Genomic DNA, 57179 nt, shown 5'->3' on the forward strand with positions numbered 1-57179 from the left:
GCGCGGCTGGGTCGGGCCGATCGGGTCGTACAGGGCCACCAGGCTACGCCCGCGACGGGCATACATCAGGAAAGCCTCGTCGTTGGGGTGAAACAGCAGCGCCTTGTCACCGGTCAGCGCCAGGCCGCCGTCTGGTTGCGAGGAGGCCATCAGGATCTTGGTGGCGCGCTCCAGCTCGTCAGGGGTCGGCAGGTGGATCACCGGGCGCGCGGTGCGCAGCAGCCAGGTCAACGATACGATCACCAGCAGGACTGCGGCGCCGAGCAGCGAACGCAGGCCGCGCGGGGCGTTGGCATCCAGAGTGAACTGCCACCACAGTTGGTGGCTGTAAGGCACATCCTGATAGGCAAACAGCAGCAGCCAGATCGAGGCCCCCAGCACGCAGACGCTGGCCACCAGGTACAGCGGCGAGAACGGCAGTTCGGTCAGGCGGCTGGCGCGGTAGAACGAGCGCCGGAAGATCGCCAGCAGCACCGCCGTCATGATCATCAAGCTGGCTTCTTCCCAGTCGAAGCCTTTGAGCAGCGAGAGCAGGGCGCCCGTCAGCAGCAGCACCATGGTCAGCATCCAGGCGGCTGACAAGCGACGACGCAAGCCTTGGGCGAGCAGCAGGCACAGCACGCCGATCAGGCTGGCACCAAAGTGCGAGGCATCAATCAGGCGATGAGGAATCAGGAAGCCGATGTTTTCCAGGCGTGAGTCGATTTCCGGCGTGGCGCCGGAAAACAGCAGGACCACGCCGGACAAAAAAACCAGTACGGCCAATACCGGTGCCGCCAGGCCCGAGGCCACCCGCAGGCTTTGTTGCGTCTGGAACAGGCGCTGCGCTTCATTGACCAGCAGGAACACGCAGGCGATCAGCAGCGGCAGCACCACATAGATCATGCGATACAGCAGCAGTGCGGCAGCCAATGGCGCTGCGCCCAGCTTGTCGGCAAAGGCCGCGAGCAGGATCGCTTCGAACACCCCCACGCCACCCGGTACATGGCTGAGCACACCGGCAGCCAGGGCCAGCAGGTACACCAGCAGGAAGGGCCCGAAGGGCGGCGCTTCCGGCAGCAGCATATAAAGGACGGTGGCAGCAGCGGCCACATCCAGTGCGGTAATGATCAGTTGCAGGAAGGTCAGGCGCCGGCCAGGCAGGCGCAGGGTGCGACGGCCGGCTTTCACCAGCAGGTTGTCGGGGTAGGGCTGTTCCGGCAGGCGGCGGCGATAAATGCCGATGCACAGCACGGCCGACAGCAGCAGCACGGCGCCGGCAATGCCGCCGAGCAGGGTTTGCGGCAGGTGCAGATAGGTCGACGCGGCCGGCAGGTTACTCAAGGTGGCCAATGCCGCCAACGGTGGCAAGGCGCAGCCCAGCGCCAGGCTGGCGAACACGGTCATGTGGGCGACTTCCGACGCGCCGATGCCATGACGTGCATATAAACGGTAGCGCACCGAACCGCCCGAGAGCATCGACAGGCCGATGGCGTTGCCGATGGCAAACGCAGTGAAGCCGCCCAGGGCCAGGGTCTTGGCGGGCAGTTTCACCCCGGCGTAGCGCGCGCCGGAAAACTCATAGCCCAACAGAATGATGAAACCCACGACGGCCGCTGCAAATGCGCCGAGCAATGCGGGCCTGGGCACTTCCAGGATCGAATCGTGGAGGGCATAGAGGTCCAGCTCCAGCAGCAAGTGTCGGCAGGCGATCAAGGCAATTGCGAACAGCAACAGGGTGACAGCCAACCCGATGGGTTGCCGGTATTTGCTCAACAGATCCAGCCAGCGCAAACGGGTGGGAGCGATCGGTTGTTCTGCTGTGACGGTGTCTTGTGGTTCAGACGAGTTGGCGCGCATCAATCACCTCGTGGATTGTGCGCGACAGGATGGAGGTATCCAGCCAAGTTACCAATCCCTATGGACAAAATAATTACAAATATTAACGCGTATCACCGGGTGGGGCGACTGCGGCCATTGGTCGTAGAGGGTAGTACCTGCGTCTTAGCATAGCTTGCAATGAGATGGACTCTACAAACCGTGTACGGTTTCATGAAAGATGCCATGCCATTGTTTCAGAAGAACTTTTTCACCGGATACAAAAAAGGCCACTCTTTCGAGTAGCCTTTTTTGATGTTTGGTTGCGGGAGCCGGATTTGAACCGACGACCTTCGGGTTATGAGCCCGACGAGCTACCAGACTGCTCCATCCCGCGTCTGTGGGCGGCATTCTACAGCCCAACGGCGAGGTGTCAACCGTTAATAGGCCGACGGGTCAAATAAGTGTGAATCAGCCGCTCAAGCGACCTAAGTTCGCGATAGAAAACGAATTTTGTGGCGAGCAGGCTTGCTCTGCGTCGGACTGCCAAGCCATCCGTGGTGAAGCGCAGGCGATCGCAGGCATGAAAAACTGACGCGCACAAAAAAGGCCACTCTTTCGAGTAGCCTTTCTTGATGTTTGGTTGCGGGAGCCGGATTTGAACCGACGACCTTCGGGTTATGAGCCCGACGAGCTACCAGACTGCTCCATCCCGCGTCTGTGTGTCGGCATTCTACAGAGGAACGCCAGTGTGTCAACCTGTGAATCGAAGAAAAGCGCTTGTGGTTCAATCGGTTAGCTCTCCATTCAGGCCGGCAGGGCCGCTCCGGGCCAGGCTGGCCGAGGGTTTCAGCTCTATCGGCAGGCGAAATTCGATTGAGAAAATAAATTCATCTGGGAAATTTCCTACCGCTTAAGCGGAAGATTCAAACTACTGGTGCTATATACAGGGGTGAGTGCGATACTGGCCATCCGTTGAATCAACCCTCTGTTTATATGACGCAACGCAAAATCATCCACGTCGACTGTGATTGCTTCTACGCCGCCATCGAGATGCGCGATGACCCGAGCCTGGCGCAAAAGCCCCTGGCCGTCGGCGGCTCGGCAGACCGGCGCGGGGTGATCGCTACCTGCAACTACGAGGCGCGGGCCTACGGTGTGCGTTCGGCCATGTCGTCCCGCCATGCCTTGAAGCTGTGCCCGGACCTGACCATCGTCAAGCCGCGCATGGAGGCCTATAAAGAAGCCTCGAAGGAAATCCAGACGATCTTTCGTGACTACACCGACCTGATCGAGCCGTTGTCGCTGGACGAGGCCTACCTGGATGTTTCCGAATGCCCCCACTTTGGCGGCAGCGCCACGCGTATCGCCCAGGATATTCGTCGGCGGGTGTCCAACCAATTGCACATCACCGTGTCTGCCGGCGTGGCACCGAACAAGTTCCTGGCGAAGATTGCCAGCGATTGGAAAAAGCCCAACGGCCTGTTTGTGATTACCCCGGACCAGGTCGAAGATTTTGTCTCGCAATTGCCGGTGAGCAAGCTGCATGGCGTGGGCAAGGTCACCGCCGACAAGCTGGCGCGCTTGGGTATCGAAGACTGCCTGCAGTTACGTGACTGGAACAAGCTGGCGTTGGTGCGCGAATTCGGCAGTTTTGGCGAGCGACTGTGGAGCCTGGCCCGTGGGATTGATGATCGCGCGGTGCAGAATGACAGCCGACGGCAATCGATCAGTGTCGAAAACACCTACGATGTGGATCTACCGGACCTTTCAAGCTGCCTGGCGAAACTGCCCGAACTGATGGAAACCCTGACCGGGCGTATGGCGCGCATCGACAGCAGCTACCGGGCGGGCAAGCCATTTGTGAAGGTGAAGTTTCATGACTTTACCCAGACGACCCTGGAGCAGGCCGGGGCAGGGCGGGACCTGGAAAGTTATCAACAGCTGTTGACCCAGGCGTTCAATCGCGGTGCAAAGCCGGTGCGGTTGCTGGGGATTGGCGTGCGGTTGCTGGACCTGAGCGGCGGCAACGAACAGCTCGAACTGTTTACCCGTTAATCCTGCAGGAGACCGGCAAGCCGTTCTCCTACAGGGCGGTGTTCAGCGTGCGCCCGGATCTGCGACGAGTCGCCCCGCATCCTTGGTCAGCGCCTGCAGAAACTCCTGCTGCAACTCCGGATCATTGCGTGTCAGTTCGATCAGGCTTTGTTCCAGTTCGCTGGCTTCTTCTTCCAGGCCCAGCTCCGACAGGCGTTTGACGCGGTGCACCCACTGGCTCACTTCGTCATCTTCCAGGTCGTCGTAGATCAGGCCGTGGGCTTCGAGCAACTTGCCGCGCAGGGTGTTGCTGATCGCCAGGGTCGAGTCGGAATGCACGTCGTCCTGGCCATCTTCCACGCTGATCTTCAAGGTCGTGACACGGTTCAGGTCCTGCTCGGCAAACGGGCTGTCCAACAGGTTCAGGCGCAGCACGCCGTTACGGTCGGTGGTCAGCTCATGGATCTGCTTGCCGGCGGTCACCTGTACCGGGCGTTCGCTCCAGGGCAGGCTCGAATACTCCACGCGCTTGTCGCGCTGGACTTCATCGATGCCTGCAAGGTTCTGTTGCGCACGGCCATGGGATTGCACGTTCATGAACGGGTTGAGGCCGTCCACGCCGTAGGTCAGCCAGTCGTGGGTCATGCTGGTCGGCAGGTTGCCGAGGGCGAAGATATTCACCACGTTGGCGCCCGCGCCGGCGACCAGGGCAACCGCGCCCAGGGGCATCTCGTAGAGTTTGCGCCAGGGCTGGTAGGGGGTGTAGCGGTCGTAACGACGGGTGACTTCGAACTCGGTGACCTCGAAGGTCTTCTGCTCGTGAATGCGGACCCGGCGTTGCGGCAGCTCCAGCACTTTGGGTTCGCCGACATCGATCTGCAGGCTATGGTCGAGCAATTTACGCTCGACCCGCTCCTCGTGCTCACTGCGTTGCGACATCTGGTTGGCGCAGCCGCTGACCAGCAGGGCGCCGCACAAGGCGGCGCCCCCCAGGGCTCTGGTGTTTCGCTTGAACATGACTTCTCTTGATCTGGTTTTCAGCGACGAATACGCGCCTGGAGGAAAGACAGCACGTCAGCCACCGGCAACGGTTGGGCTTCGGCTTCGGTCCGGCTTTTGTATTCCAGATTGCCATCGGCCAGGCCGCGGTCACTGACCACGATCCGGTGTGGGATGCCAATCAGTTCCATGTCGGCAAACTTGATGCCTGGGCTGGTTTTCTTGTCGCGGTCATCCAGCAGTACTTCAAAACCGGCGGCGGTCAGTTCGGCATACAGTTTGTCAGTAGCCTCGCGTACTTGCTCGGTTTCGTAGCGCAGCGGTACCAGGGCGATCTGGAAAGGCGCCAGGGCGTCGCTCCAGATGATGCCTTTCTCGTCGTTGTTCTGCTCGATTGCAGCGGCAACCACGCGCGATACGCCAATGCCGTAGCAGCCCATGTCCAGGGTGATCGGCTTGCCGTTCTCGCCCAGCACTTCGCACTTCATCGCCTTGCTGTACTTGTTGCCCAGCTGGAAGATGTGCCCGACTTCGATGCCGCGCTTGATTTCCAGGGTGCCCTTGCCGTCCGGACTTGGGTCACCGGCGACCACGTTACGCAGGTCGGCCACGGTCGGAACCGGCAGGTCACGCTCCCAGTTCACGCCGAAGTAGTGCTTGTCGTCGATGTTCGCGCCGATACCGAAGTCGCTCATCAGCTCGACCGAGCGGTCGATGATGATTGGCAACGGCAGGTTCAGCGGGCCCAGGGAGCCGGCGCCGGCGCCAATCGCGTCGCGCAGTTCGTCATCGGTGGCCATGACCAGCGGGCTGGCTACGCCAGGTTGCTGGGCTGCCTTGATTTCGTTGAGTTCGTGGTCGCCACGGATCACCAGGGCGATCAGCTTGCCTTCTTCCTCGGCACGCACGATCAGGGTCTTGATGGTCTTTTCAATCGGCAGATTGAATTTTTCCACCAGGGCCGCGATGGTCTTGGTGTCCGGCGTGTCGACCAGGCGCAGCTCTTGCGTCGGTGCAGGGCGCGAAGTTTCGCGTGGCACGGCTTCGGCTTTCTCGATGTTCGCCGCGTAGTCGGAGCCATTGCTGAAGACGATATCGTCTTCGCCCGACTCGGCCAGCACGTGGAATTCGTGGGAGCCGGCGCCGCCGATAGAGCCGTTGTCCGCTTCAACCGGGCGGAACTTCAGGCCCAGGCGCGTGAACACGTTGCAGTAGGCCTGGTGCATGCGGTCGTAGGTGACCTGCAGGGACGCCTGGTCTGCGTGGAACGAATAGGCGTCCTTCATGATGAATTCGCGGCCGCGCATCAAACCGAAGCGTGGGCGGATTTCGTCACGGAATTTGGTCTGGATCTGATACAGGTTCAGCGGCAGCTGCTTGTAGCTGCTCAGCTCGTTGCGCATCAGGTCGGTGATCACTTCTTCGTGGGTCGGGCCGGCGCAGAAGTCGCGGCCATGACGGTCCTTGAAGCGCAGCAACTCAGGACCGTACTCTTCCCAGCGCCCGGATTCCTGCCACAACTCAGCCGGTTGGGTGCTCGGCATCAACACTTCCAGAGAGCCGGCGGCGTTCATTTCTTCACGAACGATGGCTTCGACCTTGCGCATCACCTTCAAGCCCATGGGCAGCCAGGTGTACAGGCCAGAGGCCAGTTTGCGGATCATGCCGGCGCGCAGCATCAGCTGATGGCTGATCACGACCGCGTCGGAAGGCGTTTCTTTCTGTGTGGCGAGCAAATATTGACTGGTACGCATGGTAGGCCGTTGTCGGTTGCTTGGACTTGAAATGACTTGGGATTGTACGGGCGCTTGCTGCTGGAGTACAGGCATCAGGTCGTGGTGAGGCTTCTGTCGAAAGCCTTTGTGCAGGCGCTGGCTTGCCTGCGCTGGCATCACCTCGTTGTCACTGTAGGCCAAGGTGTGCGCATCGCAGGCAGGTCAGCCCCTGCAGTGACCGGTCGTGTCAGTCCTCGGCCGGAGGATTCAACCGAATCCGCCGATTCTCCTGAAACCAGTGCAGCGCAATCAGGAACAGCGTCGGCACACCGAGCAGGCAGGTGATCAAGAAGAAATTGTGATACCCGAACTTCTCCACCATCACCCCCGAGTACCCACCGATCAGGCGCGGCAGCAACAGCATGATCGAGCTGAGCAGCGCGTACTGTGTGGCGGAGAACTTCAGGTTGGTCAGGCTCGACAGGTACGCCACGAAGGCCGACGTCGCCAGCCCTGAGCTGAAGTTGTCCAGGGAGATGGTGAAAATCAACATCTGCAGGTCCGGGCCCATGTCCGCGAGTGCGACGAACAACAGGTTGGTGCCGGCCGACGCCACGCCGCCGATGAACAGGATCGGCAGGATGCCGAAGCGCACAATCAGCAGGCCGCCCATGCCGGCGCCGAGCAGGGTCATGATCAGGCCGAAGATCTTGCTGACCCCGGCGATCTGGTCCTTGGTGAAGCCCTGGTCGATGTAGAACACGTTGGCCATCACGCCCATCACCGTGTCTGACATCCGGTAGGTGGCAATCAGCCCCAGCAGTAGCAAGGCCTGCCAGCGGTAACGCAGGATAAAGTCGTTGACCGGCGTCAGCACCGGCGCCAGGCCACGTCGACCCATGGCTGAGAGGCACAGGGCGGTGAGGGTGATATAGAGGATGGCGCGCAGGAAGGCGCGGTCTTCCATCAGCAGTTCCCACAGGCTCATGCCGTGGAACAGCACGCTGGCAAAGTCGGTGTTGTACAGCTGGGTAAACATCGCGGGCACCGACACCAGCAACACGATCAGTACGAACACCGACACCAGTTGATGCACGAAGCTGTAGCGCCCGGCCTGCAATTGGGTGCGCAATGGCACATTGGGTTCGCGCATGAACAGGGTGGTCAGCAGTGCCGGGATCATCAGCACGCCGAACAGCACATAGGTGCCGGTCCATGCCGAGTGCTTATAGTTGAAACCGGTGGAACCGAAGCCTTCGGCAAAAAACAGCGCGCCGGCCGTGGCCAGCAGGGCGGCGATCCGGTAGCCGGACATATAGCTGGCAGCGAGGGCGGCCTGGCGGCTGTCGTCGGCGATTTCCAGGCGGTAGGCGTCGACTGCGATGTCTTGCGTCGCCGAGGCAAAGGCCACGATCACCGCAATGGCGATCAGCCAGGACAGGTGTTTCTGAGGGTCGCAGAACCCCATGCCGATCAATCCGAGGATCACCAGCGACTGGGCCAGCACCAGCCAGGAACGACGACGTCCGAGTTTACCGAGCAGCGGCAGGCGCCATTGGTCGAGCAGCGGCGACCACACCCATTTGAAGGCGTATGCCAGGCCGATCAGGCTCGCATAGCCGATGGTCTCGCGGGCCACACCGGCCTCACGCAACCACACCGAAAGCGTCGAGAACACCAACATGTAAGGCAAGCCGGCGGCAAAGCCGAGCAACAACAGGACTAACGTCGAGGGGCTGGCATAGGCGGCGAGCGCGGCGCGCCAGGTTTTACGGGGCATGGGCTGGAGTCTGCCTCAGATTCACGGAAACAAAGCGCGCACTCTAACCGCTGTGCTCTACCGGGCGCCAGCCATGGCGCTGAATATCCACGCGATTGTTGCGGACTGTGATGCCTTCATCGCGCAAACGCGCGCGTTGTTCGTCGCCCGAGGCACTGCCCACGGGCAGACTTATCCGACCACCGGCACCCAACACACGATGCCAGGGCAGTTTGGTGTCCTCGGGAAGCTGGCTCAGGGTGCGCCCCACCCAGCGCGCCGCGCGCCCCAGGCCGGCCAAGTGCGCCAACTCGCCGTAACTCACCACGCAACCTGGCGGGACCTGCGCCAATGTCAGGTACAGCGCGGTGCGGCGCATTTCGGCGGGGCTTTGCGGCGTTTCGGCGGTTGGATTCACTGGAGTCTATCCGTAGGGAATGGCGGTCTATCTGTAAGAAACGTCTGAGAACATGGCGATGAGCATGGAACTCAACCTGAATCCTTGAGTCAGTCCTAGCTATCTAACACGATAAGTGCCCCTTTTCGCCAACCTTGAGCCCCTTACTTGCTTATGTTGTCCAGAACCCTGCTGTGCCTCGCTGTTTTCAGCGCCTCCTCGCCCTTGCTGGCCGATACCGTCTGGTTGAAGAACGGTGACCGCCTGACCGGCAAGATCAAGGTCTTTGACGGTGGCAAATTGCTGATCCAGACCGATTACGCAGGCGCCATTCCGGTCGACTGGAAACAGGTGAAAACCCTGGAAAGCGATCAGGAGCTGCTGGTCAAGCAGGATGCCTACACCGGCGAGAAGGCCAAGTCGCTGAAAGCGGCGGACGATGGCAAGGTGGTCCTGGCCAATGGCGAAGCGCCCAAGACCGTCGAGTTGGCGAGCATCCAGCAGATCATCAAGCCCAAGCCTGTGATCGAAGACCTGGTGTGGAAGGGCAATGTCGACCTGGCGCTGGACTACAAGCGTGCCGACAAGGACACCAACGACTACGACGTCGACTTCAAGACCACCGCACGGCATGGCCAGTGGCGCCATACCGGGCAGGGCGAATACAACCGCGAGTTCCAGGACGACGTGACCACCACCGACAACTGGGCGCTGGAATACGACCTCGACCGGTTCATCACCGAGCACTGGTTCTGGCAAGGCCGCCTGACCTACAAGCGCGACAAGGTTGAAGACCTGTCCCGTCAACGCACTGTCGGTACCGGCCCGGGCTATCAGTTCTGGGACGACGAATTGGGCGCGTTCTCCCTCGGTTCGCTGGTCAACCGCACCGACTATGAATACGCCGATGGCGGCAAGGACAACTTCTATTCCCTGGCCATGAAGTGGAACTACAACCGCTACCTGGTAGGCAAGACGGTCGAGTTCTTCACCAGCGGCGAGGTGGGCAAGCCGCTGTCCGGGCCGGCCGCCTATTCCCTGGATTCGGAAATAGGCCTGCGCTACAAAGTCACCGAGTGGGCCTCGCTCAACCTCAAGGCCGAGCGCGACATTATCAGCGGCGACTCGGAAAGCAGCCTGAGCAAGACCCGCTACACCGCAGGCTTCGGCGTGGCCTGGTAATCCGGCCGTAAAACCCGCTTGGCAACCTTTGCTGATATTGATTACCTTGTGTTGAGATCCATTCCCATATGCTATGGGCGGCCGCATACCCGAGGAGTCATACGTTGAGCACGCACGTTGCCAAGAACGCCCGAGAGCTGTTGCTCAAGGAATACCGTGGGGCTCTCTCCACATTGTCCAAGGCCATGCCCGGCTTTCCCTTCGGTTCGGTCGTGCCCTATTGCCTGGACGAGCAGGGCCGCCCGCTGATCCTGATCAGCCGCATCGCCCAGCACACCCATAACCTGCAAAAAGACCCCAAGTGCTCGCTGCTGGTCGGCGAGCGCGAAGCGGACGATGTGCAGGCAGTGGGGCGCCTGACTTACCTGGCCGAAGCCGAGAAACTCGAAGATGGCGCTGCCATCGAGGCGGCCGCCGAGCGTTATTACCGCTACTTCCCCGATTCGGCCAACTATCACAAGGCCCACGATTTCGACTTCTGGGTGCTCAAGCCGGTGCGCCACCGTTATATAGGTGGATTTGGCGCGATTCATTGGGTCGACCAGCTGACCCTGGCCAATCCGTTCGCGGGCAAGGCCGAGCGCAGCATGATCGAACACATGAACAGCGATCACACCAAGGCCATCGCCCACTACGTCGCCCTGACCGGCTTGCCCACCTTCGAGCCTGCGCAATTGGCCGGTATCGACAGCGAAGGCATGCACCTGCGTATTGGCCAATCGCTGCACTGGTTGCCTTTCGCAACGTCTTGCAACACGCCGACACAAGTACGCGAAGCCCTGGTTTCATTGGCCCATGCCGAGGTCTGGCCGAAAAAAGCCAGCGCTGACGCTTGAATTCACGAAATGGCGACGTCATCTAAGGTGGACTGGCAAGGCATTCTTGCGTTGAGGAACCATTTGATGCGCCCTTTTTTGTTGCTCTTTCTGCTGTTCCCGGTGTTGGAGCTGTTCGTATTCGTACAAGTCAGCAGTGCAATCGGCTTTTTCCCGGCCCTGCTGCTGATCATTCTCGGCTCGATGCTCGGCGTTCTGGTGCTGCGTGTCGCCGGCCTGGCCACGGCACTGCGTGCGCGTGAAAGCCTGAACCGCGGCGAGTTGCCGGCCCAGACCATGCTCGAAGGCCTGATGATGGCTTTGGCGGGCGGCCTGTTGATCCTGCCGGGCTTTATCAGCGACGTGGTCGGCCTGGTCATGTTGCTGCCGGTCACCCGCAAGCTGCTGGCCGGCAAGATGCGCCAGCGTGCCGAAGAAGCTGCGATTCGCCAGCGCGCATTCGCCGATGACCTGCAACCTCGTGGTGGCCCGGCTCCGCGCCAACCCCTGGGACGCGAAGGTGATGTGATCGAAGGCGAGTTCGAGCACCGCGACAGTAAATAACCGCTTCATTGCCACGGCACCTTCGGGTGCCGTGTTGCATTTATAGGCGGGCAGATGCAAAAAAATTTCCTGCCCGGCCCCTTGTAATAAGCTTATGCGCCCTTATGTAACGGTCACCGCAAGGTTTCTGGTGGCGACACCAGACAGACTTCCGCGTCTCGCTTGGCGAGGCGCGACCGGCACAGCCGGAATACAACCCGCCGGTACCGATACCGGCCGATGAAAAACACAATTAGGAGAGATCGACAATGAGCAAGCTTCGTCCTCTGCACGACCGCGTCGTTATCCGTCGCAGCGAAGAAGAAAAGAAAACCGCTGGCGGTATCGTTCTGCCAGGTTCGGCTGCTGAAAAAGCCAACCACGGTGTGATCGTCGCTGCAGGCCCAGGCAAGACTCTGGAAAACGGTGATGTACGTGCGCTGGCCGTTAAAGTCGGTGACAAGGTTGTATTTGGTCCTTACTCCGGCAGCAACACTGTGAAAGTCGACGGCGAAGACCTGCTGGTAATGGCTGAGAACGAGATTCTCGCTGTTCTGGAAGACTGATTTTCCCGCTCATTTTCCCGTTACTACAAAGTATTTAAGGAATATCGATCATGGCTGCTAAAGAAGTTAAATTCGGCGATTCCGCCCGTAAGAAAATGCTCACCGGTGTCAACATCCTGGCTGACGCAGTAAAAGCGACCCTGGGCCCGAAAGGCCGTAACGTGATCATCGAGAAGAGCTTCGGCGCTCCGACCATCACCAAGGACGGCGTATCCGTCGCCAAAGAAATCGAACTCGAAGACCGTTTCGAAAACATGGGCGCGCAGCTGGTCAAAGACGTTGCCTCCCGTGCCAACGATGACGCAGGCGACGGCACCACCACCGCTACCGTCCTGGCTCAGTCGATCGTCAACGAAGGCCTGAAAGCCGTCGCTGCCGGCATGAACCCGATGGACCTCAAGCGCGGTATCGACAAGGCCACCATCGCCGTTGTTGCCGAGCTGAAAAACCTGTCCAAGCCATGCGCTGACACCAAGGCTATCGCTCAGGTAGGCACCATCTCCGCCAACTCCGACAGCTCCATCGGCGACATCATTGCCGAAGCCATGGAAAAAGTCGGTAAAGAAGGCGTGATCACCGTTGAAGAAGGCACTGGCCTGGAAAACGAACTGTCGGTTGTAGAAGGCATGCAGTTCGACCGTGGCTACCTGTCCCCGTACTTCGTCAACAAGCCAGAAACCATGGTTGCCGAGCTGGAAAGCCCGCTGATCCTGCTGGTCGACAAAAAGATCTCCAACATCCGCGAAATGCTGCCAGTACTGGAAGCCGTTGCCAAAGCCGGCCGCCCACTGCTGATCGTTTCCGAAGACGTTGAAGGCGAAGCCCTGGCAACGCTGGTTGTGAACAACATGCGTGGCATCGTTAAAGTCGCAGCCGTCAAGGCTCCAGGCTTCGGCGACCGTCGCAAGGCCATGCTGCAGGACATCGCCGTATTGACCGGCGGTACCGTTATCTCCGAAGAGATCGGCCTGAGCCTGGAAAGCGCCACCCTGGAAAACCTGGGTAGCGCCAAGCGCGTGACCATCTCCAAGGAAAACACCATCATCGTTGACGGTGCTGGCGTTGACGGCGACATCCAGTCGCGTATCAACCAGATCCGCGCCCAGGTTGCCGAAACTTCCTCGGACTACGACCGCGAAAAACTGCAAGAGCGTCTGGCGAAGCTGTCCGGCGGCGTTGCAGTGATCAAGGTTGGCGCTGGTTCCGAAGTTGAAATGAAAGAGAAGAAAGCCCGCGTTGAAGACGCCCTGCACGCAACCCGCGCAGCCGTCGAAGAAGGCGTGGTACCTGGCGGTGGCGTTGCGCTGATCCGTGCTCTGGAAGCGCTGGTTGACCTCAAAGGCGACAATGCTGACCAGAACGTCGGTATCGCTGTTCTGCGTCGCGCCGTTGAATCCCCACTGCGTCAGATCGCTTCCAACAGCGGCGACGAGCCAAGTGTTGTGGTCAACGAAGTGAAGAACGGCAAAGGTAACTACGGTTACAACGCTGCAACCAGCGAATACGGCGACATGGTTGAAATGGGCATCCTGGACCCAACCAAAGTGACCCGTTCCGCGTTGCAGGCAGCCGCTTCGATCGCTGGTCTGCTGCTGACCACCGAAGTTGCGATTGCTGACAAGCCGAAGGCTGAAGGCTCGGCTGGCGGCGGTATGCCAGACATGGGCGGCATGGGTGGCATGGGCGGCATGATGTAAGCCAGCCTTACCCCCGTACTGAAAAAGCCCCGCCTGCAGTGATGCAGGCGGGGCTTTTTTATGGGGGCTGGGGTGTCTGGATCCATGCTTGCTGGTGACAGAGGGCTTGGCCGCAACAAGAGATGTGCCAGTCACACTGCTATCGCGGGCAAGCCCGCTTCCACGGGGTCAGCGTTCGCTCAACTGTGGCGCCGCTGGCTTCGGCGGCTTCCAGCTCAGCAATTGTTGCTTGAACCCATAACTGGCGGCCTGATAGTAGGTGATCGCCCGTTGGATCAATGGATCATCACTGCCGACCCGGACTTCCTGGCTCGCCGCCAAGGCTTGATAGTGACGACGCAAACCCAGGCGTGGGCTGAGAATCGCCAGGTCCTGGCCATCAAATAGCCCCAGGTGCTGGTAGTTGCCGACCACCACGCGCGGTGGCAGTGGATTGTCCTGCAACAGGTTGCGGCCAAAGAAGGTAGATTCGTAGCTCAGGTTGATCAGCCCCAGCAGCGTCGGCGCCAAGTCGATCTGGCTGGCCAGTTGTGCGGTTTCGCGGGCGTCGATCAGCTTCGGTGCATAGATAAACAGCGGAATCTGGTAGTTGCTGATCGGCAGGTCTTCCTTGCCGGCGCTGCCGGCCGTGTGGTCGGCGACGAACACAAAGATCGTGTTATCGAACCAGGGCTTCTGCCGGGCCGCCTCGAGGAATTCGCCGATGGCATGGTCGGTGTACTTCACCGCGCCGTCGCGACCATTGCCGGATTTGATATCGATGCGCCCATCCGGGTAGGTGTAGGGGCGATGGTTGGAGGTGGTCATCAGTTGCAGCAAAAACGGTTGCTGCTTGGCGTAATCGGCATCGGCCAGTTTCAGGGTTTGGCGATAAAGGTCTTCGTCGGCCATGCCCCAGGCATTTTTAAACGAAATTTCCGCTTCGGGCACGCTGCTCTGGTCGACCACCCGATAACCGTTGCCGCTGAAAAACGCGTTCATGTTGTCGAAGTAACCCCGCCCGCCGTAGACAAACACACTGTCGTAGCCAATCACACTGAGTTGTTGCCCGAGGCTGGCAAAGCCGCTTTCCCGGCCGATGCGCTTGACGATCGAGCGTCCCGGCGTGGGGGGAATCGCCAGGGTGATCGCCTCCAGGCCACGGTCGGTACGGGTGCCGGTGGCATAGAAGTTACTGAAGTACAGGCTCTGTTTACGCAACGCATCGAGGTTGGGCGTGAGGTTGCGCCCATCGCCATTGCTGCCCATGTATTTAGCGCTGAAGCTTTCGATGGTCACCAGCACGATGTTGGGTTTGCGCGGTGTTCCAGGGTTGGTGATCGCGCGCCGGATATCCAGCGGGTCCTGGTCGATGAAGCGCGCGTTGGGCTCACTCAGTTCCGCGCGCAACTGTTTGGCGACCACCTCGGTGGGCAGGCTTTGGTAGAACTGTGAATAGTCCAGCTCGTTGTTGCGGAAAGCGGCGAAAAACTGGTACGGGCCATTGCTCGCCAGTTCGTTCTTGTACGCGTTGCCGCCCTGGGTGCGTGGGCTGTCCTGGCTGATCAGTTGCAGGCTGAGGCCGGCGACAACCAGCAGCGCCAACGCATTCACCACACGGCTACGCAGCGCAGGCAGCGGCGCGTTCATTGCGGCATTGAACGGCTTGCGCAACACCACGCTGAAGACAATCGCAAGCATCGCCAGCAGGCTCAGCAGTTTGCCGATCGGATAGGATTCCAACAGGTTGTTCAACACCTCATCGGAATACACCAGGTAATCGACGGCAATGAAGTTGAAGCGCACGCCGAACTCATCCCAGAACAGCCACTCGGCCGCCGACGTGAACAGCATGGCAAACAGGCTGACGGTGAGCACCGCCTGCAGGAACCAGCGGTGGCCGCGGCGGCGCCACAGGGCCGGTGGGCACAGCAGCAGATACAGCCCCAACGGCAGTGCCGCATAGGCCAGGAACCCCAGGTCGTAGAGCAGGCCCACGCCAAACACCGGCAGCAGATTGCCGCCGACTTCATCCAGGTGAGCGATGAGCAGCACGCTGCGCGTGAGCAGGAATACCACTAACCAGGCACCGGTTATCAACAGCAAATAGCGCATTGGCGCTGTTTTGACAAAACCCATATCCATGTTCCTTATATCAATGGGGGGCGATCTTCGCCCTGACACTGTGGTCAGTTTGTGAAGCTATAGTGAAAAACTCGTTCAGCCGATCAATCAGTTGAAAACCTTTATCGACGGGCCTTTCAGCTCTATCCCTGAGCCACACTTGGCCTTAAGCTGCGCGAGCCAACACGGCCGTTACCGCGTACGGAGACACTGCCCATGCGAATTTTATTGGTTGAAGACAACCGCGATATTCTGGCCAACCTGGCGGATTACCTGGGGCTAAAAGGCTATACCGTCGACTGTGCGCAGGACGGTCTGTCGGGCCTGCACCTGGCCGCCACCGAACATTACGACTTGATCGTGCTCGACATCATGCTGCCCGGCATTGATGGCTACACATTGTGCAAACGCCTGCGCGAAGACGCGCGTCGCGACACGCCGGTGATCATGCTCACCGCCCGTGACCAGTTGGATGACCGGCTGCAGGGCTTCAAGTCCGGCGCCGATGACTACCTGCTCAAACCGTTTGCCCTGTCGGAATTGGCCGCGCGCATCGAAGCCGTGCTGCGCCGTGCCCAGGGTGGCGGTCGCCGTGCCCTGCAAGTGGGTGACCTGAGCTACGACCTCGACACCCTCGAAGTGACCCGCGAAGGGCGCCTGCTCAAGCTCAACCCGGTGGGCCTGAAACTGCTCGCGGTGCTGATGCAGAAGAGCCCGCATGTACTGCGCCGGGAAATCCTCGAAGAGGCGCTGTGGGGCGATGACTGCCCGGACAGCGACAGCCTGCGCAGCCACGTGCACCAGTTGCGCCAAGTGATCGATAAGCCGTTCGCCAAGCCGTTGCTGCAGACGGTGCATGGTGTGGGCTATCGCCTGGCCGAGGGCCGAGATGGAGTTTAAGCAAAGCCTTGCCCAGCGGATCATCATCGCCTTTGCCTTGATGAGCGCGTTGGTGGCGGGAGCCTTCGCCATGGGCATCGTCGCGACGGTGCACCTGGTAGAAGAGAAGTTGATTTCGGCAGGCCTCGGCGGTGACTTGCAACGCCTGTTGCTGATGGACACTGTCGAAGATTGGCGGCACCGACCCGAACCGGACCAGCTGTTTTACTTCAGCGGCGGGCCGGGCGATTTCGAATTGCCCAAGGACCTGCGGCATCTGGAACCGGGCTTTCATGAGGTGTTCCGCGAGGCGCTGTCGTACCACGCCATGGTCGAAGTGGTCGATGGCCGCCGCTATGTGTTGCTGCAGGATCAGAGCGATTTCGAAGAGCGTGAGCGCGTATTGTTTGCGGTGGTGCTGGTGGGCTTCGTGCTCAGCCTGGCGCTGGCGGTATTCCTCGGCTGGGTGCTGGCGCGCAAGGTGATGGCGCCGGTGGTGCGCCTGGCCCGCCAGGTGCGACATCGCGATCAGTTGCTCGGTCTGGCGCCGCCGCTGGCGCCGGACTACGCGGCCGATGAAGTCGGTGAGTTGGCCGTGGCCTTCGATGCCACCCTCGGGCGTCTGCGCCAGGCGTTGTCCCGCGAGCAGTTGTTTACCAGCGATGTCAGTCACGAATTGCGCACGCCCTTGATGGTGCTGGCCAGCTCTTGCGAATTGTTGCTGGAAAACCCGGCCATCGATCAGCGCGGGCGCAATCAGGTTGAGCGCATCGCCCGGGCTTGTGAGGAGATGCGCGAACTGGTGCAGACCTTCCTGATGCTGGCCCGTGCCGAGCATGACGATGGCACCATGTCGCCGCAGGTCAGCCTGGAGCAGGTCGCCGACGACTTGCTCGGTATCTGGCGCGAACCCATCGAGCGCAAGGGCCTGGAATTGATCTACCAGCGCGGCAACCCGCTGGACACGCGCTACAACGCCACCTTCCTGCATGCGGTGATGGGCAACCTGCTGCGCAATGCCTTGCACTACACCGAGCAGGGGTTCATCCGCCTGACCCTGGAGCCGAGTGGCTTCGTGGTCGAGGACACCGGCGTGGGCATCCCTGAAGACAAGCGCGAAGCCATGTTCGAGCCTTTTGTGCGCGGCAACGAGAAGCGCGGCGATGGCCTGGGCCTGGGTTTGTCGCTGGTGCAGCGCATCTGCGAGAACCAGGGCTGGAGCGTCAGCCTGAGCACCATGGAGCCGAATGGCTGCCGCTTTCATGTCGAATTGAGTCAGGTCAAACCCTGATCCCATCCCCTGCCGCTATCCTGCCGAAGTACCCCGTACTTCGGCGAAGGTGGCCCCATGCTATTGCATGTGTCTGTAAAGTCTTGAAATGTATGAGATTGGACAGGACAAGTTTTTCACAACGGGTTGACCTGTTGATCACAGCTCGCTGCATAAGGTTGTAGGCATCAGCAACTGGAGATCCGTTGATGTCTACCCCGATCAAGCTCGAATTTTCCGAAAAGTACGACGATCAGCACGCCCACGAATATTTGCTCAAGCATCAGGACAATTTGGCTCGCCGGTTGTCCCACAAACGCGACGAGCAATTGGCCCGGGGCGCGCTGGCGATGGCCGGTGAGCCTGGCCTGGTGCTGGACCTGCCGTGCGGTGCCGGACGTTTCTGGCCGCTGCTGGCTGAAAAACCCAACCGCGTGATCATCGGTGCCGACAATTCGGCCTCGATGTTGAAGGTGGCGACGGTCGCCCAGCCGGCGGATGTGGTGAAACGGGTACGGCCCTTGCAGACCTCTGCTTTTGATATTGATTTGCCGGACAACTCGGTCGACAGCATTTTCTGTATGCGCCTGCTGCACCACATTGGTGACCCGGCGCATCGGCTGGCGATACTGCGGGAGTTTCAACGCGTTACCCGCGACAGCGTGATTATTTCGTTGTGGGTCGATGGCAATTTCAAAGCGTGGAAACGCAAGCGTCTCGAAGGACAGCGTCGCGAAAAAGGTGAGCAGGAAGGTTACCAAAACAGATTTGTGTTACCGGCTGCTACTGTTGAAGCAGAGTTTGAGCAGGCCGGTTTTCGTGTTCAGGAATCCCTGGACTTCATACCGCTCTACGCCATGTGGCGAGTGTATGTATTGCGCAAGAGGTAACAGGATGGCAGTTGAGTGCGTAGCAGGCAGTCATGTAGCGCCCGAAGAACGCTTCGATTATTTCTGGCGCCAGCAGGGCGAGTGGGTCGAGGAACCCAATCGTCGGCGTGGTGGTGAAAGTGGTGTGCAGCGAGTAACGAGTGCCAATGGCCGTTTGCTCTACAGCAAGCGCCAGACCGGACACATCTACCGCAGCTGGCTGCACCCCTTCGGACGCCCCACCGTGCTTCGCGAGCGGGATGCACTCAAGGGCCTGCGCTTGCTGGATGTACGCGTGCCGGAAATGGTCTTTTGCGAAGCACGTCGCGACCCCGAGCACCGTTGGAAGGCATTGCTGGTCACGGCCGCCCTGGAGGGCTTCGACGAGATTGAAAACTGGTACGCCGCCGGTGGTCGCGAACAGTATGGCGAGTTGGTCCACGAGCGCCTGCTGAAGGAATTGGCTGGCACCCTGGCGCGTATGCACAAAGGGCGCTGGCAGCATGGTTGCCTGTACATCAAGCACATTTTCGTACGCGTGACGGGTGAAGGCGACTCGGCCAATGTGGAAGTGGCACTGCTGGATTTCGAGAAATGCCGCCAACGCCTGACCGCTTATCGCGCGGCTTCCCATGACATGCTGCAACTGCGCCGCCATTCGTCGTGGAACAGTACAGACTGGGAAAAACTCAGCTACTTTTATGAGGCGGCGTTTGGCAGCGCTATCAAGGGTTTAACCAGATGAAGCTAGAAATAGCACGAGGTCTGTTCCTGGTTGGGGCGATGGGCGTTGCAGCCCTGGCCCTGGCAGCGTGGGAACAGCCTCGCACACAAGTACTCAGCGCGGTGCAAGGTGGCGGGCAATGCCTGTTGCCGCGCGTCGCCAAGGCGAGTGTGGCGGTCAAGCCTGATCATGAGTTGCTGTTGTTCATGTTTGGGATGTCTCAAGGGATGAGGCCGCAGAGTTGAAACGATTCAAACCCCCGAAACAGGGCCTTGCGATGCGAGGCCCTTTTTTTTTGCTTCAAATCAGGTGCAGATGGTTATCCCAAAGCCCCGCCGGCAATTCCAGCGGTTTGGCAACCAGCTGTTTCTGCCGGCAATCGTAGAAACGGCAACGGCCCTGGCCTGAGGTGACGACAAACCCATCCGCCACCGCGCCGACCCCGGCGCAGTCGGGCAACGGCCCATCCAGGCGCAGCTCGCCGCTGTCCATGTCCCAGATGAAGAAGCGGTTGCCCCGTGGTGCGGTCAACGCCACCAGGCGCAATTCGCTGTGCACCGCGACACTGGCGGTGTAATGCCCCATCGCCTGCAACTGCTCATCGGCCACCGGGAACGCCACGAACGGCTGCCCCGGCCGCTTGATCGCCAGCAGCTCGGAACGCTCCTGGGACGCGCCCATGAACTGCTGGCCGGTGAGGATCGTGCCATCGCTGGCGATCCCCATATGGCGCACGCTGTTCATCTGTTGGCCGAGGGTTTCCTTGCTGATCAGGCTGCCATCGCGGTGCATCAGCACCAGGCTTGGCTCCATCGCATTGAGGTTCATCTCCACACGGCTTTCGGCTTCGGTACGAATGCCGCCGTTGGCCACCACCAGGGTCTCGCCGTCGGGCATCCACGACACCTGATGCGGGCCGATACCGTGCGTCGAGATTTCGCCGCTGTGCACCAGCCGCTCACCTTCGAACGTGTACACCCCGAGCAGGCCACGGCCCGGGTCGGAGGTGTCGTTCTCGGTGGCATACAGCCAGTCGCCGCTCTTGTGAATCACCGCGTGGCCATAGAAGTGGCGATTGGCATGCGAGGTGATGGTCTGCAGCAGCGTGCCATCACGCAGGTCGATCAGGTAGCTCTCGGTGCCCGGGCGACGGGCGACAAACAGGGCAATCGGCAGTGTCGGGTGGTTGATGATGTCGTGGCAGCGCTGGCCGACCCGGGTGGCAAATACCGGCTTGCCATCCAGCCGATAGCCCACGGCATAGTGGTTGCCGTCCGCATCATCGCGCGCCGACAGCAGCAGCGGGCCCTTGTCTTTCTGCTTGAACAGCGTCCAGCCACCCAGCGTGAGAGCACTGAGCAGCACGCTGCCAACCGCCAAAGCCTGTCGCCTGAGCATCATCAGTCACCGTCGTTGGCGTTAAAGCCCAGTTGGATGCCCAGCGCCTTGGCCAGTTCGCCTTCGTGCAGGCGGTGGACGACGTTGAGGCTGTCGTAGATATCGTTGAGCTGCTGGCGCCCGGCGTCATCGTTCAACAGTTCGTTGAGGCTGCGCTGGTTGCTGGCGAACAGTTTCAGCGAGGCCGCATAGGCGGCGTCGATCTTGTCGGCCAACGGCTTCTGTTCGGACGGCAGCAGACCACGCAAGCCCTTGTTGTCGACGCCAACCCACACGGTCTGGGCGGCGGCGAGGCTGGCTTCGAGGCTTTGCAGGGACGACTGGCTGCGCCATGCATCGGCCTGGAACGGCTGCGGGATGCCCTTGGTCTGGCGGCCCATCGGCGTGCCGAGCTTTTTCTTCAGGGTGTCCAGGGCGGTCACCTGGACGCGCAGCAGATCGGCAATCGCTTCGTGGGAATCGGCGTAGCGCTGGTTCGGAAACTTGGTCATCTGCGCGAGCATGCCGTCGGTGCTGTTCCAGCTGGCCAGGATCTCTTCGGCGAGGGCTTTCTGGCGTTCGCCAATGGCCACCAGCAGCGGGCAGTAGCGGGCTTTCTGGGCTTCGTCGGCGACGTCGGTCTTGGCGTCATAGAGGATGTATTCGTAAGCCGACAGGCCTTGCACCACGACACTGGACTTGGCCAGGGCGGCGGCGTCGATCTGCGGTTGGGCGATGACCAGTTGCTCGACCTGGCGACCCACCAGGTTCTTCTTGTCCGGCCAGAACTGGATCTGCCACGCGCGGTTGCCTTCGGCCAGTGGGCCGATCAGCAGCGGTTGCAATTCGGCCCAGGCTTTTTGCGCATGGAGGAAGTCGGCGCGGGCGGTCTCCAGGCTTTCCTTGCCCTGGCAGTAGGCCAGGGCGCTGACGGCCAGTTGGCGGTCGGCTTCAACCCAGCGGCTGTAGGTCGGTAGGATCACTTGCTTGGCGATCGCCGCCGAGGTCACGGCTTGTGGGTCCTGGGGCGAGCAGGCGCCGAGGGCTAGGGCGGCCAGGCTGGTGAACAACAACTTGGGACGAAACATGTCGAGCTCCCTTCTGTAATTGGGGCGAAGCTTATAAAGAATTCAGGAACGCCAGCAACGCAGCGCGCTGCTCGGCATTGAAGGACAACACATGCTGCTGCGCCGCTTGCGCTTCACCGCCGTGCCACAGCACGGCCTCGAGCAGGTTGCGGGCGCGGCCGTCATGCAAGAACTGGGTGTGGCCACTGACGGTCTGCGTCAGGCCGATGCCCCACAACGGCGCGGTGCGCCAGTCGCGGCCACCGGCCTTGAATTCGGTGCGGTTGTCGGCCAGGCCTTCGCCCATGTCGTGCAACAGCAGGTCGCTGTAGGGACGGATCACCTGGTTGGCCAACTCAGGTTCGGCCGCCGTGGCTGGCGTGGTGAATGATGGCTTGTGACACCCCTGGCAGCCGGCCTGGTAGAACAGGTTTTTCCCGGCCAGCACCTGCGGCGCGTTGACGTCGCGGCGTGCCGGCACGGCGAGGTTGCGCGTGTAGAACAGCACCAGGCGCAGGATGTTGTCGCTGACTTCCTGCTCGCCATCGGCGCCATTGCCGTTCGGCGCCTGTTTGCAGGCGACTTGCGCGTCGGTGCAGTCATCAAAGGGTCTCAAAGACGTGGTGAGGCCCATATCACCAGAAAACGCGTGAACATTTTGTTGATTGAGGTTGGGTTGCCCGGCTTTCCAGCCAAAGCGCCCGAGTACGGTTTTTTGTTCGGCGTCGTCCCAGACCCAATTGGCGCGGCCGACGATGGCTTCTTTGTCGGCGGTCTTCGGGTCGGTGTTGCGCAGGATATCGGCGTCGGTGATCGCTTCGAGCAGGCCCAGGCCAATCATCGGCGGGGCGATGCGCGCGGAGAAAAGTGTGTCCGGATGCATCGGGCCATAGCCGAGCTGGGTGATCTGCAGGTCCGGCTTGCGCAACTCGACCACGCTGCCATCCTTGAAGGTCACCTTGACCGGCGTGTAGTCGACGCGCACCTTGCCTTCCGGTGCGACGCCCGGCACGGCCATGTCCTGCAGCTGCCCGCCATACACCGGCTCGGGCACCACGCCGACCTGCTCGATGAGCTTGGCGTAGGACGGCTGCTCCTGGATAGACAGGGGGATCGACAGGCGCACCAGCATCGACACCGCATTGGCCGCATCGGGCAGCGGCGGGTGGCCACGGCCGTCCTTGATATGGCAGTTCTGGCAGGCGTTGGTATTGAACAGCGGGCCCAGGCCATCGCGTGCGGTGGTGGTGGACGGCGCGATGACCCACGGGCTGCGAAAGAAGCTGTTGCCGACGCTGAAGTCCAGGCGGCGCGTGGGCGACAGGTTGGCCGACGGCAGGGAGAACGCATTCTGGTCGCGCTTGTTCACCGTCGTCGCGCCGCCGGCACGCGCTTCACCAGGCTCTGCCTGGGTGAAACGTGGGGCGTCATCGCAGGCAGTCAGGCTTAAAGCCATCACTGCTGCGGACAGGCGAAAAAGCGAACCGAACATCAGGTTTCCTGAACGAAGGCTGAAAATATGGGCGCAAAGTCTAACAGGGCAGGGCGCAATGAATAAGAGCAATTATCGTTTGCTCGAATCCGATTCATTCCCGCTAGAATGACCGCACATTTTTTTCTGGAGGTGGCCAATGCAGGCTCTCGACGCTTTGCTCAACCGTGTTTCCGTGCCGCGTCTACTGGAACCGGCACCGACCCAGGAGCAGCGTGATGTGCTGTTCGCCGCGGCCATGCGCGCGCCCGACCATGGTCAACTGCGCCCTTGGCGGTTCCTCACCGTAGAGGGTGCCGCCCGTGAGCAGATGGGCACCCTGCTGGCCGAAGCGGCGCGCCTGCAAGACCCCGACGCTGCGCAAGCGGTCATCGATAAGGCCCAGAACGGCCCATTGCGCGCGCCGCTGGTGGTGGTGGTGATTGCCCGCCTGCAGGAACACTTCAAGGTGCCCAAGTCCGAACAGCTGTTGGCAGCCGCCTGCGCGGCCCACGGTATTCTGCTGGCGGCCTATGCCCAGGGGATTGGTGCGGTGTGGCGCACGGGTGAACTGTCCTACTCGGCTCATGTCGCCAAAGGCCTGGGGCTGACGGCGGATGAGGAAGTGATTGGCTTCCTTTATTTGGGGACACCGCAGAACCCGCCGCGTACGGCCGCTAAAGAAGACCTGACACAGTTTGTCAGCGCCTGGACCGGTCTCTGAACCACCGCCGACCTGCGCTCTGTGGGGAGCTGGCTTGCCTGCGATAGCATCGACTCGGTTCTGTCAGGGACACCGGGTTGCGCGCCTCGCGGACAAGCCCGGCACCCACATGGCTCTCAGTGGTTTTGCCACCGAGTCAGACCTTGAACTGATCCATCAGCTTCATCTGCTGGCTGGCCAATGCATTGAGTTGGCTGCTGATGGCCGCCGACTCGGTGGCCTGGCCGGTGAGGGTTTCGGTCACGCCGCGAATCGCCGAGACGTTGCGATTGACCTCTTCGGCCACGGCGCTCTGTTGCTCGGCGGCGCTGGCGATCTGCAGGTTCATGTCGCTGATCACCGTCACGGCATCGCTGATCTTGCCCAGGGCTTGCACTGCCTGATGAATCTGCCCGGCGTTGCTCTGGGCCTGGTGCTGGCTGGAGTGCATGGTCGCCACCACGCCGCGGGTGCCGCTCTGGATCCGTTCGATCACCAGGCGGATTTCCTCCACGGAGTCCTGGGTACGCTTGGCCAGGTTGCGCACTTCGTCGGCGACGACTGCAAAGCCGCGCCCGCTTTCGCCGGCCCGGGCCGCTTCGATTGCCGCATTGAGGGCCAGCAGGTTGGTCTGTTCGGCGATGCTGCGGATCACTTCCAGCACTGAACCGATCTGCTCGCTGTTGACGGCCAGGGCTTCGACTTCACCCACGGCCTTGCTGACTTCCTCGGCGAGGGTGGTGATGTCGCGGGTGCTCTGCTCGATGATCGACATGCCTTCACGCGCCGACTGATCGGCACCGCGTGCCGCGCTGGCGGCATTCGATGCACTGTTGGCAACGTCATGGGCGGTGGCGCTCATCTCGTTGGAGGCCGTGGCGACCTGGTCGATTTCGCGGAATTGCACCTGCATGCCTTCGCTGGTCTGGCGCGCGATGGCCGAGGACTGGTCGGCGGTACCACGCGCCTCGGTGATGCTTTGCTTGATCTGCGCAATGGTCGGTTGCAACTTGTCGAGGAAGCGGTTGAACCAGTTCACCAACTCGCCCAGTTCATCGTGCTTGGCGTAGGCCAGGCGCTGGGTGAGGTCGCCGTCACCACTGGCGATGTCCTTGAGCATCGCGGCCACGCCGTTGATCGGCCGGGTCACACCGGTGGCCGTCAGCCAGATCAGCAGCAGGCCCAGCAAGCCGGCGGCGGCGCCTACCAGCAGCGCCTTCAAGGTGCCCGAGGCCTGGGCCTTGTCGAGCAGCGCCTGCAGCTTCACGGTGTCGGCCAGCATCACGTCCTTGGGCAGCTTGATCACGACGCCCCAGGACTTGGCATCGGCAATCGGCTTGACCGGATAGACCGCGCGAATCGTGTCGTCCTGCGCGCGGATCATGCGGGTGTCACTGGCCAGCAGTTGCACGATTTCCTTGCCCTCGGCACCGAGGGTATCGATCAGGTTTTTCCCGACTTTGGCCGGTTCACCGCTGTAGGCCGCGATCAAGCCGCTGCTGGCGAGAATCTCCAGGTGCGCGGCACTGTTGAACAAGTCTTTCTGTGCCGCATCGGTGGCCGCTTGCAGGGCGGTGAGGGCGATGTCGATGCCGACCACGCCGATGACTTTGCCGTCCACCAGCAGTGGCAGGGAAAGGGTGGTCATCAGCACCGGTTTGCCGGCCACCGTGTCTTCGTAGGGGTCGAGCAGGCAAATACGGCGGGTATCGCGTGGGCAGGTGTACCAGATGTTGTAGGGCGTGCCGCTGAGGTTGAGGGTGGTCTTGGTCAGGTCGTCCTCGACCATGATGGTGTTCAAACCTTCGCCACCGGCGCGGCTCCAGTAACTGGAGAAACGGCCTTTTTCGTTGGAGGCGCGTGCCTTGTCGTCGACGAATTCGCTGTCCTTGCCATCCAGCCCATTAGGTTCGAACGACAGCCAGATACCCAGCACCTTGTCATTGCGTTCGAAGGCAGTTTTAAGGCTCTGGTTGAGTTCTTCGCGCAAGGCGCCGGGCGCGAGGTCGCGCTTGGCTGCCAGAGTGCGCAGGTCTTTGACCTGGTCGCCGAGGGCGACCACGGCGACCAGGCTGTCGCCGAAGGTTTTCTGCAATTGCACGGCTTGCTCGGCGGCCTTGGCCTGCAACAGTTGTTCGACACTGGCGGTGAGCATGTGCGAGCTGGAATCGCTGACCAACTGATCATTCTGAGCGGTGTTGTAGAGGTTGATGCTGACAACCAGCGCAATCACCCCCAACAGGCAAAGGCCGGACAACAGCACGATTTTCAGGCGGATGGAGAGGGTGTTGAACATAGGCTCACTCGCGAATGGACTTGTTGGAAGGCACGCAGTGCAGGCCAAGTCCATTCAGCGCTATGTCTGGAACATCGGCGTAACAAATCATTTCATGAGAAGCAGGCGATGAGCGGTAGGAAAACGGCTACAGCCAGTGCTACGCGGGCTCTGCAAGCCGTTCAGGGCGTGACCAGATCCATAGGTTGCCCAGGCTCATCCCGGCAATGGCCAGGTAGATCGGCCAGCCATGATCGAGCATCACCAGCATCAGGATGGCGCACAGCAGCATGCTCACCGTGGCGCTGACCTTGGCCCGGCGCGCGATGATCTTGCCGTTGCGCCAGTTGAACAGGATCGGGCCGAACAGGCGGTGGTTTTCCAGCCAGGCGCTCAGGCGCGGCGAGCTTTTGGTCGCGGCCCACGCGGCCAGCAGGATGAACTCGGTGGTCGGCAAGCCCGGTATGACAATCGCCACCAATCCGATGCCCAGGCTGACGTAGGCCAGCAGGCCGAAAAGGATCTGTGCGATTTTCGAGGTGGATTGGGTTTTGCCGGTCATGGGAAGCAATTTGCAGAAGGAAAGGGTTGCGTACTCGGTAGTAGCGGGCTTGCTGGCGATGGCGTCCGTGAAGCTGCTATCGCCGGCAAGCCTGTTCCTACCGAGGGGGTTCGAGTCAGGCCAGTTCAGGGGCGCTAGCGTACGCCTGTTCCAGCAACACGGTGAAGCGCACAAACGCGTCGATCGCACCTTTTTCCACTGCGGCTTCCTCTTCGGCGCTGAATTCCAGGCCGTCCAGGGTACGAGTAAAGCTTTTCCAGCCTTCGGCACGACCGCCGGCCGGCTCACCCAGGTGGCGTGCACCGAAGGTTTCGCTCAGTCCCAGGCCCACGGCGCGCTTGATCAGGAACGCAGCGCCCAGCTTGGAGCCTTCGGACACGAACAGCCAGCCCAGGGCTTCGGCCTTGCTCGGGTTCTTCACCGCACCGGCGACCGGCGCTGGCACGTCGGTGTCCAGGTCGCCCAGGTCCAGCTTGGCGGCTTCGGCGCGGCAGCGCTCGGCCAGGTCCGGCACGATCTTGATCAGTTCGGCATCGTTGTAGAGGCTCACCAGTTCCGACTGGAACAGGTACTGCGCGACCACGAAGCGGGCGAAGTTGGCTTGGGTTTCAAACGGGGCGTGTGCCTTGACCAGTGCGTCCAGCTTGGTGTGTGGCTCGTTGGTGATCTGGTTCAGGCGCTGGGAGCGCAGGCTCGGGCGTTCTGCGGTAGAGGAAGCGGTCATGAAAAAGTCCTTGAGAAGAGGAGCGCCTTGGTGCTCTGAAAGAGAGCTGTTATCAACTAGACGAACAAGAAGACGCGGCACAGTAAAAAATCCTCACCCCGGCGCTGAAAATCGACGAGGTGAGGGTGGGCGTTATCAGATGTCCCAGATCACGTTGATCGCAAAGTTGCGACCGGGCTGGGTCAGGCGGTCAAGGTTGGCGGGCGCGGTCACACCGGCTTCGCCGACGCCGTCGTAGCTGCGCACGTCATCCCAGTTCCAGTATTTCTTGTCGGTCAGGTTGTACAGGCCGCCGTTGATGGTCACGTCGTTGGTGACCTTGTAGAAGCCGGTCAGGTCGACGATGCCAAAGCCGGGCGTCTTGAAGGGCGCGCCAGTGCTGCCGTCGGGCGCATGGAAGGTGGTGCTGTCGACGCGATCCTGCTTCTTCACCAGGGTCCAGCTGACCAGCGCCCCGTATTGCGCTTGCTCATAGCCCAGGCCGAAGACGCCCTTGAGCGGGTTGACGCTGTTGAGCGGCTCGCCATTGTCGTCGTTGCGGCCATAGGTGTAGCCAACCGAGCCCTGGGTGTACAGGCCTTGCGGTGCGCCGAAGGCGTCCAGGTCCAGGCGCCCTTTGGCTTCGATCCCCTTGATGGTCGCGTGCTTGATATTGTTGGCTTCGAATTGCTGTGCGGTGCCGCCGGCGACGGAGGCGTCCTCGTCGATGAAGTCGCGGTATTTGTTGTAGAACACTGCGATATCAAACGAACCGGAATCGAAGTTGCCGCGAATCCCGGTTTCCACGCCCTTGCTGCTTTCTGGCTTGAGATTCGGGTTGGGCTCGACGGTGTAGCCCTGCTGCAGGTTTTCAAAGCGGCCGTACAAGGCTTTGGCCGACGGGGTGCGGAAGCCTTCAGCGTATTGGCCGAACCAGGTGTACTGGTCGGTCAGCGCATAGGTCAGGCCGAATTTCGGCGTGACGCGGTGCCAGGTTTTTTCCTTGTCACTGTGGGCGTAGATCCGCGTCGGGTCGACGGTGTTGAGGAACTCATCAGTCAACTTGGGCTTGAGTTGGGTGTAGTCGTAGCGCACGGCGGGCAGGAAGGTCCACTTGTCCCAGGTGATCTGGTCCTGTGCGAACAGCGAATACGTGTTGATGGTCGGGTCCGGGAAATCGCTGGCCTTCTTCACGCTGTCGCTGGCGATCGGGCTGGGTGCGCCGATGGCCGTGCAACCGCCGCCGACAGCCAGGCAGGTCGCGGCGCCTTCGCGGGAGCCGGTGACCTTCTGCTGCTTGAGGGTGGTGCCATAGGTCACTTGGTGATCGGTTTCGCCGATGCTGAAGGCCTTGTCCAGCTGGGCATCGAAGACCCATTGCTTTTCTTCGTACAGGGTCTCGCGGGTGCGCAGGACTCGGCGGGACGGCTGGTAGATCTCGGCGGTGGACTGGTCCGTCTTGGCGATCTGGTAGTTGAGGCTGGTCTTGATCTGATCGGCTATCGGTGAGTCCAGGGCGAAGCGGTTTTCGATGCCAAAACGCTCGCGGGTGATGGTGTCGTTGCCCGAACGAGCCCGGTAGAAATTGAAGCCGCGTCCGCCGGTGAACGGGCCGCCCACGGCATTCATGAGGTTGACGTCGCGATCGTCCTTGTACTTCTCGTACGTCAGGCCGAGGCGATTGTCATCACCATAGTTCCAGCCCAGCTTGGCCAGCACGTTGGTCGTGCGCGCGTCTTCCGGGTTGGCGCCGGTGCGGGCCAGGCCGGTGGCATTGTTGCCGTCGTAGGACTCCATCTCGTGGCCATTGCGCTGGCTCAGGTGCAGCAAACCGTCGACGTCCTGCACGCGGCCGGCGACGGTGCCGGAAGTCAGCCAGCTGTCGTCGGCGGAGCTGTAGCCGGTCTTCAGGCGGGCGCCGACGTCCTGGCCGGGCTTGATGATGTCATCGGGATCGAGGGTGAAGTAGCTCACCGCGCCACCAATCGCGCTGCTGCCGTACAGGGCCGAGGCCGGGCCGCGCAGGATCTCCACGCGCTTGACGATTTCGGGGTCGACGTAGTTGCGGCGGGTCTTGGCGTAGGGGCCGTTGAAGAAGTTGTCCGGCACTTCCACGCCGTCGACCTGGGTGAGGATGCGGTCGCCATCGATGCCGCGAATGTTGTAGCCCGAATTGCTCGAGCGGCCACCGGCACCGCCCACCGAGACGTTGGGTTCGTAACGCACCAGTTCACGAATGGTATTCACGTTCTGGCGGTCCAGCTCTTCGCGTTCCTGCACGGTCACGGTGCTCGGCACGCTGCTGATGTTCTGCTCATTCCGGGTGGCGCTGATGGTGACCTGTTGCAGGTTGAGGGCGCCGCCCGCCGCGCGCTTTTCCAGCACGATGTTGTTGCTGCCCAGTTTGCGGTAGCTCAGGTTGGTCCCCACCAACAGCCGGTCCAGGGCTTTCTCCGCTGACAACGGGCCGCGCACGCCCGGGGACGACACACCCTGGCCGAGTTCCGCCGGCAGGCCGACTTGCCAGCCGGTCACCGCGGTGAAGGCGTTGAGCGCCGAGACCAGCGGCTGTTGCTCGATGCTGAAGGTGTAATTGCCGTGGCTGCGCTGCACCGGTTCAGCGGCGGTGGCCGCCATGACCGGCGTGCCGGCCAGCAGGATGGCCGCAGTCAGCAGGGACAGGACGGGCGAAGAGGGCCGGCGGTTGAAACGAGAGGACATCGAGAGCGCTCCGGAAGGTACGAATCTTATAGTTGCGAACCGAATCAAATAGGAATCAGTTGCATTGGCTAAGACGAGACGTACCGCCGAAGGCTATCGAGTAAAAATAATTCTCATTTAGTTGAGGATCACCAGCGCCGGGTATTCCGACAGTTTGGCCGAGGTGATGTGGGCCAGGGAGCGCACCACGTCCAGGGGCTGGTCGAGGCGGTAGTTGCCGGTGACGGCAACGCTGGCGAGCTTGTCGTTGGTGTTGACGATCCAGCCGGGGTAATAGCGACGCAGCTCGGCGAGCACTTCGCTCATCGGGCAGTTTTCGAAAATCAGCCGGCCCTGCACCCAGGCCAGGTCCTTGTTGGCATCCAGCTTGGCCGGTGGACCGAAGCCCTTGGGCCCGATGCGGATGCTTTCGCCGGCGCTCAAGCGCACGCGGGCATCGTCGAAGGTGTTGCTCAGGTCCACGTCGCCGCGCTGCACCTGCACCTGGGCTTCGCCGTTGAGGTAGCGCACCGCGAAAGCGGTATCACGCACGCTGGCGCGCACGGGGCCGGCGTCGATTTCCAGCGGCAGGCCATGGTTGGGCACGATTTCGAAGAACGCTTCGCCCTGGTAGAGGCGGGCGATGCGCTGATGATCCTTGATGCTGCTGGAAAACGCCGAGTTGGTGTTGAGCAACACTTTCGAGCCGTCGTCCAGTTGCAGGCGCTGGCGTTCACCGACCACGGTGAGGTGGTCGGCCTGCAGGCGCACCGGCAGGTTGCTGAAGCTGAACAGGCCGATCAGCAGCACGGCGGCGGTGGCCAGTGGTTTCCAGTGCGGCCGGATACGACGCCAGGCACTGGGCTTGCGCGGCGCGGCGAGGGCGACGGCGGCGCTGTGCACGGGCGCGGCGCCCCAGGCAGCCTGGGCTTTGCCAAACGCGTGAACATGCGCAGGGTCCTGTGCCAGCCACGCTTCAAATTCGGCTTGCTGCCCGGGCTGCGGGCACTGCAGGGCGATCAGCCAGTCGAGGGCTTGGTCCATAGCCATGTCTTGCAACACCTCATGAGCCAGCTCATGGGGGCGCAGTTTATTCGGGTCCGTCACGGTGTTCCTCGGGTCTTCGCCACGTTCTATTCAAATGTCCTACAGCCTTGGGTGACATTTCTGTCGGTGAAGCTTAAGGCCGATCCAGCCTTTGGGCCACACCTACGCAGATGGCCATGATCAATTTCAGTTCCTTTTGTACGGTGCTCAAGGACACTTCCAATTGGTCGGCAATCTCCTGGTAGCTGCAGCCGTGCAGGCGGCTGAGGATGAAAATCTGCTGTTGGCGGGCGCTCAGTTGACCGAGGCTGACACTCAGGTGCTCCAACAGTTGCTCGGCTTGGGTCGCGTCTTCGGGCGTGCTGATGGGGGCGGCGACGCTTTGCAGGACGTCCAGCGGGACATCTTCCTGCAGCGTGCGCGCCTGGATCCGACGCGCGCGCAAGTGGTCGAGTGCGAGGTTGCGCGCGGTCTGGTAGACGAAAGGTTCAAGATGATCGATCGGCCGCTCGCTGAGGGCTCGGGTCACGCGCAGGTAGGTTTCCTGCAAGAGGTCCTCGGCGGTGCTGTGGTTATTCACCATCCGCTGCAACGTGCGAAGCAGAATCACCCGTTGGGTGAGGAAGACGTGGTTGAAGCGAGATTGGCTCACAGTGCTACCAGATCGATTTGCAGTTAATGATAATGCTTATCATCAACGCAAATGGCAAGTGGCACTTGGGGGTGTTGCCTGGATACCGGTGTGTGGGCTTGTGTGGGAGCCGGGCTTGCCCGCGATGCAGGCACCTCGGTTTTCCAGTTGCACCGAGGTGATGCTATCGCAGGCAAGCCAGCTCCCACACAAGCCAGCTCCCACATAAGCCAGCTATCACACAGGCGAGCTTCCATGCTGGGGAGCTGCCAAAGGGTTTATTCGGCGTTGCAGAGCGCCAGGCAGTTATCCAGCATACGGTTGGAGAAGCCCCACTCGTTGTCATACCAGGCCAGCACCTTCAACAACTTGCCACTGACCTTGGTGTGGTTGGCGTCGAAAATCGACGACAGCGGGTTATGGTTGAAGTCACTCGAAACCAGCGGCAGGGTGTTGTAGCCGAGGATTTTCGAGTGCTGGCTGGCTTCCTTGAGCAGTGCGTTGACCTCGTCGGCAGTGGCGTCTTTTTTCAGCGTCACGGTGAGGTCGACCAACGACACGTTGATCACCGGCACCCGCACGGCCATGCCGGTCAGCTTGCCCGCCAGTTCCGGCAGTACCAGGCCCACCGCTTCGGCGGCGCCGGTCTTGCTCGGGATCATGTTCTGGGTGGCCGAACGCGCGCGGTACGGGTCGGTGTGGTAGACGTCGGTCAGGTTCTGGTCGTTGGTGTAGGCGTGGATAGTGGTCATCAGGCCGCTCTCGATGCCCAGCTCGCGGTGCAGCACCTGGGCGACCGGCGCCAGGCAGTTGGTGGTGCAGGAGGCATTGGAGATGATCTGGTGGGATTGACGCAAAATGTCATGGTTTACCCCGTAGACCACGGTGGCGTCTGCGCCCTTGGCGGGGGCCGAGATGATCACCTTGCGCGCGCCGGCGGTAATATGGGCAGCAGCCTTGTCACGGTCGGTGAACAGGCCGGTGCATTCGAACACTACGTCGATCTTGTGTGCAGCCCACGGCAGGTCGGCGGGGTTGCGAATGGCACTGACGGCAATCCGGTCGCCATTGACGGTCAGGCTTTCCTGATCGTGGGCGACCTCTGCCTCGAAAGTGCCATGTACGGTGTCGTATTTGAGCAGGTGGGCATTGATCGAACTGTCGCCGAGATCGTTGATGGCGACGATCTGCAAATCCTGGCGGTAGCCTTGGGTATACAGTGCGCGCAGGACATTACGGCCGATACGGCCAAAACCATTGATTGCGATACGAAGAGTCATTGGAAAGTGCCTGTCGTCGATTTGTTGTAAGAATTACAAGATTATTCGCATAAAAATAGAAAACAAGCCTTTTTAGTGGCAATATTTTGTTCAATCTACAACGAGTGACCTGAATCAACTGGTCCGAGTGGTCAAGTAACACCCTGCCAACCTTTTCGCGGCGGGCGTTTGACCAGCATAGGAACGAGGGTCGCCACATCCGTTAGCCTGGAGTTCTATACATGCATCCCCGCGTTATTGAGGTCACCGAACGGCTTATCGCCCGCAGTCGTGCAACCCGCGAGGCTTACCTTGCACTCATTCGCGGCGCTGCCAGCGACGGCCCGATGCGCGGTAAGCTGCAATGCGCCAACTTTGCCCACGGCGTGGCCGGATGCGGCACTGAAGATAAAAATAGTCTGCGAATGATGAATGCCGCCAACGTGGCAATTGTTTCGTCATATAACGACATGCTTTCGGCGCACCAGCCGTACGAACATTTCCCCGAGCAAATCAAGAAAGCCCTGCGCGAAGTCGGCTCGGTCGGTCAGTTCGCCGGCGGCACCCCGGCCATGTGCGACGGCGTCACCCAGGGCGAACCCGGCATGGAGCTGAGCCTGCTCAGCCGCGAAGTCATCGCCATGTCCACGGCGGTAGCGCTGTCCCACAACATGTTCGATGCCGCGCTGATGCTGGGCATCTGCGACAAGATCGTCCCGGGCCTGATGATGGGCGCGCTGCGCTACGGCCACCTGCCGATGGTCTTCGTGCCGGGCGGCCCGATGCCGTCGGGCATCTCCAACAAGCAGAAGGCCGATGTGCGCCAGCGCTACGCCGAAGGCAAGGCCACCCGCGAGGAGCTGCTGGAATCGGAGATGAAGTCCTACCACAGCCCCGGCACCTGCACCTTCTACGGCACCGCCAACACCAACCAGTTGCTGATGGAAGTCATGGGCCTGCACCTGCCAGGCGCCTCGTTCGTCAACCCGTACACGCCACTGCGTGACGCGCTGACCCGCGAAGCCGCGCACCAGGTCACGCGCCTGACCAAGGCCAACGGCAACTTCACGCCAATCGGCGAGATCGTCGACGAAAAATCCATCGTCAACTCCATCGTCGCACTGAACGCCACCGGCGGATCGACCAACCACACCCTGCACATGCCGGCCATCGCCATGTCGGCGGGCATCATCCTCACCTGGCAGGACATGGCCGACCTCTCCGAGGTGGTGCCGACCCTGTCCCACGTGTATCCGAACGGCAAGGCCGACATCAACCACTTCCAGGCGGCGGGCGGGATGTCGTTCCTGATCCGCGAACTGCTCGAAGCCGGCTTGCTCCACGAAGACGTCAACACCGTGGCCGGCAAGGGCCTGAGCCGCTACACCCAGGAACCGTTCCTGGTCGACGGCGAGCTGATCTGGCGCGAAGGCCCCATCGAAAGCCTCGACGAAACCATCCTGCGCCCCGTGGCCCGTGCGTTCTCCCCGGAAGGCGGCTTGCGCGTGATGGAAGGCAACCTCGGCCGTGGCGTGATGAAAGTCTCGGCCGTGGCCCTTGAGCACCAGATCGTCGAAGCACCGGCGGTGGTGTTCCAGGACCAGCAGGACCTGGCCGATGCATTCAAGGCTGGCCAGCTGGAAAAAGACTTTGTCGCGGTGATGCGCTTCCAGGGCCCACGCTCCAACGGCATGCCGGAATTGCACAAGATGACGCCGTTCCTCGGCGTCTTGCAGGACCGTGGCTTCAAGGTCGCATTGGTGACAGACGGGCGCATGTCCGGCGCGTCGGGTAAGATCCCCGCCGCGATCCACGTGAACCCCGAAGCCCAGAGCGGCGGGCCACTGGCACGCGTGCGCGATGGCGATATCATTCGCGTGGATGGCGTGAAGGGCACCTTGGAGCTTAAGGTGGACGCCGAAGAATTTGCAGCGCGCGCGCCTGCCACGGGCCTGTTGGGCAACAACGTGGGGGCCGGTCGCGAGCTGTTTGCATTTATGCGCTTGGCCGCAAGCTCCGCAGAGCAGGGCGCCAGCGCCTTTACCTCTGCCTTGGAGACGCTTAAGTGAAGCTTGCGCTGGTCGGTGACATCGGGGGTACCAACGCCCGTTTTGCGTTGTGGCGGGATCAGGCTCTGCATTCGATCCGCGTGCATGCCACGGCGGATCACCAGAGTCCCGAGGACGCGATCAAGGCCTACCTCAAGGAAGAAGGCCTGGAAATCGGTGACATCGGTGCCGTCTGCCTGTCGGTTGCAGGGCCGGTGAGTGGCGATGAATTCAAATTCACCAACAACCACTGGCGCCTGAGCAAGACTGCGTTTTGCCAGGCGTTGCAGGTGGATGAGCTGCTGCTGGTGAATGACTTCACCGCCATGGCCCTGGGCATGACCCGCCTCAAGCCCGACGAATTCCGCGTGGTCTGCGAAGGCACGCCGGAACCGTTGCGCCCGGCGGTGGTGATCGGGCCGGGCACCGGCCTGGGCGTCGGCACGTTGCTGGACCTCGGTGCCGGTCGTTACGCGGCATTGCCGGGGGAGGGTGGACACGTTGACCTGCCCCTGAGCAGCCCGCGTGAAACCCAGCTGTGGCAGCACATCTACACTGAGATCGGCCACGTCAGCGCCGAAACGGCCTTGAGCGGGGGCGGTTTGCCGCGTGTCTACCGCGCCATCTGTGCGGTCGACGGGCATACCCCGGTGCTGGATACCCCAGAAGCCATTACGGCGGCGGGCCTGGCTGGCGATCCAGTGGCGATGGAAGTGTTGAACCAGTTCAGTATCTGGCTGGGCCGCGTCGCCGGTAACAACGTGCTGACCACCGGTGGACGCGGTGGTGTGTATATCGTGGGTGGGGTGATTCCACGGTTTGCCGACTTCTTCATCAACAGTGGTTTTGCCAAGAGTTTCAGCGACAAGGGCTGCATGAGCGACTATTTCAAAGGCATCCCTGTGTGGTTGGTGACCGCGCCGTATTCCGGGTTGACTGGGGCTGGAGTCGCATTGGAACAGGCTTTTGCGTAGGCGCTGATGGCCCCTTCGCGAGCGAGCCCGCTCCCACTTTGACCGAGTTCCAACGTTGGAATGCCGGCAAATGTGGCAGCGGGCTTGCTCGCGAAGGGGGCCTCAAGGGCAACAAATGACATAAGCTTGGCCATAACAACAAGGAGGACCCCGTGAGCGTAATCAGTAAATCGATTCTCCTCGTCGATGACGACCAGGAAATCCGCGAATTGCTGCAAACCTACCTCAGTCGCGCCGGTTTCCAGGTGCGTGGCGTGCCGGATGGCGCCGGGTTCCGCCAGGCGATGAACGAGGCGCCCTGCGACCTGGTCATCCTCGATGTGATGTTGCCGGACGAAGACGGTTTCAGCCTTTGCCGCTGGATCCGCCAGCACCCGCGCCAGGCGCAGGTGCCGATCATCATGCTCACCGCCAGTTCCGACGAAGCCGACCGCGTGATCGGCCTGGAGCTGGGCGCCGACGACTACATCGGCAAACCCTTCAGCCCCCGCGAGCTGCAGGCGCGGATCAAGGCGCTGTTGCGGCGCTGCCAGTTCGGCCAGGAGCGCAGCGGCAATGGCGACGTGCTGGTGTTCGATGAATGGCGCCTGGACATGATCAGCCACCGGCTGTTCCACGTTGACGGTGAAGAGGTGATCCTGTCCGGTGCCGACTTCGCCCTGCTCAAGTTGTTTCTCGACCATCCCCAGCAGATCCTCGACCGCGACACCATCGGCAATGCCACCCGTGGCCGTGACCTGATGCCGCTGGACCGGATTGTCGACATGGCCGTCAGCCGCCTGCGCCAACGCCTGCGCGACACCGAAAAACCTCCGAGGCTGATCCGCACCGTGCGCGGCAGCGGTTATCAACTGGCAGCCAGCGTGGTTGCCGGCAATGCCCACTGAACACCTGATCGAGCGCCGCCGCCGCTTCCCGGTGCCGCGCTCGCTGCTGGGGCGCATGTTGCTGCTGACGTTGCTGGCGGTGCTGTTCGCCCAGGCGCTGTCCAGCGTGATCTGGGTCTCGCAATTGCGTGCCACCCAGCTCGAAGGCCTGGTCACCAGCGCCCGCAGCCTGGCGCATTCGATGACCGCCAGCGTGAGTTATTTCCGTTCATTGCCGGTGGCCTACCGGCCGTTGGTCCTCGACCAGTTGCGCAGCATGGGCGGCACGCGTTTCGTAGTGACCCTCAATGACCGTCCGCTGGACATGGCGATACTGCCGCAGACCCCGCGCAAGCAGGCGGTACTGCAAGCGGTGGATGAGGTGCTGCGCCAGACTTTGGGCGCCGACGTGCATATCTCGGTGGAGTTTGTCAGCGCCGAAGACCTGCGCATTTTCAACGCCGGCCTGAAGCTCGATGAACTGCCGCGCTCCTGGGCGCATTACGCGTTGACCCTGGAGCCGGTAAACCCGCCGGTGCTGGTCACACAGATTCAACTGGCCCCCGGCGAGTGGTTGTACATCGCCTCCTTGTTGCCCGAACCCTATACCAGCCTCGAAGAGCAAGGCCTGCCCTCGCAGCAGGTGTGGTTTATCGTGCTGACCAGCGGTTTTCTGCTGCTGTTCATCGGCCTGCTGGTGCACTGGCAGAGCCGGCCGCTCAAGCGCCTGGCGCGGGCCGCGCGGGATATGTCGCTGGGCGCGGACGTGGAGCCGGTGGCCGAAGGCGGCGGCAGTGAAGTGGTGGAAGTGGGGCGTGCGTTCAATGCGATGCGTGAGCGCATCAGCCGATACCTGACCGAACGCAGCCAGCTGTTCAGTGCGATTTCCCACGACTTGCGCACACCCATTACCCGCTTGCGCCTGCGTGTGGAACTGCTGGAAGACGAGAACCTGCAAACCAAATTCGGCCGCGACCTGGATGAGCTGGAGTTGCTGGTGAAGGGCGCGCTGCAATGTGTGAAAGACACGGATATCCACGAAAACATCGAGCCGGTGGACCTGAACCACGTGCTCGACTGCCTGGTGGAACCGTACCTGGCGCCCAACGGCAACGGCCGGGTGACCCAGCATGGGCGCGCGTTGACGACTTATCCGGGCAAGCCGCTGGCGCTCAAGCGCTGCATCGGCAACCTGATCGACAACGCGTTGAAGTATGGGCAGAACGCCCATTTGCATATCGAGGACGACGGCGCGGAGTTCATCCTGCACGTCGACGATGAAGGCCCCGGCGTGCCGGAACAGCGCCTGGAGCAAGTCTTCGAACCGCACTTCAGGCTCGCTGGGCAGCAGCAGGGTTACGGCCTGGGGTTGGGCATTGCGCGCAACATTGCGCATAGCCATGGCGGTGAAGTGAGTTTGCAGAATTTGCGCGAAGGCGGGTTGCGGGTGACCTTGCAGCTGCCGCGAACCCTGGATTGAACACGATTCTTTTGTAGGAGTCCGGTTTGTCGAATCCTGGCGGCCGTGAGATCGCCATCGCCGGCAAGCCCGGCTCCTACAGAGGCGTCAGATGCTTTGGCGCAATCGGGCCAGGTCTCTCAGCGGCGGAGCACCGAATAACCGGCTGTATTCGCGGCTGAACTGCGACGGGCTTTCATACCCCACGCGATACCCCGCCGCCGAGGCTTCCAGGCCTTCGGCGATCATCAATCTGCGTGCTTCCTGCAGGCGCAGTTGCTTCTGGTACTGCAACGGGCTCATCGCGGTGATCGCCTTGAAACGGTGGTGCAGCGTCGAGACGCTGAGGTTCACTTCCTTGGCCAGGTCATCGATGCGCAGCGGTTGCTCGTAGTTGCCGTTCAGCCATGTGATCGCCTGGCTGACGCGATGGCTCTGACTGTTGGCCACGGCAATTTCGTACAGGCGATAGCCCTGCGGCCCACGCAGCAATCGGTACAGAATTTCGCGATTGATCAACGGCGCGAGCATCGCGATGTCCTTCGGCGTGTCCAGTAGACGCGCCAGGCGCAACACGGCATCCAGCAGTTGCGTGTCGATACGGTCGACGTACATCCCACGGGATGTCGGCCGTGAAGGCACGCCCATCGGGCCCGCCTCGGCAATCAGCGCGGTGAGCTGCGCCGGGTCGATATTGATGCGCACCGACAGGTTGGGGTCTTCCGGGGTGGCTTCGATGATCCGGCCGGCCACCGGCATCGCGACCGAGAACACCAGGTAGTTGAGCGGGTCGTAGGCGAAGATTTCATCGGCCAGGCGTACTTCCTTGCTGCCGCTGGCAAGGATGCACAGCGCCGGTTCCACCAGCACCGGCGTGAAGTCGCGCGGTGTGTTGTGGCGGTTCAGGTACAGCGAGGTGATCGCCGTGCCGTAGGAGCCGTCCTCCCAGGTATGGCGGTGGACGATGCTGGCCAACTCCGCGCGTTGTTTTTCCATCTCGGCATCGAGGGGCATGGGCTGATGTTCGGGCGACGACATGAGGCGTCCTCTGCATGCTTTTTTGATGGGCTCAGCTTAGCGGTGGCCTTTGAATAAGTGTTACGTCGATTCTGCACAATCCTTGCCTGATCCTGCGACACATCGTGAATCAGGCAAGCAGCGGGGCTGTCATCTCAATGAAACAAGGCGCTCGCCCGTGGAATAAACCGGCCAGCCAAACGTCCTGTCTACGCTTCTCGCAGGATTGTGCAATAAGCCTGCAGGAATTGACTAACCGCGCCCACACCCGCGCCGTTATCTTTGATCCTGTGGCAACACGCCCTCACAGTGCTTGCCGAGCATCACTTCTCAACGGGAGAGTCGAACATGTCCACCCCCATTCCCGCGAGCCATATGGCCTTTATCCGTGCCCGTACCGGGTACAGCACCGAACTCGGTGCACGCTTGAGCAGTTTGATCGAACCGGGCCGTCAGGCTCAGGGTTGCCTGCAATTCTCGTTGCAGCATTCCCAGGTCGATCCCGATGTGTGGTTGATCTCCGGTTTCTGGAGCAGCGAGCAGGCGATGAGCGCCTACTTCAACTCTGCGGCGCTGGTGATCTTTACCGAGCTGTTGAACGACATGGTGGTCCGCAGCATGGACTTCCAGACCTTCACCGACGCTTCTGCCGCCAACGCCTACGGCGAGTACCTGCAACTCGCAGGTTAAAAGCCCTTTGCCTGACGGCAACAGCACTCCTCAAGAAGTATCGTATTGGCGAGGCACTGCACTGGTTTAGAATGGCCAACTTTCCATTGGCCAGGACCTGCAACATGGCACGTAGACAATTTGCCCATCACGAAGCCGTTTCCGCCGTAGTACCGGGCGAAGGGGGCTACAGCGCCGCCGTCGCCGTCAAGGCACTGGATGGCATGGGCGCACCGCAGTTTCACAAGATCCTGGATGGACAGAAGTTCAAGACCGCCTCTGACGCCGACGATGCAGCGACGCTGCAACTGGAATGCCTGGTCGATGTGGACGAAGACGGTCAACTGAGCTGGGCCTCTGCTGCCAACTGACTCAAGCACGCTGCTGATCCAAATGTGGGCGCGGGCTTGTGTGGGTGCCGGGCTTGTCCGCGATAGCAGCACCTCGGTTTTCCAGTGGCATCGAGGTGCTGCTATCGCAGGCAAGCCAGCTCCCACACAAGCCCGCTCGCACAGTTTTTATTGCTTGGCAGTCAGCGTGGCGTGGCGCCTGGGCGATACATCTTGAACAGTGCTTCCGGCCCCAACTGGAAGTAGTCCGCCGGGCCACCGCCACGCAGGATCGGCTCGGCAGCGGCGGTGTCGTAGATGCCGTCCTTGAGCAACCACTTGGCGATGTGCACCGCCACGACTTCGCCGAGCACCAGCCAGCTGGGTACCAACTGCTGATCAGCGCGCTGCAGTTGGATGATCTGCGTCACCTTGCACTCGAACGACACCGGACTTTCGCCCACACGGGGGACGCCGACGATTTTCGACGCCACCGGCGTCAGGCCGGACAATTCGAACTCATTCACCTCGGGCGATACGGCGGCGCAACTCTGGTTCATCTGCTCGGCCAGCGGGCGAGTGGCCAGGTTCCAGACAAACTCGCCGGTCTGCTCGATATTGTTCAGGCTGTCTTTGCGCCCGACACTGGAAAACCCAATGATCGGCGGAATGTAGTTGAAGGCATTGAAGAAACTGTAGGGCGCCAGGTTCAGGCGGCCCTCGCTGTCGTGTGACGAAATCCAGCCGATCGGCCGTGGGCCGACGATGGCATTGAAGGGGTCATGGGGCAGGCCGTGGCCGTTGGCGGGTTCGTAGAAATGGATATCGTCGGACATGACCTGTTCTGCTCTCGATTTCGGGATTTGCATCATACCCAATGTGAGAGCGGGCTTGTGTGGGAGCCGGGCTTGCCCGCGATGCAGGCACCTCGGTTTTCAATTGCGCCGAGGTGATGCTATCGCAGGCAAGCCAGCTCCCACACAAGCCCGGTCCCACCATTTTTTACCGCGACAGACAGTTAGTCCGTAGTGATGCGCGAGTGCTTGCGGGTGTCCTTCATGGTCACGTAGACCACCAGCGACACCGCGATACACGCGGTCACGTACCAGTAGTAGCCGGTTTCCATGCCGATGCTCTTGAACCACAGCGCAATGTATTCGGCGGTACCGCCGAAGATCGACACGGTCAGGGCATACGGCAGGCCTACGCCCAGTGCACGGATTTCAGTCGGGAACAGCTCGGCTTTCACCACTGCGTTGATAGAGGTGTAGCCGCTGACGATGATCAATGCCGCCATGATCAGGAAGAACGCGCCCCACCAGGTCTGGATGGTGTGCAGGGTGGTGAGGATCGGCACAGTGAACAGGGTGCCGAGGACGCCGAAGGCAATCAGGATGGGTCGGCGGCCGACTTTATCCGACAGCCCGCCGATGATCGGCTGCAGGCACATGAACAGGAACAGGGTGGCTGCGGAAATCGTGGTGGAGTCGGAAATGCTCATGCCGACGGTGTTCACCAGGTACTTCTGCATGTAGGTGGTGTAGGTGTAGAAGGCCAGGGTACCGCCCATGGTCAGGCCAACCACGGTCATCAGTTCCTTGGGGTGACGCATCAAGGTGCGCATTGCGCTTTCCTTGGCTTTTTCCTTCTTGGTGAACGACTCGGTTTCTTCCATGCCGCGACGCAGGTACAGCGCGACCACCGCACACAGGGCGCCGATGGCGAACGGGATACGCCAGCCCCAGTCGTACAGCTGCTCGGTAGTGAGGGTCTGTTGCAGCACGATCAGCACGCCAAGGGCGATGAGCTGGCCAGAGATCAGGGTCACGTATTGGAAGCTGGAGTAGAAACCACGACGTTCCTTGGTCGCCATCTCGCTGAGGTAAGTGGCGGAGGTACCGTATTCGCCACCGACCGACAGGCCCTGCAGCAGACGGGCAAAGACCAGCAGGATCGGCGCACCGATGCCGATGATTTCATAGCCCGGGCTCAGGGCAATCAGCAACGAGCCGAAGCACATCAGGTAGACCGATGCCATCAGCGCCTTTTTACGTCCGACTTTGTCGGCATACAGGCCCATCAGCCAGCCGCCGATCGGGCGCATCAGGAAGCCCACGGCAAAAATTGCGGCGGTGTTGAGCAGTTGGGCGGTCGTGTCGCCTTTCGGGAAGAAGGTTTTTGCGAAGTACAGCGAGAAAGCGGCGTAGACGTACCAGTCGTACCACTCGACCATGTTGCCGACGGAGCCACTGAAAATCGATTTGATCCGGCTGGAGGTGGTGCGTTCTTTCGCCGGCGCGGCCGCCGACCCCAGAGGCAAGGTGTTGGAGTTATCCATTCAAGGATCCTTCATCTAGTTGTTTTTATGGAGCGTGCGCGAGCACAGCCTGTCCGGGGCTATAGCAGGAGCTGTGCCAAGCCGGGGGAGGCCCGGTCTAGAAGGGGTGGGGGATTTTTTTGAGCGGAAAGCCGCTGATGATTTTTGAGTGGTGAGCGGAAATCCGCTTATGGCGGCCGTCCAGCTCCCACACTTGAATGTATTCGCAGATCAAAATGGAGGCGCTGGCTTGCCTGTAATGAGGCCCTCAAAGGGTCCCTCAATCGATCGAGAGAAACATTTCCCGGGTCAGTCCATGGCGCTGCATCTTTTCATTGAAAGTGCGCCGTGGCAGTTGCAGCTCGGCCAGCACCGCCTTGATATCGCCCTTGTGCCGGGTCAACGCGGCTTTCAGGCAGTGCGCCTCAAACGCTTCCTGCTGCGCCGCCAGCGATTGCCCAGCCTCGATACCTTCCGGCTCAGGCTCGCCCAACCCCAGCACCTGGCGTTCAGCGAAGTTGGCCAGCTCGCGCACATTGCCCGGCCAGTCGTGGCTGAGCAGCCGTCCCAGTTGCGCGCCGCTCAAGGGTTCGACGCTACGGCCCAGGCGTTCGGCAGCGCTTTGGGCGAAGTGATCGAACAGCAGCGGGATATCTTCACGACGTTCGCGCAGCGCAGGCAGGCGCAGTTGCGCGACGTTCAACCGATAGGCCAGGTCTTCGCGAAAGCGTCCGGCGCGGGCTTCTTCGAGCAAATCCGGCTTGGTGGCGGCGATGATGCGCAAGTCCACATGAATGCTCTGGTTGGAGCCCAGCCGTTCGAGCTTCTGCTCCTGCAGCACCCGCAGCAGTTTCACCTGCTGGGCGAGGGGCATGCTTTCGATTTCATCGAGAAACAGCGTGCCGCCGTGGGCGTACTCGAGTTTGCCGATGCGCTTGCCCTGGGCGCCGGTGAAGGCGCCGCTTTCGTGGCCGAACAACTCGGCCTCGAACAACTGCTCGGGGATCGCCGCGCAGTTGAGGGCCACGAACGGCTTCTTGGCGCGCGGGCCGAAATCATGCAGGCAACGGGCGACCAACTCCTTGCCGCTGCCGGTCTCGCCTCGGATCAATACGTTGACCGGCAGCGTCGCCAGGTCCAGTACTTGCCGACGCAGATTCTGCAGGCCGCGCGACACACCGAGCAGGCTGGACTCCAACTGCGCCCGATGATCGGCCTGTTGATGCAGGCGGCGGTTTTCGAGGATCAGCCCGCGCTTGTCCAGCGCGCGGCGCAGGCTGTTGAGCAGGGCGTCGGGGCTGAAGGGTTTCTCGAGGAAGTCGTAGGCCCCGTCGCGCATGGCCTCGACAGCCATGGGCACGTCGCCATGACCGGTCAGCAGGATGACCGGCAGGTCGGCGTCGCGGCGTTGCACTTCGGCCAGCAGTTCCAGGCCACTGAGACCGGGCATGCGCACATCGCTGAGGATCACCCCGGGGAAATCCTTGGGCAGCCGCGCCAGGCATTCCTCGGCACGGCTGAACAGTTGCACGTCAAACCCTGACAGGCTCAGCCATTGTTCGACGGCCGTGCGAATACTGGCTTCGTCATCGACCACAATCACTGCATTCAACATAGGTCCGGCGTCTCCAGCGCGATGGGCAAGGTCAAGGTAAACACCGCGCCGTCGCCACGGTTGCCGGCACTCAGGCGCCCGCCCAATTCGTGCACGATCGCGTAGGACACCGCCAGCCCGAGGCCGAGCCCGTCACCCACCGGCTTGGTGGTGAAGAACGGGTCGAACACATTGTTCAGGTGCTCCTCGGCAATGCCACCGCCGCTGTCGCTGACGGTCAGTTGCCACAATTGCTGATCGGCGTGCAGGCGGATTTCCAGGCGTTTGCGCGGCTTGTCGGCCATCGCATCAAGGGCATTGCGCAGCAGGTTGATCAGCACTTGTTCAAGGCGGATCGCATCGCCACGCACCCAGGCCGGGCGGGTCAGGTCCAGCACCACGCCGATGGCTTCGTCGCGCAGGCGCGCATCGAGCAGGTGCAAGGATTGGTCGACCACCGTGGCCAGGTCCAAGCGCTCGCGCAGGCCGCTGGGGCTCTTGCGCGCGAAGGTCTTGAGATGGCCGGTGAGCGCGGCCATGCGCGTGAGCATTTCGTCGAGCGGGGTCAGGGCCTTGTAGGCATCGTCCACCCGCCCATGGTCGAGCAGCAGGCGCAGGGTCGCCAACTGCATACGCTGGGCGGTCAGCGGCTGGTTGATTTCATGCGCGAGGGCGGCGGACATCTGCCCCAGCGCCGCCAATTTGGCCGATTGCACCAAACCGTCCTGGGCGGTGCGCAGGGCCTGGGTGCGCTCTTCCACCAGTTGTTCGAGTTCTTCGCGGCTGCGCTGGCGCAAGCGGGCCAGGCGCCAGCGCTGCGTGAGAAACAGCACCAGGAACACCAATGCCAGCCAGGAGCCGGCAGCGGCCAGGCCGGCGTTGCGCTGGTCTTCAAAGGCGAACTGGGGTTTGCGCAACAAGTGCAGGGTCCAGCCCTCGGCCTTGAGCGGCAGCGACTCCCAGATGTAATTGGCATTGCCGTCGGGGCCGTTGACGCGCATCAGGTGGCTGTTTTCGTCAAAGCGTTGCAGCACCTGGGTTTCCAGCGGCTGCAGGTGTTTCTTGTCGTATTGGCGAGTGGCCTTGAGTTCGACAAGATCGTTCGCCGACAGCGGCCGCAGGTTGCGATATCGCCAGCCCGGCTGGTTGGCAATAAACACGATGCCGCGTGCATCGCTGACCAGCAGCAGGTCATTGCCCTGCGCCCACTCGCGTTCCAGCTCGGGGAATTCCAGCTTGACCACCATCGCGCCGAGGAACTGCTCGTGTTCATCCAGCACCGCGCTGGAGAGAAAATACCCCGGCACGCCGGTGGTCACGCCCACCGCATAAAACCGCCCGGTGCCCTGGCTCAGGGTTTGGCTGAAATACGGTCGAAACGCGTAGTTGTGCCCGACATAACTGCTCGGCAGGTTCCAGTTGCTGGCGGCCACGGCCAGGCCGGTGCGGTCCATCAACTCCAGGGTGGAGGACTGCGCGGCGCCGTTGATGCGCTCCAGTTTGCGGTTGAGCAGGTCTTGGGTCGTGGCTTGCAGCGGGCCCTTCAAGGCGTTGATCATTTCCGAGTCCAGCGCCAGCACGGCGGGCAGGGCGCGGTAGCGTTCGATCAGGGTGTGCAGCGAATTGGCGTACAGCGCCAGTTGCTGATTGGCACGTGCGGCATCATCCACCAGGGCCTGGCGCTCGGCATGACGGGTGGCCAAGGCCGCGGCCAGTACGGCACCGGCAATGATCAGCAAAGAGTAGAAAGTCAGTCGCAGGGGGCGAGGGATCACGATCATACGATGATGAGCAGGCACAGTAAGGGGAGAGCACCATAGCATGCGCGGCTTGGATCTTGTGGTGAGGGGCTGTTGTGGCTGATGGGGAGAGTGGGCTGGTGCGGCGAGCAGGCTTCTTGTGGTGAGCAGGCTTCTTGGGTGAGCGGGCTTCTTGTGGTGAGCGGGCTTGCCCCGCGTTGGGCTGCGAAGCGGCCCCCAAAACCAGGCAATGCGGTTTGACCTGAAGGAATGCGGTGATCTTTATGGGGCCGCTTCGCAGCCCAACGCGGGGCAAGCCCGCTCGCCACAATAAACGCAATTGCCAAGACGCGCGTGCCAGGCATGACAAGCCCGCTTGCCACAGGTGAAACAGCAGGCAATAAAAAAGCGACCGGGCCATGGGCCGCGGTCGCTTCAGTCTTGCGGGAGGGTGCTTACTGCACTTCTACCGCCAGGCTTTCACTGATCTTTTTCTGCCAGATGGCAGGACCGGTGATATGGACGGATTCGCCCTTGCTGTCCACCGCAACGGTAACCGGCATGTCCTTCACGTCGAACTCGTAGATCGCTTCCATGCCCAGTTCGGCGAAGGCGACAACGCGCGACTTCTTGATGGCTTGCGCCACCAGGTAAGCAGCGCCGCCCACGGCCATCAGGTACACGGCCTTGTGGTCCTTGATCGCTTCGATTGCGGTCGGGCCGCGCTCGGATTTGCCGATCATGCCCAGCAGGCCGGTTTGCTCGAGGATCTGACGGGTGAACTTGTCCATCCGCGTGGCGGTGGTAGGACCGGCTGGGCCAACCACTTCTTCGCGCACCGGATCAACGGGGCCGACGTAGTAGATAAAGCGACCCTTGAGGTCCACCGGCAGGGTTTCACCCTTGTTCAGCATCTCGACCATGCGCTTGTGCGCGGCGTCACGACCGGTGAGCATCTTGCCGTTGAGCAACACGGTTTCGCCCGGCTTCCAGCTCTGCACTTCTTCCGGGGTCAGGGTGTCGAGGTTGACGCGACGGGCCGACGGGCCAGCTTCCCAGACGATCTCCGGGTAGGCGTCCAACGGTGGCGCTTCCAGCGACGCCGGGCCCGAACCGTCGAGCACGAAGTGTGCGTGACGGGTGGCGGCGCAGTTGGGGATCATGCACACCGGCAGCGAGGCGGCGTGGGTCGGGTAGTCCATGATCTTCACGTCGAGCACGGTGGTCAGGCCACCCAGGCCCTGGGCGCCGATGCCCAGTTGGTTGACCTTCTCGAACAGCTCCAGGCGCATCTCTTCGATACGGTTCTGCGGGCCGCGCTTTTTCAGCTCGTGGATGTCGATGGATTCCATCAACACTTCCTTGGCCATCACGGCAGCTTTCTCGGCGGTGCCGCCGATGCCGATGCCGAGCATGCCCGGTGGGCACCAGCCGGCGCCCATGGTCGGAACGGTCTTGAGCACCCAGTCGACGATCGAGTCGGACGGGTTGAGCATGGCCATTTTCGACTTGTTCTCGGAACCGCCGCCCTTGGCCGCCACATCCACTTCCACGGTGTTACCCGGGACGACGGAGTAATGGATCACGGCCGGGGTGTTGTCCTTGGTGTTTTTACGCGCACCGGCCGGGTCGGCGAGGATCGATGCACGCAGGACGTTTTCCGGCAGGTTGTAGGCGCGACGCACGCCTTCGTTGATCATGTCGTCCAGGCCCATGGTGGCGCCATCCCAACGCACGTCCATGCCCACGCGCACGAACACGGTAACGATACCGGTGTCCTGGCAGATCGGGCGATGGCCGGTGGCGCACATGCGTGAGTTGATCAGGATCTGCGCCATGGAGTCACGGGCTGCCGGCGATTCTTCGCGCAGGTAGGCCTCGTGCATCGCCTGGATGAAGTCAACGGGGTGGTAGTAGGAAATGAATTGCAGGGCGTCGGCAACGCTCTGAATCAGGTCGTCTTGCTTGATCACGGTCATGAGTCGCGCTCCTCTATAAGGGAACATTCAATAAAGGTGGGCTCAGTGTTGCATCGGTCGGCTGAGCTCACCTTTCCAAGGCACGCCAAAGTGGTGCAGGCGCGACGCTAAAAAGGCGCGGCAGTATAACCCGACGCGGTGGCCGATACACCCGACTATGGTCAAACTGTCGCAGGCGTGATTCCCTGTGCGCGCCCCTTGTGATTGAGTCCTTATATGCCTGAACTGTACGTCGGCGAACGCCATTGGTCGGTATCTGCCGGCAGCAACCTGTTGGACGCCTTGAACCAGGCAGGTGTCGCCGTGCCCTACAGTTGTCGCGCCGGCAGTTGCCATGCCTGCCTGGTGCGTTGCCAGGGCGAGGTCGAGGACCAGCAACCCGAGGCCTTGAGCCTCGCGCAACGCCAGGACGGCTGGCGGTTGGCTTGCCAGTGCCAGGTCAGCGGGGATCTGCGCGTCGAAGCGTTTGACCCGACGCGTGATGGATTGCCAGCCCAGGTGGTGGGTGTCGATTGGCTGAACCCGACGGTGCTGCGCCTGCGCCTGCAACCGGAGCGGGGCCTGCGTTACCAGGCCGGGCAGCACCTGGTGCTGTGGGCGGGGCACGTTGCACGCCCGTATTCCCTGGCGAGCTTGCCGCAGGAGGAGCCGTTCCTGGAGTTTCACCTGGATTGCCGCCAGCCCGGTGAGTTCAGCGATCTTGCCCGGCAGTTGCAGGTGGGCGATGGTCTGCGACTGGGCGAATTGCGGGGCGGGGCACTGCAGTATGATCCCGACTGGCAGGCTCGGCCGTTATGGCTGCTGGCCTCCGGCACCGGCCTGGGACCGTTGTGGGGCGTGTTGCGCGAGGCGCTGCGCCAGGATCACCAGGGCGCTATCCGCGTGATTCACCTGGCTCATGACGCCGGCAGCCATTATCTGGCCGAGCCCCTGGCGGAGCTGGCTGCGCAGCATCCCAACCTGACTGTCGAGCTGTGGACGGCGGCTGAGTCGGCCCAGGCATTGGCGCAACTGCGGCTTGTTTCGCGGCAAACTCTGGCCTTACTCTGCGGACACCCAGCCAGTGTCGAGGCGTTTTCCAAGCGTCTGTTCCTGGCTGGCTTGCCGCGCAATCAACTGCTGGCCGACGTGTTCCTGCCGCGTGGTTGAGCGCTGAATTCTACCGCCGCGAGATTCGCCATGACCGATGCCATCCTGCAGCACCGCGAACGTGGGCTGCTGACCTTGCAGCTCAATCGCCCGGACAAGAAAAACGCCCTGACCCGCGCCATGTACACGCTGCTGGCCGAGGCGCTGGAGCAGGCGGATGCGGATGCAGATGTGCGATCCGTGCTCATCCAGGGCAGCAGCGAATGCTTCACTGCTGGCAACGACATCGCCGACTTCCTCGAGCAGCCGCCCAGCGACCTCGACAGCCCACCGTTTCACTTCATGAAAAGCCTGCTCAACTGTCGCAAGCCGGTAATCGCTGCCGTGGCAGGGGCGGCGGTGGGTATTGGTACGACGCTGCTGCTGCACTGCGACCTGGTGTACATCAGCCGGGACGCGCGGTTGCGCATGCCGTTCGTCAACCTGGGATTGTGCCCGGAGTTTGGCTCGAGCCTGATCCTGCCGCGCCTGCTGGGGCACGCGAAAGCTGCTGAACTGTTGCTGTTGGGCGAGGGCTTTAGCGGCGAACAAGCGGCGGCGTGGGGGATTGCCACCGAAGCGTTGGGCAGTGGCGAAGCGGCGCTGGCCAAGGCTCGGGAAATGGCCGAGCGCTTTGAAAACCTGGCGCCGGGAGCCGTGCAGGTGACCAAGCAATTGATGAAGAGTGTTGATCGTGAGCAGTTGCGGCAGGTGATCGAGGAGGAGGGGGCGTTGTTTGTGCAGCGTCTGAAATCACCGGAAGCGATTGCGGCGTTGTCGGCTTTCATCACTCGGCGCTGAAGGTCGGTTGATTGGTCTGGCCTGATCGCGGGCAAGCCCGGCTTGCACATCGGAGTGCAGTCAACTGTGGGAGCCGGGCTTGCCCGCGATGAGGTCGTGACAGCCAGTCGGTCACTCTGGTCTGAAATGCAAAAAGCCCCGCCATTCACATGGCGGGGCTTTTGTTTTTCAGCGTGTCACTCAGTACTGCGGGTCGCCCACGTGCAGGATCTTCATGCCATTGGTGCCACCGGTGGTGTGGTAGCTGTCGCCCTTGGTGAGGATGACCCAGTCGCCTTGCTCTACGACGCCGCGCTTGACCAGCTCGTCGATCGCTTTCTGGCTGACTTCGTTCGGTGCCAGCGAAGCCGGGTCGAACGGAATGGTGTACACACCACGGAACAGCGCCGCGCGGGCCTGGGCTTCGCGGTGCGGGGTGAACGCGTAGATCGGCACCGACGAACGGATGCGCGACATGATCAACGGCGTGTAGCCACTTTCGGTCAAGGCGATGATCGCCTTCACGCCCGGGAAGTGGTTGGCGGTGTACATGGCCGCCAGGGCGATGCTCTGGTCGCAGCTTTCGAACACTTTGCCGATGCGGTGGCTGGAGGTCTTGCTGGTCGGGTGCTTCTCGGCACCGACACAGATACGCGCCATGGCCTGGACGGCTTCCAGCGGGTACGGACCCGCGGCACTTTCAGCCGAGAGCATCACGGCGTCGGTGTAGTCGAGCACGGCGTTGGCCACGTCGGACACTTCGGCACGGGTTGGCATCGGGTTCTGGATCATCGACTCCATCATCTGGGTCGCCACGATCACTGCCTTGTTGTGGCGGCGTGCGTGCAGGATGATCTTCTTCTGGATACCGATCAGCTCGGCATCGCCGATTTCCACGCCCAGGTCACCACGGGCCACCATCACGGCGTCGGATGCCTTGATCAGGCCGTCGAGGGTTTCGTCATCGGCCACGGCTTCGGCGCGTTCGATCTTCGCCACCAGCCAGGCGGTGCCGCCGGCTTCGTCGCGCAGCTTGCGGGCGTATTCCATGTCGGCGGCGTCGCGCGGGAAGGACACAGCGAGGTAGTCCACTTCCATTTCGGCGGCGAGCTTGATGTCAGCCTTGTCTTTTTCAGTCAATGCCGGCGCCGTCAGGCCACCACCACGACGGTTGATGCCTTTGTGGTCGGACAGCGGGCCGCCGATGGTCACGGTGCAGATCAGTTCGGTGCCGGTGGCAGTGTCGACGCGCATGACCACGCGGCCGTCGTCCAGCAGCAGTTCGTCACCGACGCCGCAATCCTTGACCAGGTCTGGGTAGTCGATACCCACGACTTGCTGGTTGCCTTCGGTCAGCGGATGGCTGGTGGAGAAGGTGAAGGTGTCACCGATCTTCAGCTCGATACGCTTGTTGGCGAATTTGGCGATGCGGATTTTCGGGCCTTGCAGGTCACCCAGCAGTGCCACGAAGCGGCCGTGCTTGGCGGCCAGGTCACGCACCAGCTTGGCGCGAGCCTTGTGCTCGTCCGGGGTGCCGTGGGAGAAGTTCAGACGGGCAACGTCCAAACCAGCCAGAATCAGCTGTTCGAGGACTTCCGGCGAGTTGCTGGCCGGGCCAAGGGTGGCGACGATTTTGGTACGACGGACGGACATGCACAGACTCCTGAGTTCAAGCGCTGAGGAAGGCTACTATGCTCTTTCGTTGTAGTCATTGTTCGTTTGCACTACTTATCGACGATCGGCTTGTTTTTGCTGCGGTTGAATAGACGAAGACCCTTGAAGATTTTCGACGAGGGGTCGATACACTGCACAAGACAGGAGAACCCTCATGCGAATTTTGCTCGTTGCTGCCCTGGCCGTCAGTGTTGTCGGCTGCACCCGCTGGTCGATGGACCACCATTTGAACAACGCCTACCGCGCCTACGGGGTCGGCGATTGCCAGCGCGTCACCCTGGAGTTATCCCAGGTCGACCGCGAAAGCCGCACCCGGCGTTATGTGCAACCGGAGGTCTCGATGCTGCGCGGCCAATGCCTGGAACGCCAGAAACTGTTCGTCGATGCGGTGCAGACCTATCAATTCATCATCAATCAGTACCCTTCCAGTGAGTATGCGTACCGGGCTCGCGCACGGCTGGATACCCTGCAACAACTGGGGCACTACCCCGGCGCAAGCGCCGCCCAGCCACGTCCTGCGTCGTTGTGATGATATTCATCATGTCATGACTGGCCTGCCGCCAGTCTTGGGCTATTCTTCGAATGTTCATTTGTACAAGTTTCTATTCGAATGAATGCAAGGCCCGGACTCGACAGCTGTTTAGTGACCAAAAAGGTGTTTGTTGTCACACCGAGTTTCAGGGAGAGCGAGCGATTTCTGCTCGTTCCGAATCACTGGCGCGGCCAGATCATGGCCACTGGATGGCGATCTCACCATGTTTACCGACCGACGGATCGAGCGGCATCACCTTCCTTACTTCCTGCAAGTGTTTAACCGTCTTACCGACAAACCCATTGGCTTTTTAGGGAACGTCTCTGAAGACGGGCTGATGTTGATCAGTCAGTTGCCCTTGATGGTGGGCGTAGACTTCGAGCTACGCCTGAAAATCCCAGTGGCGGACGATACCTTCCATGCAATCGACCTCACGGCGACCTGCTTGTGGAGCCATGAAGATATCAATCCTCAGCATTATGATTCGGGGTTCAGTGTGCAGCAGGCCCCCGAGGAATATGGGCAATTGATCAATGTCTTGTTGCATTACTTCAGCTTTGATCCCTTGCAGGCCTCAGCCTAGCTATAGCGCGTTGTCGGCCCGGTTTGAGGGATTGTCCCCGCCGCGGCCGTGCGCCTTTTTCAGCTGGACCTAGAACACCCCGGCTTTTTTCCAGCTCAGGTAGCGTGTCACCAGGCACGCTCCCAGCTGTGAGGGTGAGGTATCGATGACCGACAGGCCGTGGGCACTCAAGCGTTCGTGCAGTTCTTCGCGGGTATTGAGGTAATCGACGGTGCCGCTATAGGCCAACGCTTCCGGCAGGGTCTGTACCGGGGACTGGCGCAGTTGATCGAGTACTTCCTCACGCAAACTGGCCACCAGCACCCGATGCTGGCGGCTGATACGCTTGACGGCGGACAGTAGCGCTTCATCGTCCTCATCCCGCAGGTTGGTAACCACAATCACCAATGCGCGGCGTTTTTGCCGGGCCAGCAGTTGGCTGGCCGCCGCCTGGTAATCGGCCGTGCGTCGGGTGGTATCCAGGTCGTACACCGTGTTGAGCAACAGATTCAACTGGCTGCTGCCCTTGACCGGCGCCAGGTAGCGCGGCTGGTCGCCGGCGAAGGTACACAGCCCCACCGCATCGCCCTGGCGCAAGGCGACATAGCTGAGCAGCAGGCAGGCGTTGAGGGCATGGTCAAAGTGGGACAGCTCGTCATCCTGGCTGCGCATGCGCCGGCCGCAATCGAGCATGAATACAATCTGCTGGTCGCGCTCATCCTGATATTCGCGGGCGATGGGCGTGCGTTGTCGTGCCGTGGCCTTCCAGTCGATCTGGCGCAGGCTGTCGCCCTCGCGAAACTCGCGCAGTTGATGAAACTCCAGCCCCAACCCTCTCCGCTGGCGTTGCCGCACACCCAGTTGGCTCAGCCAGTTATCCACACCCAGCAACTGCGCGCCGTAGAGACGGGCGAAATCCGGATAGACGCGGGTGACATCGCTGACCTCGACAAAACGCCGTGTCGACCATAACCCGAAGGGGCTCGGCAGGTGGATTTCGCAACGGCTGAAGCTGAAGTGCCCACGCCGCAGGGGGCGAAGGCGATACCCCAGCTCACTGCGTTCACCCGGCCGCAGTGCTATGGACTGGGGCATGTTCTCCACCATCAACCCGTCCGGCGCATGATCGAACACCTGTACCGTCAACGGCTGCGCGTAGGCATGCTCCAGTGTCAGGCGGACCTCGCCCCAGCGGCCCAGCGCCAGGCTGCCGGGCATCTGCCGCTGTACACGGGGGGACGGGCGTCGATGCTGGCGCACGGCGTCCAGCACGGCCAGCAGCAACAACGCGAGGAGCAAGCCCCATGCAATGGAGTGCAGGGTGTCAGGCACTTTGAGCGCCAGCGCCACTGCGATGCCCAGCAGAATATTCAGGCCCAGCAGCACGCCAAGCCAGGCCAGTAACAGACGAGTCGGTTTCATGGGCGGGTCATTGGCGTGGGGCCGGGATCTGGTCCAGCAGTTGCTTGAGCACCTGGTCGACCTCCAATCCGTCGATGTCCAACTCGGGCGCGATACGCACCCGATGGCGCAGCACTGCGAGGGCGCACCCCTTGATGTCATCCGGGGTGACGAACTCCGCACCGCGCAGCAGTGCCCGTGCGCGCGCGCCGCGGACCAGTGCAATCGAAGCCCGAGGGCCGGCACCGATGGCGAGGCCCGGCCAACTGCGGGTGGCACGCGCCAGGCGCACGGCATAGTCGAGAACTTGTTCATCCAGGGCCAATTCACTGGCGATCTGCTGTAACAGCAGTACATCGTCGGCCACCAGGACCCTGCGCAATGGCTGCACATCCAGCATGTCGGCGCGGGACGAGCGCGTTACTTCGCGCACCATGTCCAGCTCCTGCTGCGCATCCGGATAATCCATGCGGACCTTCAGCATGAAACGGTCCAGCTCAGCTTCCGGCAACGGATAGGTGCCTTCCTGTTCGATGGGGTTCTGGGTCGCCAGCACCATGAACGGCTGGCTGATGGGCAGCGCTTCGCCTTCGAGGGTAACTTGGCGCTCCTGCATGGCTTCGAGCAGGGCTGCCTGGGTCTTGGCCGGGGCGCGGTTGATTTCGTCGGCGAGCAGCAGGTGGGTGAACACCGGTCCCTTGCGCAGCTTGAATTGTTCGGTGCGCTGGTCGTACACGGCGTGCCCGGTAACATCGCTGGGCATCAGGTCGGGGGTGAACTGGATGCGTGCGAACTCGCCGTCAAAACAACGCGCCAGGGCACGTACCAGCAGGGTTTTACCCAGTCCCGGCACCCCTTCGAGCAACACATGGCCGCCGGCAATCAGCGCGGTCAGCACATCATCGATCACCTGGTCCTGGCCAATCACTGCCTTGCGCAGCTCGACGCGCAAGGCCTGGGCTAGCTGGCTGGCACGGTGCAAGGCTTCGCGGTTCACGGCAGTGGCGCTTGGAAAATCGCTCATAGGGCATTCCTGAGAGTTTGCAGGCACGCCACCTGTCGGCTGAAATCGGCACTGGAAAGCCGTTTCGCCGCAGGTGGGCCAAGGGCCTGGCTGATGACGTGAGAGGGTTGGCGCGTCAGGTGCTCAAGCACCCGCCACTGTTCTGCGTTGTCGAGGTGTTCAAAGCCAGGGTGGCGGCGCCGGGCGGCGCGCAGGATATCGCGCTGCAAAGCCTGCAACAGGGTGCCCTGGCCGCTGCGGCGTAGCAGGAAGTCGGCGCTGGCTTTCAAGTGCTCCTGCAACTGTCGGCGCGCCTTGGGAGCGGGTGCCTGGATCGGGCCTTGGCGCATGCCGGCGTGCCAGAGTCCTAATGCGATCAGGGCAATGAGGGCTACCAACGCTTGGGGGAAATACCGTATCAGCAGGGTGAACAAGTTGTCGAAGTCGCTGTTGAACAGCAGGGTGACGGCCGTGCCCTGATTCAGGTACCACAGCAGCCAGGCATTGTCGTGCTCGCCGATTGCTGGAGTTTTCCACAGGTCGCTGTCGGTGATCACCGTGACGCGGCCTTGCCCGAGGTCAAGTTGCATCAGGTGGCTTGAGCCGGCGCTATTGGCTGAAAATTGTGCCAGGTGCCTGGGGTCGATCAGGTTGAAGTGGGTGTCGAAACTGAAATAGGCCGGGGCGGTTTCATTGTCGACATAGAGCTTGGTCAGGTCCGGCGCTTTCTTTTTGCGGGCCGGGGCCGGTTCTTCAGGGTCGTCACTCAAGGCCTGGTGGATGGACAGGCGATCAAGCAGCAGGTCGCCGCTTTTGCCGGCCTCTTCATCCCAGAGTGCCTGTGCCACCAGCAACAGATGACCGCCGGACTTCGCCCACGCCAGCAGTTGTTCGACCTGGCGTGGCGACATCGTGCTTCGGTCGCCCAGTAACAACAGGCTGTTGCCCTTGGCGGGGAGGGTAGCCAGCCGCTCCAGGCTATTGGCATGTTCCACGGCCAGGCCCTGCTGGCGCAGGAAGTGTTCGGCTGCCAGATAGGGGTTGGCCGTGGCCTCGGGTGAAGGGCCGCGATCCACCACGACCTCGTAGGGCGTCGCTTTGCTCCACGCGTAAAAACCGCCAGCCCCCAGCAGGCAGGCCAGCAGTAACGCCACCCACACTAATGGCCGGTTCATGGGCGGCCCTCCGGACTGAATAGCGTACGCCAATCACTGCAGAGTTTTTGCTGGGCCGAGGTGGGCGGAAGGAGATGACCGTAGGCGAGGTTTTGCCAGTGCCGGGTCAATTCATCGCTGAAGGCCAGTAGCTGCGGTTGCTGCAACTGATGAACACGCTCCAGCACCTGGCCCTCGGTGTCTGCGCTTTTCAGCGGCAGGTTGAAGTCATGCAGTAACCGGCTGAGCAGGCCGCGATACAGAAGGCCCAGAGCGTCCCTCGGTCGCGTCGCCCACAGTTGCTCGGCGGTGCTGGCAATATCCTCGGGCAAGGTCTCAGCGCCCAGTGCCAGGCCGAACAACTGTGTCGGTACGGGCTTGGCCACGTTGATTTTGCCTGGCCCGCGCCGGCGGGCAAACGTGCGTAGCCAGTCACGGTATCGCCATGCCAGCAGGGCCAGGCCACCGATCAAAAGTCCCCATAAAAGCACTTCCAGGCCTTGGGCGATGTGCTTGAAGGTGTCGCTGTTGAGGTTATCCAGGAATGCCTGCAGCCAGGCCGGAAGCTTGCCATCGCCGTGGGCCTTGTTTTTAACCACGGGTTTGTCTTCGCCAAAGTGGTAGCGGGTGACGGTTTCCGGGTTTTTGAACGGCGGCTTGTCGAGCAGCGACTGGATGGAATGACTCGCGCCTTGGGTGCTCAATGGTTTTGGCGCAGGGGATGTCTCGGCCATGACGGGCGGGCTGACAGGCAGCAGTATCAGCCCGGCGACCAGCACGAGCAGCATGGCCGCACTGCTCAGGCGC

The 57179-nt window shown here is 61.6% G+C and carries 49 protein-coding genes, 2 tRNA genes and 1 pseudogene (2 of these 52 running past the window's edge); 22 read left to right on the plus strand and 30 right to left on the minus strand.

The genetic code is table 11. The annotated features are described in order from the left end of the window. From mprF to BBG20_RS26550, 3 genes are all read right to left on the minus strand, one after another. Positions 1-1839, minus strand: the 5' portion of a protein-coding gene (gene mprF / locus BBG20_RS26540) for a bifunctional lysylphosphatidylglycerol flippase/synthetase MprF (protein ID WP_065908721.1). 804 nt of this gene lie to the left of the window's left edge; only the first 1839 of its 2643 coding nucleotides appear in the window; the start codon lies at positions 1837-1839; the stop codon falls past the left edge of the window. A gap of 278 nt (positions 1840-2117) precedes the next feature. Continuing rightward, positions 2118-2194 (minus strand) — tRNA-Met (locus tag BBG20_RS26545). A gap of 243 nt (positions 2195-2437) precedes the next feature. After that, a tRNA-Met gene (locus tag BBG20_RS26550) sits at positions 2438-2514 on the minus strand. Between the two features lie 279 nt (positions 2515-2793). Between BBG20_RS26550 and dinB the strand changes: the two genes are divergently transcribed. Continuing rightward, a complete protein-coding gene (gene dinB / locus BBG20_RS26555; protein ID WP_065908723.1) occupies positions 2794-3855 on the plus strand; it encodes a DNA polymerase IV in 1062 nt (353 codons plus the stop codon). Positions 3856-3897: 42 nt separating this feature from the next. Here dinB and BBG20_RS26560 read toward each other — a convergent pair whose 3' ends face one another. From BBG20_RS26560 to BBG20_RS26575, 4 genes are all read right to left on the minus strand, one after another. Further along, positions 3898-4851, minus strand: a complete 954-nt coding sequence (locus BBG20_RS26560) for a hypothetical protein (protein WP_065908724.1) — start codon at positions 4849-4851, stop codon at positions 3898-3900. 20 nt (positions 4852-4871) lie between these two features. Next, positions 4872-6587 carry a proline--tRNA ligase gene (locus BBG20_RS26565; protein ID WP_065909851.1) on the minus strand — a complete coding sequence of 572 codons (1716 nt, stop codon included), beginning with the start codon at positions 6585-6587 and terminating at the stop codon, positions 4872-4874. A 208-nt stretch (positions 6588-6795) separates the two neighbouring features. After that, positions 6796-8328 (minus strand): AmpG family muropeptide MFS transporter, encoded by a 1533-nt coding sequence (locus BBG20_RS26570; protein ID WP_065908726.1) that lies wholly within the window; start codon positions 8326-8328, stop codon positions 6796-6798. Between the two features lie 43 nt (positions 8329-8371). Beyond that, positions 8372-8686 carry an MGMT family protein gene (locus tag BBG20_RS26575; protein WP_207200899.1) on the minus strand — a complete coding sequence of 105 codons (315 nt, stop codon included), beginning with the start codon at positions 8684-8686 and terminating at the stop codon, positions 8372-8374. Between the two features lie 192 nt (positions 8687-8878). Here BBG20_RS26575 and BBG20_RS26580 point away from each other — a divergent pair, with 192 nt between their 5' ends. The 5 genes from BBG20_RS26580 (at position 8879) to groL (ending at position 13507) form a co-directional block, all read left to right on the plus strand. Beyond that, complete coding sequence (locus BBG20_RS26580; protein ID WP_065908728.1) at positions 8879-9886, plus strand: DUF481 domain-containing protein; 1008 nt, start codon at positions 8879-8881, stop codon at positions 9884-9886. A 104-nt stretch (positions 9887-9990) separates the two neighbouring features. Continuing rightward, complete coding sequence (locus BBG20_RS26585) at positions 9991-10722, plus strand: HugZ family pyridoxamine 5'-phosphate oxidase (RefSeq protein WP_065908730.1); 732 nt, start codon at positions 9991-9993, stop codon at positions 10720-10722. Positions 10723-10788: 66 nt separating this feature from the next. Beyond that, positions 10789-11265: an FxsA family protein gene (locus BBG20_RS26590; RefSeq protein ID WP_016971150.1), complete on the plus strand. Its 477-nt coding sequence runs from the start codon at positions 10789-10791 to the stop codon at positions 11263-11265. 248 nt (positions 11266-11513) lie between these two features. Continuing rightward, a complete protein-coding gene (locus BBG20_RS26595) occupies positions 11514-11810 on the plus strand; it encodes a co-chaperone GroES (RefSeq protein ID WP_003175874.1) in 297 nt (98 codons plus the stop codon). A gap of 50 nt (positions 11811-11860) precedes the next feature. Then, positions 11861-13507, plus strand: coding sequence for a chaperonin GroEL (gene groL / locus BBG20_RS26600; RefSeq protein ID WP_034109202.1), 1647 nt, complete (start codon positions 11861-11863; stop codon positions 13505-13507). A 168-nt stretch (positions 13508-13675) separates the two neighbouring features. Here groL and BBG20_RS26605 read toward each other — a convergent pair whose 3' ends face one another. After that, positions 13676-15625, minus strand: a complete 1950-nt coding sequence (locus BBG20_RS26605; RefSeq protein ID WP_065908732.1) for an LTA synthase family protein — start codon at positions 15623-15625, stop codon at positions 13676-13678. A 201-nt stretch (positions 15626-15826) separates the two neighbouring features. Here BBG20_RS26605 and colR point away from each other — a divergent pair, with 201 nt between their 5' ends. The 5 genes from colR to BBG20_RS26630 all read left to right on the plus strand — a co-directional run bounded on the left by colR (position 15827) and on the right by BBG20_RS26630 (position 19597). Continuing rightward, positions 15827-16510, plus strand: a complete 684-nt coding sequence (colR, locus tag BBG20_RS26610; protein ID WP_003175870.1) for a two-component system response regulator ColR — start codon at positions 15827-15829, stop codon at positions 16508-16510. Then, positions 16500-17780, plus strand: coding sequence for a sensor histidine kinase (locus BBG20_RS26615; protein ID WP_065908733.1), 1281 nt, complete (start codon positions 16500-16502; stop codon positions 17778-17780). The genes colR and BBG20_RS26615 overlap by 11 nt, the downstream gene beginning before the upstream one ends. Before the next feature lie 188 nt (positions 17781-17968). After that, positions 17969-18649: a class I SAM-dependent methyltransferase gene (locus BBG20_RS26620; protein WP_065908735.1), complete on the plus strand. Its 681-nt coding sequence runs from the start codon at positions 17969-17971 to the stop codon at positions 18647-18649. Positions 18650-18653: 4 nt separating this feature from the next. Next, a complete protein-coding gene (locus BBG20_RS26625; protein ID WP_065908737.1) occupies positions 18654-19373 on the plus strand; it encodes a lipopolysaccharide kinase InaA family protein in 720 nt (239 codons plus the stop codon). Beyond that, positions 19370-19597 carry a hypothetical protein gene (locus tag BBG20_RS26630; RefSeq protein WP_065908738.1) on the plus strand — a complete coding sequence of 76 codons (228 nt, stop codon included), beginning with the start codon at positions 19370-19372 and terminating at the stop codon, positions 19595-19597. The genes BBG20_RS26625 and BBG20_RS26630 overlap by 4 nt, the downstream gene beginning before the upstream one ends. A 55-nt stretch (positions 19598-19652) precedes the next feature. On the opposite strand, the gene BBG20_RS26635 is transcribed toward BBG20_RS26630, so the two are convergent. Genes BBG20_RS26635 through BBG20_RS26645 form a run of 3 tightly spaced genes read right to left on the minus strand, consistent with a single transcriptional unit; the run spans position 19653 to position 23288 of the window. After that, the gene (locus BBG20_RS26635) at positions 19653-20750 is read right to left on the minus strand and encodes a DUF1513 domain-containing protein (protein WP_065908740.1); all 1098 of its coding nucleotides are present in this window, start codon (positions 20748-20750) and stop codon (positions 19653-19655) included. A 2-nt stretch (positions 20751-20752) separates the two neighbouring features. Next, a complete protein-coding gene (locus BBG20_RS26640; protein ID WP_065908742.1) occupies positions 20753-21817 on the minus strand; it encodes an imelysin family protein in 1065 nt (354 codons plus the stop codon). A gap of 31 nt (positions 21818-21848) precedes the next feature. After that, positions 21849-23288 (minus strand): di-heme oxidoreductase family protein, encoded by a 1440-nt coding sequence (locus tag BBG20_RS26645; protein ID WP_065908743.1) that lies wholly within the window; start codon positions 23286-23288, stop codon positions 21849-21851. A 139-nt stretch (positions 23289-23427) separates the two neighbouring features. Here BBG20_RS26645 and BBG20_RS26650 point away from each other — a divergent pair, with 139 nt between their 5' ends. Then, positions 23428-23991, plus strand: coding sequence for an NAD(P)H nitroreductase (locus tag BBG20_RS26650; RefSeq protein ID WP_065908745.1), 564 nt, complete (start codon positions 23428-23430; stop codon positions 23989-23991). A gap of 136 nt (positions 23992-24127) precedes the next feature. On the opposite strand, the gene BBG20_RS33590 is transcribed toward BBG20_RS26650, so the two are convergent. The 8 genes and pseudogenes from BBG20_RS33590 to gap all read right to left on the minus strand — a co-directional run bounded on the left by BBG20_RS33590 (position 24128) and on the right by gap (position 33168). Continuing rightward, a complete protein-coding gene (locus BBG20_RS33590; RefSeq protein WP_371920689.1) occupies positions 24128-24883 on the minus strand; it encodes a methyl-accepting chemotaxis protein in 756 nt (251 codons plus the stop codon). Between the two features lie 102 nt (positions 24884-24985). Continuing rightward, positions 24986-26320 (minus strand): annotated as a pseudogene (locus BBG20_RS33595) (PDC sensor domain-containing protein); the annotation flags it as partial. Positions 26321-26405: 85 nt separating this feature from the next. Then, on the minus strand, positions 26406-26807 hold the full coding sequence (locus BBG20_RS26660; RefSeq protein WP_065908749.1) for a YbaN family protein: 402 nt from the start codon (positions 26805-26807) through the stop codon (positions 26406-26408). 115 nt (positions 26808-26922) lie between these two features. Next, on the minus strand, positions 26923-27531 hold the full coding sequence (locus BBG20_RS26665) for a biliverdin-producing heme oxygenase (RefSeq protein ID WP_065908750.1): 609 nt from the start codon (positions 27529-27531) through the stop codon (positions 26923-26925). Positions 27532-27666: 135 nt separating this feature from the next. Next, the gene (locus tag BBG20_RS26670) at positions 27667-30231 is read right to left on the minus strand and encodes a TonB-dependent receptor (protein WP_065908752.1); all 2565 of its coding nucleotides are present in this window, start codon (positions 30229-30231) and stop codon (positions 27667-27669) included. Positions 30232-30348: 117 nt separating this feature from the next. Then, positions 30349-31317, minus strand: a complete 969-nt coding sequence (locus BBG20_RS26675) for a FecR family protein (RefSeq protein ID WP_065908754.1) — start codon at positions 31315-31317, stop codon at positions 30349-30351. Between the two features lie 73 nt (positions 31318-31390). Next, positions 31391-31909, minus strand: coding sequence for an RNA polymerase sigma factor (locus tag BBG20_RS26680; protein WP_065908756.1), 519 nt, complete (start codon positions 31907-31909; stop codon positions 31391-31393). A gap of 257 nt (positions 31910-32166) precedes the next feature. Continuing rightward, entirely contained in the window at positions 32167-33168 is a 1002-nt protein-coding gene (gap, locus tag BBG20_RS26685; RefSeq protein WP_065908757.1) for a type I glyceraldehyde-3-phosphate dehydrogenase, read from the minus strand. A 221-nt stretch (positions 33169-33389) separates the two neighbouring features. Here gap and edd point away from each other — a divergent pair, with 221 nt between their 5' ends. From edd to BBG20_RS26705, 4 genes are all read left to right on the plus strand, one after another. After that, the gene (gene edd / locus BBG20_RS26690) at positions 33390-35216 is read left to right on the plus strand and encodes a phosphogluconate dehydratase (RefSeq protein ID WP_065908759.1); all 1827 of its coding nucleotides are present in this window, start codon (positions 33390-33392) and stop codon (positions 35214-35216) included. Then, complete coding sequence (locus BBG20_RS26695) at positions 35213-36169, plus strand: glucokinase (protein WP_065908761.1); 957 nt, start codon at positions 35213-35215, stop codon at positions 36167-36169. Before edd ends, BBG20_RS26695 begins: the two co-directional genes overlap by 4 nt. Positions 36170-36321: 152 nt before the next feature. Beyond that, positions 36322-37056: a response regulator gene (locus tag BBG20_RS26700; protein WP_024077192.1), complete on the plus strand. Its 735-nt coding sequence runs from the start codon at positions 36322-36324 to the stop codon at positions 37054-37056. Between the two features lie 31 nt (positions 37057-37087). Beyond that, the gene (locus tag BBG20_RS26705) at positions 37088-38515 is read left to right on the plus strand and encodes an ATP-binding protein (RefSeq protein ID WP_205571682.1); all 1428 of its coding nucleotides are present in this window, start codon (positions 37088-37090) and stop codon (positions 38513-38515) included. 87 nt (positions 38516-38602) lie between these two features. On the opposite strand, the gene BBG20_RS26710 is transcribed toward BBG20_RS26705, so the two are convergent. After that, positions 38603-39532 (minus strand): AraC family transcriptional regulator, encoded by a 930-nt coding sequence (locus BBG20_RS26710; RefSeq protein WP_065908765.1) that lies wholly within the window; start codon positions 39530-39532, stop codon positions 38603-38605. A 327-nt stretch (positions 39533-39859) separates the two neighbouring features. Between BBG20_RS26710 and BBG20_RS26715 the strand changes: the two genes are divergently transcribed. Beyond that, positions 39860-40201 carry an antibiotic biosynthesis monooxygenase family protein gene (locus BBG20_RS26715; protein WP_065908767.1) on the plus strand — a complete coding sequence of 114 codons (342 nt, stop codon included), beginning with the start codon at positions 39860-39862 and terminating at the stop codon, positions 40199-40201. A 71-nt stretch (positions 40202-40272) separates the two neighbouring features. After that, complete coding sequence (locus tag BBG20_RS26720) at positions 40273-40551, plus strand: hypothetical protein (RefSeq protein WP_083221491.1); 279 nt, start codon at positions 40273-40275, stop codon at positions 40549-40551. A gap of 161 nt (positions 40552-40712) precedes the next feature. On the opposite strand, the gene BBG20_RS26725 is transcribed toward BBG20_RS26720, so the two are convergent. From BBG20_RS26725 to BBG20_RS26745, 5 genes are all read right to left on the minus strand, one after another. Next, positions 40713-41345, minus strand: a complete 633-nt coding sequence (locus BBG20_RS26725) for a flavin reductase family protein (protein WP_065908770.1) — start codon at positions 41343-41345, stop codon at positions 40713-40715. A gap of 182 nt (positions 41346-41527) precedes the next feature. Next, positions 41528-42847: an MFS transporter gene (locus tag BBG20_RS26730; RefSeq protein ID WP_065908771.1), complete on the minus strand. Its 1320-nt coding sequence runs from the start codon at positions 42845-42847 to the stop codon at positions 41528-41530. 259 nt (positions 42848-43106) lie between these two features. Beyond that, positions 43107-44441: a sigma-54-dependent transcriptional regulator gene (locus BBG20_RS26735; RefSeq protein WP_065908773.1), complete on the minus strand. Its 1335-nt coding sequence runs from the start codon at positions 44439-44441 to the stop codon at positions 43107-43109. Next, on the minus strand, positions 44435-46201 hold the full coding sequence (locus BBG20_RS26740) for a sensor histidine kinase (RefSeq protein WP_065908775.1): 1767 nt from the start codon (positions 46199-46201) through the stop codon (positions 44435-44437). Before BBG20_RS26740 ends, BBG20_RS26735 begins: the two co-directional genes overlap by 7 nt. Positions 46202-46614: 413 nt before the next feature. Then, positions 46615-48138 (minus strand): fumarate hydratase, encoded by a 1524-nt coding sequence (locus tag BBG20_RS26745; RefSeq protein ID WP_065908777.1) that lies wholly within the window; start codon positions 48136-48138, stop codon positions 46615-46617. Positions 48139-48354: 216 nt separating this feature from the next. Here BBG20_RS26745 and BBG20_RS26750 point away from each other — a divergent pair, with 216 nt between their 5' ends. Together BBG20_RS26750 and BBG20_RS26755 are read left to right on the plus strand one after the other, a co-directional pair. Then, positions 48355-49287 (plus strand): iron-sulfur-binding ferredoxin reductase, encoded by a 933-nt coding sequence (locus BBG20_RS26750; protein WP_065908779.1) that lies wholly within the window; start codon positions 48355-48357, stop codon positions 49285-49287. 30 nt (positions 49288-49317) lie between these two features. After that, a complete protein-coding gene (locus tag BBG20_RS26755) occupies positions 49318-50067 on the plus strand; it encodes an enoyl-CoA hydratase-related protein (protein ID WP_065908781.1) in 750 nt (249 codons plus the stop codon). Between the two features lie 180 nt (positions 50068-50247). Here BBG20_RS26755 and pyk read toward each other — a convergent pair whose 3' ends face one another. Further along, positions 50248-51699, minus strand: a complete 1452-nt coding sequence (gene pyk, locus BBG20_RS26760; protein ID WP_025854788.1) for a pyruvate kinase — start codon at positions 51697-51699, stop codon at positions 50248-50250. A gap of 175 nt (positions 51700-51874) precedes the next feature. Between pyk and BBG20_RS26765 the strand changes: the two genes are divergently transcribed. Further along, entirely contained in the window at positions 51875-52249 is a 375-nt protein-coding gene (locus BBG20_RS26765; RefSeq protein ID WP_065908783.1) for a tetratricopeptide repeat protein, read from the plus strand. A 226-nt stretch (positions 52250-52475) separates the two neighbouring features. After that, positions 52476-52835 (plus strand): PilZ domain-containing protein, encoded by a 360-nt coding sequence (locus BBG20_RS26770; protein ID WP_065908785.1) that lies wholly within the window; start codon positions 52476-52478, stop codon positions 52833-52835. Between the two features lie 69 nt (positions 52836-52904). On the opposite strand, the gene BBG20_RS26775 is transcribed toward BBG20_RS26770, so the two are convergent. The 4 genes in view from BBG20_RS26775 to BBG20_RS26790 are tightly spaced (at most 7 nt apart) and all read right to left on the minus strand, a layout consistent with a single transcriptional unit that may run on beyond the window. After that, entirely contained in the window at positions 52905-54236 is a 1332-nt protein-coding gene (locus BBG20_RS26775; protein ID WP_065908787.1) for a DUF58 domain-containing protein, read from the minus strand. A 7-nt stretch (positions 54237-54243) separates the two neighbouring features. Next, positions 54244-55239 (minus strand): AAA family ATPase, encoded by a 996-nt coding sequence (locus BBG20_RS26780; RefSeq protein ID WP_065908789.1) that lies wholly within the window; start codon positions 55237-55239, stop codon positions 54244-54246. After that, the gene (locus BBG20_RS26785; protein WP_065908790.1) at positions 55236-56393 is read right to left on the minus strand and encodes a DUF4350 domain-containing protein; all 1158 of its coding nucleotides are present in this window, start codon (positions 56391-56393) and stop codon (positions 55236-55238) included. Before BBG20_RS26785 ends, BBG20_RS26780 begins: the two co-directional genes overlap by 4 nt. Continuing rightward, a protein-coding gene (locus BBG20_RS26790; RefSeq protein WP_065908791.1) for a DUF4129 domain-containing protein crosses the window boundary here: on the minus strand, positions 56390-57179 show its 3' portion. It continues 740 nt past the right edge of the window; the window shows 790 of its 1530 coding nt (coding positions 741-1530); the start codon falls outside the window, past its right edge; the stop codon is at positions 56390-56392. The genes BBG20_RS26785 and BBG20_RS26790 overlap by 4 nt, the downstream gene beginning before the upstream one ends.

This window comes from Pseudomonas aylmerensis (assembly GCF_001702265.1).
Taxonomy (GTDB): domain Bacteria; phylum Pseudomonadota; class Gammaproteobacteria; order Pseudomonadales; family Pseudomonadaceae; genus Aquipseudomonas; species Aquipseudomonas aylmerensis.

What these genes read in the sequence shown, in the direction of transcription:
- BBG20_RS26575 (WP_207200899.1), bottom strand. Translation starts at nt 8,686, where the DNA reads ATGCGCCGCACCGCGCTGTACCTGACATTGGCGCAGGTCCCGCCAGGT.
- BBG20_RS26775 (WP_065908787.1), bottom strand. Translation starts at nt 54,236, where the DNA reads ATGAAACCGACTCGTCTGTTACTGGCCTGGCTTGGCGTGCTGCTGGGC.
- BBG20_RS26590 (WP_016971150.1), top strand. Translation starts at nt 10,789, where the DNA reads ATGCGCCCTTTTTTGTTGCTCTTTCTGCTGTTCCCGGTGTTGGAGCTG.
- BBG20_RS26770 (WP_065908785.1), top strand. Translation starts at nt 52,476, where the DNA reads ATGTTTACCGACCGACGGATCGAGCGGCATCACCTTCCTTACTTCCTG.
- colR (WP_003175870.1), top strand. Translation starts at nt 15,827, where the DNA reads ATGCGAATTTTATTGGTTGAAGACAACCGCGATATTCTGGCCAACCTG.
- edd (WP_065908759.1), top strand. Translation starts at nt 33,390, where the DNA reads ATGCATCCCCGCGTTATTGAGGTCACCGAACGGCTTATCGCCCGCAGT.
- BBG20_RS26710 (WP_065908765.1), bottom strand. Translation starts at nt 39,532, where the DNA reads ATGTCGTCGCCCGAACATCAGCCCATGCCCCTCGATGCCGAGATGGAA.
- BBG20_RS26650 (WP_065908745.1), top strand. Translation starts at nt 23,428, where the DNA reads ATGCAGGCTCTCGACGCTTTGCTCAACCGTGTTTCCGTGCCGCGTCTA.
- BBG20_RS26620 (WP_065908735.1), top strand. Translation starts at nt 17,969, where the DNA reads ATGTCTACCCCGATCAAGCTCGAATTTTCCGAAAAGTACGACGATCAG.
- BBG20_RS26670 (WP_065908752.1), bottom strand. Translation starts at nt 30,231, where the DNA reads ATGTCCTCTCGTTTCAACCGCCGGCCCTCTTCGCCCGTCCTGTCCCTG.
- BBG20_RS26730 (WP_065908771.1), bottom strand. Translation starts at nt 42,847, where the DNA reads ATGGATAACTCCAACACCTTGCCTCTGGGGTCGGCGGCCGCGCCGGCG.
- BBG20_RS26755 (WP_065908781.1), top strand. Translation starts at nt 49,318, where the DNA reads ATGACCGATGCCATCCTGCAGCACCGCGAACGTGGGCTGCTGACCTTG.
- BBG20_RS26570 (WP_065908726.1), bottom strand. Translation starts at nt 8,328, where the DNA reads ATGCCCCGTAAAACCTGGCGCGCCGCGCTCGCCGCCTATGCCAGCCCC.
- BBG20_RS26580 (WP_065908728.1), top strand. Translation starts at nt 8,879, where the DNA reads ATGTTGTCCAGAACCCTGCTGTGCCTCGCTGTTTTCAGCGCCTCCTCG.
- BBG20_RS26615 (WP_065908733.1), top strand. Translation starts at nt 16,500, where the DNA reads ATGGAGTTTAAGCAAAGCCTTGCCCAGCGGATCATCATCGCCTTTGCC.
- BBG20_RS26565 (WP_065909851.1), bottom strand. Translation starts at nt 6,587, where the DNA reads ATGCGTACCAGTCAATATTTGCTCGCCACACAGAAAGAAACGCCTTCC.
- BBG20_RS26765 (WP_065908783.1), top strand. Translation starts at nt 51,875, where the DNA reads ATGCGAATTTTGCTCGTTGCTGCCCTGGCCGTCAGTGTTGTCGGCTGC.
- BBG20_RS26595 (WP_003175874.1), top strand. Translation starts at nt 11,514, where the DNA reads ATGAGCAAGCTTCGTCCTCTGCACGACCGCGTCGTTATCCGTCGCAGC.
- groL (WP_034109202.1), top strand. Translation starts at nt 11,861, where the DNA reads ATGGCTGCTAAAGAAGTTAAATTCGGCGATTCCGCCCGTAAGAAAATG.
- BBG20_RS26665 (WP_065908750.1), bottom strand. Translation starts at nt 27,531, where the DNA reads ATGACCGCTTCCTCTACCGCAGAACGCCCGAGCCTGCGCTCCCAGCGC.
- pyk (WP_025854788.1), bottom strand. Translation starts at nt 51,699, where the DNA reads ATGTCCGTCCGTCGTACCAAAATCGTCGCCACCCTTGGCCCGGCCAGC.
- BBG20_RS26660 (WP_065908749.1), bottom strand. Translation starts at nt 26,807, where the DNA reads ATGACCGGCAAAACCCAATCCACCTCGAAAATCGCACAGATCCTTTTC.
- BBG20_RS26625 (WP_065908737.1), top strand. Translation starts at nt 18,654, where the DNA reads ATGGCAGTTGAGTGCGTAGCAGGCAGTCATGTAGCGCCCGAAGAACGC.
- BBG20_RS26605 (WP_065908732.1), bottom strand. Translation starts at nt 15,625, where the DNA reads ATGGGTTTTGTCAAAACAGCGCCAATGCGCTATTTGCTGTTGATAACC.
- gap (WP_065908757.1), bottom strand. Translation starts at nt 33,168, where the DNA reads ATGACTCTTCGTATCGCAATCAATGGTTTTGGCCGTATCGGCCGTAAT.
- BBG20_RS26780 (WP_065908789.1), bottom strand. Translation starts at nt 55,239, where the DNA reads ATGAGCGATTTTCCAAGCGCCACTGCCGTGAACCGCGAAGCCTTGCAC.
- dinB (WP_065908723.1), top strand. Translation starts at nt 2,794, where the DNA reads ATGACGCAACGCAAAATCATCCACGTCGACTGTGATTGCTTCTACGCC.
- BBG20_RS26635 (WP_065908740.1), bottom strand. Translation starts at nt 20,750, where the DNA reads ATGCTCAGGCGACAGGCTTTGGCGGTTGGCAGCGTGCTGCTCAGTGCT.
- BBG20_RS26645 (WP_065908743.1), bottom strand. Translation starts at nt 23,288, where the DNA reads ATGTTCGGTTCGCTTTTTCGCCTGTCCGCAGCAGTGATGGCTTTAAGC.
- BBG20_RS26740 (WP_065908775.1), bottom strand. Translation starts at nt 46,201, where the DNA reads ATGATCGTGATCCCTCGCCCCCTGCGACTGACTTTCTACTCTTTGCTG.
- BBG20_RS26715 (WP_065908767.1), top strand. Translation starts at nt 39,860, where the DNA reads ATGTCCACCCCCATTCCCGCGAGCCATATGGCCTTTATCCGTGCCCGT.
- BBG20_RS26725 (WP_065908770.1), bottom strand. Translation starts at nt 41,345, where the DNA reads ATGTCCGACGATATCCATTTCTACGAACCCGCCAACGGCCACGGCCTG.
- BBG20_RS26720 (WP_083221491.1), top strand. Translation starts at nt 40,273, where the DNA reads ATGGCCAACTTTCCATTGGCCAGGACCTGCAACATGGCACGTAGACAA.
- BBG20_RS26560 (WP_065908724.1), bottom strand. Translation starts at nt 4,851, where the DNA reads ATGTTCAAGCGAAACACCAGAGCCCTGGGGGGCGCCGCCTTGTGCGGC.
- BBG20_RS26745 (WP_065908777.1), bottom strand. Translation starts at nt 48,138, where the DNA reads ATGACCGTGATCAAGCAAGACGACCTGATTCAGAGCGTTGCCGACGCC.
- BBG20_RS26750 (WP_065908779.1), top strand. Translation starts at nt 48,355, where the DNA reads ATGCCTGAACTGTACGTCGGCGAACGCCATTGGTCGGTATCTGCCGGC.
- BBG20_RS33590 (WP_371920689.1), bottom strand. Translation starts at nt 24,883, where the DNA reads ATGCAGGTGCAATTCCGCGAAATCGACCAGGTCGCCACGGCCTCCAAC.
- BBG20_RS26735 (WP_065908773.1), bottom strand. Translation starts at nt 44,441, where the DNA reads ATGTTGAATGCAGTGATTGTGGTCGATGACGAAGCCAGTATTCGCACG.
- BBG20_RS26785 (WP_065908790.1), bottom strand. Translation starts at nt 56,393, where the DNA reads ATGAACCGGCCATTAGTGTGGGTGGCGTTACTGCTGGCCTGCCTGCTG.
- BBG20_RS26630 (WP_065908738.1), top strand. Translation starts at nt 19,370, where the DNA reads ATGAAGCTAGAAATAGCACGAGGTCTGTTCCTGGTTGGGGCGATGGGC.
- BBG20_RS26640 (WP_065908742.1), bottom strand. Translation starts at nt 21,817, where the DNA reads ATGTTTCGTCCCAAGTTGTTGTTCACCAGCCTGGCCGCCCTAGCCCTC.